This window comes from Candidatus Eisenbacteria bacterium, assembly GCA_035577985.1.
Taxonomy (GTDB): Bacteria; Desulfobacterota; Binatia; order DP-6; family DP-6; genus DATJZY01.
Window position 1 is genome coordinate 1 of the sequence record DATJZY010000045.1, and the last position, 54,671, is coordinate 54,671.

A 54,671-nucleotide genomic window follows, 5' to 3' on the forward strand; every position below is an offset into this window, starting at 1 on the left:
AACGTCCGCGGCCGCGAGCCGGAGGGCACGGTCGCTCGCGGCGACTACGAACGCGTGCGCGACGACGTGCTCTCGGCGCTCACGAGCTGGCGATACGACGACGGCAGGCCGGTCGTGGCGCGCGCGTGGCGTCGGGAGGAAATCCTCTCCGGCCCGTTCGTCGACCGGGCGCCCGACGTCCTCGTCGATCTCGCGCTCGTCGAGGGCTACAGCCCCTCGTGTCTGCGCAGCGGCGGCGCGGGGCCCGCGATTCGGACCCTCGATCGCCGCGGGCACGGCGCGGGGAAGGGCGCGGGCATGAACGGCGCCCATCGGCCCGACGGGCTCTTCGTGCTCGCGGGGGACGGCGTCCGCGCGGGCGCCCTCGCGCGGTGTCACGTCACCGACGCCGTGCCGACGCTGCTCGCCGCAGCCGGCGTTCCGATCCCGCACGGCCTCGACGGCACGGTCCGGACGGCCGCCCTCGTGCGAACGCCCTTGTACGAGGAGGACACGGTGCCGCCGCCGACGGGTGAGCGGGCGCCCTACGACGCCGCTGCTGCCCGCGAGGTGGCCGATCGCCTGGCGGCGCTCGGCTACGTGGAGGCGGCGCGCTGATGCGGGTCGCGCTCGTCGTCGCCGGCCCGTATCCGGCCTTCCGCGGGTCGCAGGTGCTCGTGGGGCACGTGGCCGACGGCCTGCGCAGCCGCGGCCACGAGGTCCGGCTCGTCACCTACGGCACGTGGCTCGCGCATCGACCGGGCGTGCATCCGGCACGCATCGTCCTCGACGCCGCCCTCGTCGCGCGGCTCGCGTGGATCGTGTGGCGCGACGGCATCGACGTCGTCCACGCGCACAACTACGAGGCGGCGATCGCGGGACTCGCCGCCGGACGTCTCACGGGCCGCCCAGTCGTCTATCACGGCCACAGCGCCCTGGCCGACGAGCTGCCGACGTACGCCCGCTCGCCGCAAATGCGGCGGCTGGCCGCACGGATCGGCCGTGCACTCGACGCACACGTCCCGCGGCGTGCCGACTTCTGCATCGCCGTCACCGACGAGCTCGGCGCGCGGCTCCGGCAGGTAGGCGTGCGCGAGGAGGCGCTCGCGTGCATCGAGCCGGTCGCCGTTCCAGGCGAGCTACGGCCCATGGCGGCCCGTCCCGGCGAGGAGCCGCTGGTGTGCTACGCCGGCAACCTCGACGGCTACCAGAACCTCGAGTTCCTGCTGGGCGCCTTCCGCCAGGTGCGGGCGGCGGAGCCGCGCGCCCGCCTGGTCCTCGTGACCCATGCGGACGCGCAGGCCGGCGCGGCACGCCTCGCGTCGGGGGTGGCCGAGAGCGGGGTGGAGATCGTCCACGCGGCGTCCTACGATGAGGTCCGGGCGCGACTCGGGCGGGCGGCCGTCGCGGTCTGTCCCCGCACCGAGCGCTCCGGCTTCCCGATGAAGCTCCTCAACTACATGGCCGAAGGAAAGGCGATCGTCGCCTCGGCAGGCTCGGCCAAGGGGCTCGTCGACGGCGTCACGGGACGCGTCGTCCCCGACGGGGACGCGGACGCGTTCGCGCGCGCCGTCGTCGCGCTGCTCGCCGACCCCGAAGGTCGCGCCCGCCTCGGACGCGCCGCGCGCGCCAGCGTCGAGGACACGCGCGCGTGGGAGAACGTGCTCGATCGGCTCGAAGCCGTCTATCACCGGGTGGTCAGCCGGGCCGGCGTGCGGCCGGCCCACGCACCCGTCACGGGAGTACGACCATGACCCAACGACCCCGCGTCGGCATCACGATGGGCGACGCCGCCGGCATCGGCCCCGAGATCACCGTGAAGTCGCTCGCCGACCCGCGCGCGACCGAGTGGTGCGTCCCGCTCGTGCTCGGCGATGCCCGCGTGCTCGAGAAAGCGATGGACGCAACCGCCGTGCGGCTGCCCATCCGGCGCATCGCGGGCCCCGCCGACGCGCAGGGCACGCCCGGCACGATCGAGGTGATCGACTACGCGAACATCGACATGGGCCTCCACCGCTGGGGCGAGGTGAAGCCCAGCTTCGGCGACGCGGCCGTGCGCTACACGAAGGATGCCGGCGCGATGTGCCTCTCGGGCGCGATCGACGCCATGGTGTCGGCGCCCCTCAACAAGGAAGCCATGCACGAGGCGGGCCATCCGTACGAGGGACAGACGGAGATCCTGGGCGAGCTGACGCACAGCCGGCCGGCGATGGTGATGGTCGTCGACAAGATGCGCCTCATGCTGTTCACGAATCACATGGCGCTGCGCGCGGTGTGCGACTACGTCACCAAGGAGCGGATGCTCGACCGCATCGTGCTGGCGGATGCGGCGCTGCGCGACATGGGGATCGCGAAGCCGAAGATCGCCGTGGCGGGCCTCAACCCCCACGCCGGCGAGGCCGGCGTGTTCGGGCTCGAGGAGGTCGACCACGTGGCGCCCGCCATCGAGGCGGCGCGCTCGCGCGGCATCGACGCGCAGGGCCCGTTCCCTGCCGATACGGTCTTCTTGAAGTCGCGCGACGGCGTCTACGACATGACCATCGCGCTCTATCACGATCAGGGTCTCATGGCGGTCAAGCTGGTGGGCTTCGGGCGCGTCGTGACGCTCCTCATCGGCCTGCCACTCATCCGGACGTCCACCGGACATGGCACGGCGTTCGACATCGCCGGCAAGAACGTCGCCGACCACGTGAACCTGCTCGAAGCGATCCGGGTGGCGGCGGAGGTCGCGCGTGGCAAAGCAGGCTCGGGCGAGCGCGGTCTCGCCGCGGCGTACGGGCGCAAGGCGGCCTGAGGATCGCATGACGAGCCCGCGCCGCGTGATCGACGTGTCGGTGCCGAACGGGCCCGGCCAGCACGTGTATCCGGGCGATCCCGAGCCGCGCGTCGAGCCGGTGCGCCGGATCGCGAACGGCGACCCGTGCAACCTCTCGCTCCTCGGCATGGGGAGCCACACGGGCACGCACGTCGACGCCCCGTACCACTTCCTGGCCGACGGCCCGCGCCTCGGCGAGGTCCCGCTCGATCGCATGGTGGGCCCGTGTCTGGTGGCCGATCTGCGGGGGCGGCGCGCCGTCGACGCGGCGTCGCTCGCGGGCGTGCCGCTCGAACGCGGCGACATCCTCGTCTGCCTCACCGACAACTCGGCGCGCTGGAGCGCGCCGAGCTTCCAGCGCGACTTCACGTTCATCACGCGCGATGCCGCCGATCTGATGGTCGAGCGCGGCGTGCGCGCGGTCGGCATGGACTACCTCTCGATCGAGGAGTTCGGCAGCCCGGACTTCCCGGTGCACCATCGCCTCCTCGGGGCGGGGATCTTCGTCATCGAAGGACTCGATCTGCGCCGGGTCGCGCCGGGCCGCTACTATCTCGTGTGCCTGCCGCTCAAGTTCCCCGACCTCGACGGCGCGCCTGCGCGCGCGGTGCTGCTGGAGTACTGACGGGGCATGGAGCCCCTCTGCGTCATCGCCGACGATCTGACCGGGGCGTGCGATGTCGGCGCCGCGCTGCTGCCGTGGCCCGAGTCCGTCCTGGTCGACGTGGGGACCGGCGACCCGGTGCGCCCGCCCGTGCCCGGGCTTCACGTTCGCAACACGCAGAGCCGCGCGCTGCCCGCACCGCGCGCCGCCAAGGCCGTGACGAGCGTGCTGCGGACGCTGCCGCGGCCGTGGAAGGGCATCCTCGTCAAGAAGATCGACACGGGGCTGCGCGGCTCGCTCGGGGCCGAGCTCGACGCCGCCATCGAAGCCGTCGGCGCCGCCGAAGCGTTCGTGCTCCCGGCGATCCCCGACACTGGGCGGACGACGGTCGGCGGAATCCAGCGCATCGACGGCGTGCCGGTCGATCAGACGGCCTTCGCGACCGATCCCGAGAACCCGGTGCGCGACGCGCGGGTCGGCGCGGCGATCGAGGTGACGAGCCGCCGCCGCACGGGCATCCTCGAGTTGACCCACGTGCGCCGGGGCGCGGTGGCGGCGGCCGTCGACCGCCTGCGGGCCGAGGGCACCCAGGTCGTCGTGTGCGACGCCGAGACCGAGCAGGATCTCGAACGGACGCTGCAGGTGCTGGCGGCACGCGCACGGCCGCTCGTGCTCGCGGGTTCGACCGGCCTCGCCCACGCGCTTCGTCGAGTGCTCGGCGCGCCGGCGGAGGGCGCAGCGCCCGGCAACCGCACGCCCGCGCCCGGGAAGGGTGGCGTGCTCGTGGTCGTCGGCAGCGCACACCCCGTGGCGCGCGTCCAGCTCGCGCGTGCCGAGGCGCTGGCCTGGCTCCGTGTGATCGTGGTGGCCAAGGACGCGGACGTGTCCGGCGCGGCGACGGCGGCTGCGGCCGCGATCGCGACGGGCGGCAACGTCGCGCTCGTGACGCCCAACGAGCGCGCGAAACCCGGCGCCGTGCTCCCGGTCGCCGCGGCGGCGGAGATGGCGCTCGCCGCGGCGCTTCCGGCGGGGCTCGTGCTCGTCGGCGGCGAGACCGCCTTCCGCACGCTGGTGGCGATGGGTGTTCGATGGCTCGCGGTCGACGCCGCACCGGCGCCGCTGTGCGTGCGCGGCCACGTCGCGAGCGGCGCACGCGCGGGACTCGCCGTCGTGACCAAGGGCGGGTCGAGCGGGCCACCCGAGCGCGTCGCGGATCTCATCCGGGAGTTGACGGCGTGAGCGACGACCTCACCGTCGCTCCCGACCGCGTGGTGACGGTCGAGTACACCGTCCACCTGGAGAACGGGCGCCTGCTCGACTCGACGGGGCACTGCGGTCCGATCGCGATCATGGTCGGCGCGGGGCAGCTCTTTGCGGCGCTCGAGGATCGCATCATCGGCATGCGGCCGGGCGAGACGCGCGAGCTCCGCATCCCGCCCGAGGAGGCATACGGCGTCGGCCACGACGAGCTGGTGCGGACGATCCCGCGCGATCTCCTGCCGCCGGACCTCGAGCTGGTGGTCGGCGAGGAGTACCGGTTGAAGAGCCCGGACGGAAAGCCGCTGCGCTTCCGCGTCGTCGAGATCGCCGGCGGGGCGGTGCGCGCCGACTTCAACCCGCCGTTCGCGGGTCAGGCCCTCTTGGCCACCGTCACCGTGGTCGCCGTCCGGATGCCGACCCCCGAGGAGGAGCGGCGCGGGCGGGTGTAGGCGCCGGCGCGGGCTCGACCGCGAGCGGGCCCAGGATGCGGAATCCGCACCGCCCCGAGATGGCGAGGGTCTTGCCCCAGTCGCCGATCTCCATCCGGTCGACCGTGGCGAGCCCGAGCCGCCGATAGGACGCGTTCTTCGTGAGCACGGCGAGGTAGCCGAGGGGCAGCGCGTAGCGCGGATCTTCGAAGCGCGACGCCTCGGCGACCAGCGCGTCGGCGTACCGTACGAGCCAGTCGCGGATCCGTGGCTCGCCCGTGATCGCGTGCACCGCCGCGAGCCCGTCGGCGAGGATGCCCATCTTCCAGTCGCCGGCCGCCGGGGTCGCCTGGTGGGCGCCGAGCGCCGTGTCGGCATAGCTCTTCGCGGCATCGCGGTAGCGCCCGTCGCCCGTGGCGTCGTAGGCGGCCGCGAGCGCGATCATGGGCCAGCCGAACTGGCGCGGGTTGCCGGCCTTGTAGCGGCGCCGCACGAGCACGTCCGCGATGCCGCGCGCGGCGTCGAGCGAGCGCACCTCGCCCGTGAGCCGATAGTGCGTCACGAGCCCTTCGAGCCACGTGTGGCCGAGGTCGATCGTGTTCGGCGATTCGACGGCGAAGTGCTTCACCTTGTGCGGGTGGTTGATGCCGACCACGTCTTCGTGGCCGGGCGCGAAGTGGATGATGTCGACGTCGCGATAGTGGCGCCCGGCGGCGATGAACGCGTCCCAGTCCTCGCGCGCTCCGGTTCCCGCCCAGGCGAGGCCCAGGACCTGGGTCAGGTCGTATTCGAGGTTGCCCCAGGCGTCGCATCCCTCGCTCCGATCGCGATAGCCGGGAAAGTTCCAGTCGCCCCAGTTGAGCGCGCCGTAGGTCCCGACGCGTTCGCGCTCGCTCGTGCGCTGATCGCACGGCACGGGCGGCCCGTCGTCCCATCGCTCGGCGCGGCCGCGGGCGAGGTAGCGACCGATCCCGATCTGGAGGCGGGAGAAGAAACTCGCGGCGCCCGGCGAGGCGGCGGCGAGCGCGTTCGGGAGCGCGCGCGACGCGACGATCCAGGCGGCATCCGGCCGCGCGACCAGCGGATGCTGCAGCCGGGTTGCGAGTGCGGCGGGGTCGGCGGCGTGCGCGGGATCCTCGATCGCGATCCAGAGGTCGAAGGTCTTGGCGGCGCCGATGCCGAGGTCCACCGTCTCGTCGCCGTGTCCGGCGAGGAGATCGACCGTCAGCTCTCCCGGGCCGACACGAAGCGCCTGCGGCCACTCCTCGCGCAGGTAGCGACGGACGAGCGTCACCGCCACGCCGTCGCCGGCGGCGCGCAGCCATCCGTCGGCCTGCTGCGCGAGCGGGGTGCCGTCGAGCGCCGGCGCGCCCGCGTCCCACTGTGCGAGCGTGTGTGCCTCCTTCAGGTCCTCGAAGCGCCGCGCGCCCCCGCCGACGCCGACGGCGCCGCTCGCAAAGCGCCCGCGAACGGTGAACGGGAACGACGTGATGCGGCTGTAGGAGCGCGACGAGAAGCTCGTCAGCGTGAGCTGCACGCGGACCCACGGTTGGCCCGCGAAGGCGGCGATGCGGAGCTCGAAGGTGAGGTCGCTCGGGTAGCGGCCCTGCAGGAGGACCTCCGTGCGCACCGGACCCTCGGTCTCGATGCCGGAACGCAGGTCACGCAGAGCGCCGGGGGATTGCTCGGCGACCGCCGGGTCGGGGACGGGCACTTCGCCCAGCGCCGGACGGCCCTTCAGGCGAGCCGAGCGAAGCGTGGCGGTCGCGTCGCGCGGGACGGTGAGCTCGAGCGGCCCGCTCGTGAGGACGATGTCGGTCGCGGTCCGGGCCGTCCGCACGGCGTCGGGGAAGGCGGCGGCCTTCCCGCCACCGTCCCGCAGCGTGTAGGTGACGGTCTCGTCCGCGCCGGCACTGGCGAGGAAGTCCAGCAGGAGCCAGCGTATCGATCCATCGGGCCAACGCTCGAGGATGTGCGTCTGCGAGAGCGCCGGATGGTCGCTCGGGTCCGCGATCCAGAGGCCGGCGGTCGTGCGCACGCGCCCCGCGGGCAGCGGCACGCCGACGGTCACCGGCTCGGCCTTGCGCGCGACGCCGGCCGGCTCGGCGATCGCGAGCGGTACCCGGAGCGGCGCGGCCGTTCCCCGCCAAGCGCACAGCAGGAGCAGGGCGACGGCGAAGCGGAGCGCGCGCACGAGACGGCAGCGTGCCACTCACCATGCTCCTCGGCAAACCGTCTGAGCTTGCGGCTCACGTCGGCCTTGCATAGAGTCCGGCGGGTGAGCCAGGAAAAGGTATACCTCGTCACCGGCGGCGCGGGCTTCATCGGATCGAACATCGCGGAAGCGCTCGTGAAGCGAGGCGATCGCGTCCGTGTGTTCGACAACTTCGTGACCGGCCGCCGCGAGAACCTCGAGGCCGCGGGTCGCGTCGAGCTGATCGAGGGCGACCTGCGCGACCCGGTCGCGGTCCGGCGCGCCGTCGCAGGCGTCGACGGCGTCTTCCACGAGGCCGCGTTGCGCTCGGTGCCGCGCTCGGTCGACGACCCCACCAGCTCGAACGAGGTCAACATCACCGGCACGCTGAACCTCCTCATGGCGTGTCGCGAGGCGAAGGTTGGGCGCGTCGTGTACGCGTCGTCCTCGTCGGTCTATGGCGACGACCCGGCGCTGCCGAAGGTCGAGACGCTGCCGACCAATCCCATCTCGCCGTACGCCGTCTCGAAGCTCGGGGCCGAGAACTACTGCCGCACCTTCGCGCGGCTGTACGGCCTCGAGACGGTGAGCCTGCGCTACTTCAACGTCTTCGGGCCGCGCCAGAACCCGGAGTCTATCTACTCCGCGGTGATCCCGCGTTTCCTCGAGCAGGCGCTCAAGCGCGAGCCCCTCGAAGTCCACGGCGACGGCCTCCAGTCGCGCGACTTCACGTACATCGACAACGTCGTGCAGGGGAACCTCCGCGCCATGCAGGCGCCCGCCGCGGGCGTCTCGGGCGAGGTGTTCAACATCGCGTGCAACACCCGGCACTCGCTCATCGACATCGCCGACGAGATCGGACGCTTCCTCGGCCGCACCCTCGAGCGCAAGCACGTCGCCGCGCGGGCGGGCGACGTGAAGCACACCCTCGCGGACATCTCCAAGGCGGAGCGCCTGCTCGGCTACAAGCCGACGGTCGACTTCGCGGAGGGGATGCACCGCACCTGCACCTACTTCGTTCAGCGCTTCGGCACCGGAGCGGCCGCCTAGCAGAGCGCGCGCGGCGCGCCGTGGGGGGACGGACATGAGCGTCGACATCCACCGCGAAGCAGACGAGCTCTGGCGCTACTACAGCGAGCTCGGCCGGCGGCTCTCGCAGGCCGGCGTGCGCGACGTCCCCGATCTCCTGGGGCTCTACGAGCAGTTGAAGCGCGCCCTGGACGCCGTCAGCGCACAGGAGATCCAGTGGGCGCTCGACCAGGCGCAGGGACTGATCGAGACCCTCGTCCGCATGGCGTCGGACCTCCAGGCGCTGCGGGCGCTCAAGGGGGCGCTCGAGAAGCAGGGCTGAGGCGCGTGGCGGGCGACCCGGTCCGCATCGCGTACGTCATCGGCGAGCTCGGCACGGGCGGCGCCGAGTACCAGCTCTACGAGCTCGTGCGCGGCCTCGATCGCCGCCGCTATCTGCCGCGCGTGTTCGCGCTCGCGACCGGCGGATACTGGGCGGCCCGGCTGCGCGAGCTCGGCGTCGACGTGCGGGAGCTTCGCCACGTGCGCTCGGCGGATCTCTCGCGCCTCCTGACGCTGCGACGCGGTCTCGCGGAGTTCGCCCCGCAGATCCTGCATACCGTGCTCTGGTCCGGCAACGCATACGGACGCCTGGCATCGGTCGGGCTCCGGATTCCGGTCGTCATCACCGCCGAGCGAAACGTCGTACGGCGCCCGGCCTGGCAGATCGTCTTCGAGCGTGCGCTCGATGTCGTCACCGATCGCTACCTCGTGAACTCGCAGGCGATCGTCGGCGAGCTGGTGGACCACGGCCGGCTCCCGCGCCGCAAGATGCAGGTGATCCACAACGGCATCGATCTCGGCCGGCTGCCCGCGTTCGATCCCGACCGGCGCGTTGCCCGCGCGGCGCTCGGCTTCGACCCGGTGCGCCGGCTGGTGGTGCAGGTGGGCCGGCTGGAGGCGCAGAAGGACTATCCGACGTTCCTCGCCGCCGCCGCCCGCGTCGCGGCGCGCTTCCCGGACGTCGACTTCCTGGTCGTCGGCGAGGGGGGGCTGCGCGCCGACCTCGAGGGCGTGGCGCGCGGGCTCGGGATCGCCGAGCGCGTGCGCTTCACCGGCGTCCGGCACGACGTCCCGGCGCTGCTCGCGGGCTGCGACGTGTGCACGCTGACCTCGCTCTACGAGGGCCTCCCGAACGTCGTGATCGAGGCGATGGCGACGGGAGCCGTGGCGGTCGCGACCGACGTGGGCGGCGCGCGCGAGCTGGTCGCGTCGGGCGAGACCGGCTACGTCGTGCCGGCGCGCGACGTCGAAGCCGTGGCCTCCGCCACGACGGCCGTGCTCGCGGATCCGGAGCGGGCGCGCGCGATGGCGGTCGCCGCCCGGCGGCGGATCGAGGCCGGATTCACGGTCGAGGCCATGGTGCGCGACACGAGCGCGGCCTACGACGAGCTGCTGCGGGCGGCCGGCGCGGGCGCGCCGGTCCGGCGCGCGGCGTGAGGCGGACGACGTGCGCATCGCCTACGTGATCCCCGCGTATCCGCCGCTGCCGTCGCAACCGTTCGTCGTGAACGAGATGGTGGAAGTGCAGGACGCGGGACACGAGCTGACGATCGTGGCGCTCTACAGCCGTCCGGCGGAGGCGGTCCCGCACGCCACGTTCGCCCGGCTGCGTCCCGCGCACGTCCTGCCGCCGGCCCTGGTCGACCCCGTGAGCCTTCTCCTCGCGCTGTGGGTCGCGCTCATCCATCCCGTGCGCACCGTGCGGACGCTGGGCGGCCTGCACCGTGCGGCGGGCCTCAACCCGTGGGCCCACGCGAAGCTCTTCGCCGTGACGCCGAAGGCGCTCTCGGCGGCGTGGCGACTCTCGCGCCTCGGCGTCGAGCACATCCACGCCCACTTCGCGAACCAGATGGCGGACTGCGCGGCGATCGCCGGCGAGGTCGCGGGGATTCCGTTCTCGTTCACGGCCCACGCCTACGACATCTACTCGACGACGTCGCAGCAGCGGAACGAGACGCTCGGCTGGAAGCTCCGGCACGCCGCGCGCGCCGTCGCGGTCAGCGAGTACGGAGCGCGCCTCATGCGCGCGCATCTGCCGCCCGATGCCGCCGACCGGGTGCAGGTGGCGTACGTGGGGATCCCGATGGAGCTCTTCCGTGCCGAGCCGCCGTCGCCCGAACGTGAGCCGTTGCGCCTGCTGGCGGTCGCGCGCCTGTGCGAGAAGAAGGGCATCGACACGCTCCTGTCGGCCTGTGCGCTGCTGCGCGATCGGCGGGTCGCCGTCGAGCTGGCCGTCTTCGGCGACGGCCCGCTGCGAGGAGCGCTCGTCGCGCAGGCCGAGCGCCTCGGGCTCGGCGCCGCGGTGCGCTTCGGCGGGGCGGTGCCGCAGGAGGAGATCGCGCGCCAGATGCGCGCCTGCCACGCCTTCGTGCTGCCGTGCCGCCGCGATCGGCACGGCGACATGGACGGGATCCCCACCGTCTTCATGGAGGCGATGGCCACGGGCCGCCCGGTCGTCAGCTGCGCCGTCTCCGGAATCCCGGAGCTCGTGCGGGACGGCGAGACCGGACTCCTCGTTCCTCCCGACGATCCACCGGCGCTGGCCGACGCGATCGCGCGGCTGGCGAGCGATGCCGCGCTGCGCGCCCGTCTCGGGGTGGCGGCGCGCGCGCTGGTCGAGCGCCAGCACGATCAGCACACGAACGCGCGCCGGACCGTCGCGCTCGTCGCCGGCGCCTGATCGACCGCACGCGCCGTGCCTGGTACGGTCCGCTGGTGGCGACGCGTCATCTCCCGACCCGGGTGTCGATCCCGGAGACGCTCCGGCGCGCCCTCCTGCTTCGCTGCCCGCGCTGCGGGCAGGGCGAGATCTTCTCGGGGTGGTTCGCGATGCGCGAGGCGTGCCCGCGCTGCGAGCTGCGCTTCGAGCGCGAGCAGGGCTACTTCGTCGGCGCCATCTACGTGAACTACGCGCTCACGGCGGTCCTGTCCCTCGGCGGGGCCATTCTCCTCGACGTGCTGTTCGGCCTCCCCGTGTGGGCGCAGCTCGCCGTCGCGTTCTCGCTCGCCGTGCTGGTCCCAGTCGTGTTCTTTCGCTATTCCAGGAGCCTGTGGCTGGGGATCGACCACTTCGTGACGGCGGCGGACGAGTCGGCGGAGCGGCGCAGCAGGCGGGCGCCCTGACGACCGCCGCCATCCAGGTGGAGGGGCTTCGCCGCAGCTACGGCGAGCGAGAGGCCCTCGCCGGCGTCAGCTTCGAGGTGCGGCGCGGCGAGCTGTTCGCGCTCCTGGGGCCGAACGGCGGGGGCAAGAGCACGCTTTTCCGCATCCTCGCCACGATCCTGCCGCCGAGCAACGGCACGGCGCGCGTGCTCGGCCACGACGTCCGTACCCATCCGCAGGAGGTGCGCCGACACATCGGCGTCGTCTTCCAGCACCCGAGCGTCGACGGCAAGCTCACGGTCGAGGAGAACCTCCGCCACCAGGGTCACCTCTACGGCATGCGCGGCCACGACCTCGCACAACGCATCGAAACGCTGCTCGATCGCTTTGGACTGACCGAGCGGCGCGGTGAGCTGGTGGATCGGCTCTCGGGCGGTCTCGCCCGCCGCTGCGAGCTCGCGAAGGGGCTCCTGCCGCGCCCGTCGGTGCTGCTCCTCGACGAGCCCAGCACCGGCCTCGATCCGGGCGCGCGCCGCGACCTGCTGCAGTACCTGCGCCGCCTGCGGGACGAGGACGGCATGACCGTCGTGATCACGACGCACTACCTCGAGGAGGCCGAGCGCTGCGATCGGGTCGGCGTCATCGATCGGGGCCGGCTGGTCGCCCTCGACACGCCGACGGCGCTGACGGCCGCCGTCGGCGGCGACGTCGTCGTCGTGCAGCCGACCGACGTCGACGCGCTCCGCGACAAGGTGCGGGCGCGCTTCGGCCTCGAGGGCGTGCGCGTCGACGGCACGTTGCGCCTGGAGCACGCGCACGGCCACGAGCTGGTACGCGATCTGGTGAACGCCTTTCCGGACGACGTCCACAGCATCACGTTCGGCAAGCCGACGCTCGAGGACGTGTTCGTGCGGCTCACCGGCCGCCGGCTGTTCGCCGACGAGGCGGAGGCGTAGCAATGCTCGCGGTGATGACGCTCTGGCAGCGGGAGATCGTGCGCTTCGTGCGGCAGCGCAGCCGCGTCGTCGGGGCGCTCGTGCAGCCGATCGTGTTCTGGATCCTCCTCGGCGGCGGGCTCTCGGCGTCGTTCCGCCCGCCCGGGACACCCGCGGGGACGGGCTACCTCGAGTACTTCTTTCCGGGGACGATCGCGCTGGTGCTCCTCTTCACGGCCATCTTCGCGACCATCGCCGTCGTCGAGGACCGGCGATCGGGGTTCCTGCAGGGCGTACTCGTCGCGCCGGTCCCCCGGCGCAGCATCGTCCTCGGCCAGACGCTGGGCGGTACGACGCTGGCGGTGGTGCAGGGGCTCCTCTTCCTCGCGATCGCGCCGCTGGCCGGCATGCCGCTCACGGCGCTCCGCGTGCTCGCGACGACCGGCACGATGGCCCTCGTCGCCTTCGGGCTCACGAACCTCGGCCTCCTGATCGCGTGGCGCATGGAATCGACGCAGGGATTCCACGCCATCATGAACCTCATCCTGCTTCCGATCTGGTTCCTCTCCGGCGCGTTCTTCCCGGCCACCAACGCACCGACGATCCTGCGCTGGCTGATGCAGCTCGACCCGCTGACGTACGGCGTCGCGGCGGTGCGCTCGTGCATGTACCTCGGCGGCGACGCCGGCTTCGGGGAGCTGCCGGGGCTCGGCGTCTCGCTCGCGATCACCGCGGCGTTCGGGCTCGTCACCTTCGTGGCGGCGACGGCGGTGGCCGAGCGCAGCGCCACGCTCTGAGGAACGTCTTCGTAGCAGCGCAGCGTCGGTGCCGCGAGGCTGGGGGCGAGGCTTCGGCTTCGGCTCCGCCGCGCGACAAGACAATTGCGTCGTCACGGCCCTTGCACTTCGTCGCGCCGCTTCGCAGGCGCCTCCGCCTCGCCCCCAACCTCGCGACAAACGACGCCCGCCACGACTGCTCTCCCTCAACGGTGACGCGGGCGAGCCAGCGGCGACGCCCAACGTGACGTCGGCCGGGCCGGCGGTGCGCGGGGCGGGCGGCGAGGGCGGAGCGCCCTTGAGCCGCGCCGGCGCTCCGTCGTGGCGATGCTCGGCAGGCTGGGATCGCCGCGCGGCGAATTAAGCGGAGCCCTCGCCGCCCGCCCCGCGCTCCACGCCCGCGGCCAAGCGAAGACACTACGGCTGGATCGCCAGGTGACGATGCCCGCGCCAGAACGTCATGGCCATCGCGCCCGCCGCGAGCAGGTTGCCGACCACGATGGCGGGCCAGGCGACGGCCTGGAGGACGGGCTCGGCGAACAGCATGCAGGCGCCGACGAAGCCGAACTCGAAGACGAAGAAGAGGAGGAGGATACCGAAGCCGGCGTGCGAGTTGTGCTCGGCGAGGAGCAGCAGGCGCGCGGCCACCATGCCGACGCACAGGAACACCAGCATGTGGATCCAGGTGAAGCTGAGGACGACCTCCAGCGACGGCGCGAGCGTCGCGGGATTCTCGAGCCCCGCGCCGCCGCGGAAGATGGCCATCCCGAGCACCGTCGGCGTGTAGAGCCAGCGGCCGCTCAAGCCGTCGAGGAGGGCGAACCAGAGGGCGATCGTCGCGGCGCCGATCAGGCCCGCGCGAATGCCTTCGGAGTAGGCGGTGACGAACTCCCGGTCCCGGACTTCGATCGTGACGGGATCGAGCGCACCGGTCTGCGTGGCCATCGGGCGACTCCTTTCAGGCGCCCCGGCGGGGCGCCGGTCATCGAGCCTGGGTCGACCACTACGCTCGCACCGCGGGGCCGTCAACGGTAGTGCCAGCGCGCAGGCGGGGCGGTTCTGGGCGCGATCGGCAGCCGGCGCGAAGCGCGACCGGTATCGCCGCACAGCAGGTGCCAGGACGCGGCGCTCAGCGGCCGGGGCCGGTGGCGAGTCGTGTGGCGTCGTCGGCGAGACGCCGCAGATCGTCGGGATCGGAGCCGTGGTAGTAGCCGCGGATTCGCAGGTCGGCGTCGACCAGGACGAAGCGATCGCTGTGGGTGATCGGCCCCGACGGCGGCCCGTCGTCCGCGAACGCGACGTGGAAGCCGTCCTTCAGGAGCGTCGAGACGTCGTCGCGCGGCCCGGTCGCGAACTGCCAGCCGGGGCCCGCGTGGTGGGCCGTGGCGTAGCCGCGCAGGACCTCCGGTGTGTCGTACCCCGGATCGACGCTGAACGAGACCAGCGTCACGGGTGCGGCGGACGCAGCGAGGGTCTGCTGGAGATCGCGCATCCGCGACGTCAGCAGCGGACACACGTCCGGACAGCGGGTGAAGATGAAGTCGGCGATCCAGACCTTGCCGCGGAGATCGTCCTGCGTGAGCGGGGTCCCCGCGCGCTCGGTCATGTGGAACGCGGGGACGGTGCCGAGCACCGGGAGCGCGGGCGTCCCGCAGGCTGCGAGGGCGACCGCGAGGGCGACGAGCCGGCGCCGCCGAAGCGAGCGAATCGCCGCCGTCAGTGCTCCGCCGCCGCCGGCGCGTCGACCACCGCGTGGGTCAGGATGCGCGTCAGCGCGCCCAGGTCGGGCGTCAGCATGAGCAGGAGGAAGACGCAGAGGATGGCGGGCGTGAGCGCGATCCAGGTGAGCGTGTTCCGCTCGTTCGCGAGGTGCATGTAGTAGAGCGCGACGAGCGCGGCCTTGGTCGCCGCGAAGATCACGAGCGCCATCGCGATCAGGAAGTGCGGGATCGGCATGTAGATGACGCCGATCTCGACCACCGTGAGGATGCCGAGGATGAGGAAGATCTGCAGGTAGCGGCGCTCTTCGTGCGCGAGCGCTTCGGGATCGTGGTGTGCCATCGGAGAATCTCCTCGATCGCTCGTCAGAGCAGATAGACGAAGGTGAACACGAGAATCCAGATCAGGTCGACGAAGTGCCAGTAGAGCGCGGCGATCTCGATCTCGTTGTTGTGCGGGTCGGTGTACTTCCCCAGGAGCGCGCGGGCGAGGATCACCGAGAGGTAGACGACGCCCGAGAAGACGTGCATGCCGTGGAAGCCGGTCAGGATGAAGAACGTCGCGCCGAAGTTGTCCTTCCGGATCGACTGACCGTGCTCGATGAGATGCGTCCACTCGTAGGCCTGGCAGGACAGGAAGAGGACGCCGCCCAGGATGGTGAGGCCGAGGAATTTGCGGATCTTCGCCTGATTGCCGGCGCGGAAGCCGGCGAGCGCCTCGACCATGGTCACGCTGCTGCACACGAGCAGGAACGTCATCGCGGCAGTGAGCTGGATGCCGAGGATCGACGACGGGCGCGGCCAGTGGGGATCGCCGTAGCGGAGCGCGCCGTAGGCGGCGAGCAGCCCGCCGAAGCTCATCGCGTCGGCGGCCAGGAAGTTCCACATGCCGAGCTTGCCCCAGCTCTCCGGGGTGAGCGGCGACTCGGCCGGTTCGACCAGGTGGTGCTCTGCGACGGCGGTGCTCACGGGGTGACCTCCTTGGGACCGTCGGCCGGCGCGTCGGTGCGCCGGCGCGACAACGGAATGATGGTGGCGCGACGTCCAGCCATGGCGCGCCGATAGAGCAGCACGACGCAGGCGGCGCCGGCGAAGAAGATCGAATACGGGGCGGCCATGAGGAAGAGCACGCTCGTGTTGAAGGCGGTGACGGTCGGGTCGTTCTGGCCGAACGAGTTCCCGCACATGGCGCACTGGGCGAGCGCGTAGGGCGCCCATCCGGCGAGGGCAGCGAGCACGAGCACGATGATGGCGCGCGTCCTCATGGTCTCAGTATAGATACACCAGCGGGAACAGGAACGCCCACAGCCCCGCGACGAAGAACCAGTAGATGGCGCACATCTCGAGCCCGGCGTAGGCCTCCGCACGGAAGCGCCCGCGGCGCGCGAGCAGGGTCACGACCACGAGCCACACGACGGCCCCGAGCACGTGCACGGCGTGGCAGCCGATGAGGACGTAGAAGGCGGCGCCGTAGATGGAGCTGCCGAGCGTGAGGCCGTGGTGAACGAGGCGGGTCCACTCTCCACCCTGGACGGCGAGGAAGACGATGCCGAGGAGCGTGGTGACCCCGAGCGCGGCGGCCGCGCGCGGGCGGTCGTCGCGTCGGATCGCACGCAGCGCGGCGGTCATCGGAACGACACTCGCGAACAGGACGAGCGAATTGATGGTCGTCACCAGCAGGGGAAGCCGCGGCTGATCGGCCGGCGGCCAGACCGCGTGCGAGAGCCGCACGACGACGTACATGCCGACGAGGCCCGCGAACAGCATCAGCTCGGACGTGACGAGGGCGATCATCGCGATCCGCGTGCTCGCGACGGGCGGCACGCGTTCGACCGGCTGGCGCTGCGGCATCGTGAGGCTTCCAGTGTTCATGGGAGCGTCGGCAGCTTGTCGAACGCCATGACGGCGAGGAGAACCGGCAGGTAGACGAGCGAGGTCAGCATCAGTCGCCGCGCATCGGCGGGCGCACCGGAGCGCTTGAGCGCGAACGCCGCCCACAGGAAGGCGAGGGAGAGGACGAGCGCCGCGACGAAGTAGACCGCGCCCGCCATGCCCACGAGCGTCGGCATGAGCGCCACGGGCAGCAGGGCGAGACAGTTGACGACCGAGTGCGTACCGGTGCTGGCGCCACTCCAGTCGACGACCGGCAGCACCCGGATGCCGGCGCGCGCATAGTCGTCGCGATACAGCGTCCCGATCGCCAGCGTGTGCGGCACCTGCCACAGGAACATGATGGTGAAGAGCAGCCAGGCCTCGAAGCCGACCTCGCCACGGGCGGCAGCCCAGCCGACGACGGGCGGCAGCGCGCCCGGAATGGCGCCGACCAGGGAGCAGAGCGACGTCACCGGCTTCAGCGGCGTGTAGACGAGCAGGTAGGTGACGGCGATCGTCGCCGTGAGCGCGCCCGCGAGCGGGCCCACGAACGCGAACAGGTAGGCGAGGCCGGTGCTCGCGAGGGCGAGGCCGAAGACGAGGGCTTCCACCGGCGCGAGGCGGCCGTCGGGAAGCGGACGGTGGCGCGTGCGCAGCATCCGGGCGTCGCGACGGCGCTCCATGAACTGGTTGAGCGTCATGGTACCGCCGGCGGCGAGTGCCGTGCCGACGAGCGTGTGCAGGAGCTGTGCGGTGTCGAACGTGCTCGTCGAGCCGAGGTAGTAGCCGACCAGGGTCGTGATGAGGACCATCAGCACGACGCGCGGCTTGGTGAGCGCGAGGTAGTCCGACAGACGTTGCCGGACGACCATGCCCTGCGCGGTGATCGGCGCGGACGGCGTCATGCGGGCACCGCGTGCCGGAGACCCGGCGCCATGGATGTCGCGACCGCCGAGCGGCCTGCCCGCAGCGTCACGACGAGGCACGTCGCGAGGAGGCCGGCACCGATCACGAGATGGGTGGTGGTCGGCACGACCGCGCGACGCGTCCAGACGATGAGCGCGCCGAGCGTCACCTGCGCGGCGAGCAGCCCGAGCGAGAGCACGGCGAGGCGAACGAGGCGGTCGTCCGCGGGACGATGCCGAACGGCCGCGATCGCCAGGGTGATCACGAGCGCGGACACCACCGCGGCGCCCACCCGATGCGCGAAGTGGATCGCGATGAGCGAGGTGTCGAAGGGCGGCACGAGTCGCCCGAACGCGAGCGGGAAGTCCGGAATCGCGAGCCCGGCGCCGGAGTGGCGGACGAGCGCGCCCAGGACCAGCTGCACGAAGATGGCGGCCGTCGTGCACGCCGCGAGCGCGGGCAGCGGCGCGCCGAGCTCGAGCGGGCGACGGCGGGGCGCACCCCACGCCGGGGCCGTCACCACGGCCATCGTCACCGAGAGGCAGAAGAAGATCTGCGCCAGGCACGCGTGCGTGACCGAGACGGCTAGCGGCAGCTTGTAGAGGACGGTGACGCCACCGAGCACGCCCTGGAGGATGACGGCGAGCATCATCAGCATCGCCAGCAGGCGCACGCCCGGGCGCGTCTCGCGCATCACCGTCCAGACGGTGAGGATCACGGTGAGGAGGCCGACCGTCGACGCCGCCAGACGATGTCCGTGCTCGAAGAGGACGCCGCCCACCATGGCCGGGAACACCTGGCCGAACGACAGCGGCCAGTCGGGCACCGCGAGGCCGGAGCCGGTGCTCGTGACGAGGCCGCCGATGAACAAGAGGACGTACGTCGCCGCCGCGGTCGCGACCGCGAAACGATGCCGCCCGATGCTCGAGGCCTCCGCCATCGTTCAGTGTGCCGAGCCGGCCACCTGCGGATCGAGCCGCCGCGCCTGCGGCAGGTAGTCCTCCTCGACCAGCGGCGAGGAATACTCGTACGGCCCGCGATAGACGGTCGGCAGCGGTCCGGGGAAGTTGCCGTGCGGGGGCGGCGTCGGAGCCTCCCACTCGAGCGTGTTCGCCTTCCACGGGTTCTTCTCGGCCTTCGGCCCCGCGATGAGCGTCCAGAAGACGTTCGCGAAGAAGATGAGCTGCGAGATCCCGAGGCAGATCGCGCCGATGGTGATGAACACGTTGATCGGCTGCAGCGGCTTCAGGAAGTCGTACTGCGTCGGGTTGTAGATGCGCCGCATGTGGCCGCCGACGCCGAGGATGTGCATGGGGAAGAACGTCATGTTGAAGAAGATGAGCGTCAGCCAGAAGTGCACCTTGCCGAGCCCCTCGTTCAGCATGCGGCCGAACATCTTCGGGAACCAGTAGTAGATCCCCGCGAAGATGCCGAAGATGCTCCCGCCGAAGACGACGTAGTGGATGTGCGCGACGATGTAGTACGTGTCGTGGATGAAGATGTCGACGGGCGTCGACGCCATGAAGATGCCCGAGAGGCCGCCGATCACGAACATCGACACGAAACCGAGCGCGAACAGCATCGGCGTCCGGAACTGGAGGTTGCCGCCCCAGATCGTGCCGAGCCAGTTGAACGTCTTGATGGCCGAGGGGACGCCGATGACCATGGTCGTCATCATGAAGCTCATCCCGAGCATCGGGTTCATGCCGCTCTGGAACATGTGGTGGCCCCACACGATCCACGACAGGAACGCGATCGCGATCATCGAGAACGCCATGGCGTGGTAGCCGAAGATGGGCTTGCGCGAGAACACCGACAGGATGTCGGACGAGATGCCCATGGCGGGAAGGATCAGGATGTAGACCTCGGGGTGGCCGAAGAACCAGAAGAGGTGCTGCCACAGGAGCGGCTCGCCGCCGAGGGCGGGGTTGAAGAAGTGGGTGCCGGCCATCCGGTCGAAGAGCAGCATGCCGAGCGCGGCCGTGAGGACGGGCAGGGCGAGCAGCAAGAGGATCGCGGTGATGAAGAGCGACCAGATGACGAGCGGCATCCGGAACCAGGTCATGCCGGGGGCGCGCATGTTGATGATCGTGGTGATGTAGTTGACCGAGCCCATGAGCGACGAGGCGCCGAGGATGATGAGGCTGATGCACCAGAGGTTCTGGCCCATGTCGACGCCGCTGTAGGCGGGGTTCGCGGACAGCGGCGGATATGACGTCCAGCCCGCGGAGGCGGCACCGCCGGTCACGGCGAAGCTCGCCAGCATGAGGATGCCGGCGGGGACGGAAGTCCAGAACGAGAGCATGTTGAGGAACGGGAACGCCATGTCGCGCGCCCCGATCATGAGCGGGATGAGGAAGTTCCCGAAGCACCCGACCAGGATCGGCATGACCGCGAAGAAGATCATGATCGTCGCGTGCATGGTGAAGAACGCGTTGTAGGTGTCGGGCGGGATCACGCCGTCGAACATGAGCGGCTCGGGGACCCACTTCATGCCGGGGACCGCCGTCTCGGGCCAGGCGAGCTCCCAGCGCACGAGCAGCGCCAGGATGCCACCCAGGACCAGCATCGAGAGTCCCATGCCCAGGAACTGCTTTCCGATCACCTTGTGATCGCGCGAGAAGACGTACGTCGACCAGAAGCCCGCCTCGTGGTGTTCCACGTGCTGGTGGGCTTCCGCGTGAACCATGGGCTTGCTCATACCCGACTCCTCAATCCCTTCGGTGTGATCAATTGTAGGCTGGGGTGCTGACCGCGGCGCCGACGCCCCGCTCCTTGGCCCAGGCGTCGTACGCGGTCTGCTCGTCGACGTAGACTGAGCCCTGCATGCCCGAGTGACCGAACCCGCAGAGCTCGGCGCACGGGACCTCGTACTTCCCCGCCGCCGTCGCCTTGAACCACACCGGAATCTCGCGGCCGGGAACCGCGTCCTGCTTCAGGCGGAACACCGGGACGAAGAAGCTGTGGATCACGTCCTTCGATCGCAGCGTGATGCGCACGGTCTTGTTGACCGGCACGTGGAAGTCGTTGTCCATGGAGACGTCGTCCTCGGTTCCGAGCTTCCCGTCCGGACCGGGGTACGTGATCTCCCAGTTGAACTGCTTCGCGGTCACCCAGATCGTGTAGTCGCTCGGCGGCATGCGCCACTTGATGTCGGCCCAGGTCGTCCGGCTCATGATGGCGAGGGCCGCGAGCATGAGCGCCGGGATGACCGTCCAGACGATCTCGAGCGTCGTGTTGCCGTGGGTATAGGTCGCGCGCCGGTTCGGGTTGTAGCGATACTTGAACGCGAACCAGAGCAGCGTGATCTGGACCGCGAAGAACGTGAACGTGGTGATGTAGTAGATGAGGTAGAACAGCCAGTCGATCTGTCCCGAGTACGTCGAGACGCCCGGAGGCAACCAACCCATCATGGCTCGGATCCGCCTACTTTCCTCGCCGCTCCGCGCGTTCGCGACATCGAAGCGGGCTGCATGTTCGAAAAGCCCGACACCTAAAGCGGAAGGCTCTTAGCGCGAAGGGTGCGGCCGGTGCAAGCAATGACCGTGCGGCGTTGACAGCCCGGTGGGCCTTCGGTACGCATCGGTCATGGAGGCCTTCTGGCAGTTCGTCGACATCCTCGTGAAGCCGGACAACATTCCGATCGTCTTCATGATGGTGCTCGTGCTGTTCTTCACCTGGCTCGGCTTCAAGCAGGCGCTCCGCAACGACCGCCTGATCGAGCAGGGGCGTGAGGACGAGATCCTGAAGGAGATGCAGCGCTAGACCCACGGGGTTTGTCGCACCCGCACCCCTCTGGTACGGTTTCCCCCATGCCCTTCACGATCGTCGCCGAGAACTGCACCGGGTGCACCGCCTGCGAGAAGCGGTGCCCGACGCGTGCCATCAGCGGCGAGCCCAAGAAGGCGTTCCTGATCGAGCACACCCTGTGCATCGACTGCGGGGCCTGCGGTGTCATTTGCCCCGACGAGGCGATCCTCGACACCTACGGCAACGTCACCAAGGTCCTGAAGCGCCAGGAGCGGCCGATCGCGATCGTCCACCCGGACAATTGCAACGGCTGCGGCGTCTGCGTCGACGTGTGTCCGTTCGACTGCATCTACCCGTCGCCCGGCAACCAGGCGAACTACCTCGGGCGCGTCGAGGTCGACGAGAAGACCTGCGTCGGCTGCAAGCTGTGCGAGGAGGTCTGCGGCTGGGAGGGCATCTACATCATGCCCGGCAAGGAGAAGGAGGCGTTCCTCGCCTCCCTCGGATACGACGCTGCCCCCGACGCCGGCGACTCCGACGCCGCGTAGCGCCCCGCGGACGTCAGCCGACGATCTTGTTGAGCGGGTACTCGATGATGCCGACGGCCCCGGCGCGCAGGAGCTGGGGGATCAAATCGCGGACCGTCGCCTCGGCGATCACGCTCTCGACCGCGCACCAGTCCGTTCCATAGAGGTTCGAGACCGTCGGCGACGTGATCGCCGGTAGGAGCGCGATCACCGTCTGCAGCTTCGCGGTCGGCACGTTCATCTTGAGGCCGACCTGGGCCTCGGCGCGCAGGGCGCCCTGCAGGAGGAGGCCGATCTGCTCGATCTTCTCCCGCTTCCACGCCGTCTTCCACGCGCTCTTGTTCGCGATCAACTGCGGCACCGACTCGAAGAGCTCGGCGACGATGCGCAGGCCGTGGGCGCGGATCGTCGAGCCGGTCTCCGTCACCTCGACGATGGCGTCGACGAGCCCCTCGGCCACCTTCGCCTCCGTCGCGCCCCACGAGAACTCGATGTGCACGTCGATGTTGCGCTGGGCGAACCAGCGCTTCGTGTAGCCGACGAGCTCGGTGGCGATCCGCTTGCCGCGCAGATCCTCGGGTTTCTTCACCGGCGAATCGCCGGCCACGACCAGCACCCAGCGCGTCGGGCGGAGGCTCGTCTTGGAGTAGACCAGCTCCTGCGCGACCTCGACCTGCGCGTCGTACTCGAGCACCCAGTCGCGTCCGGTGATGCCGGCGTCGAGCGTGCCGCCCTCGACGTAGCGTGCCATCTCCTGCGCGCGCACGAGCAGGCAGCGCAGCGCCGGATCGTCGACGCGCGGGAAGTAGCTGCGCTCGTCGACGCTGATCTTCCACCCCGAGCGGCGGAAGAGCTCGACCGTCGCGTCCTGGAGGCTGCCCTTCGGGACGCCGAGCTGGAGGATGCGCTCAGCCACGGTTCGGCTCCGCGATCCGCTCGGCGACGACCCGCCACTCGCCGTTCTCGACGCGACGGAAGAAGCAGTTCCGATATCCCTCGTGGCAGGCGGCGCTCGTCTGCTCCACCTTCAAGAGCACGCAGTCGGCGTCGCAGTCGACGTAGATCTCCTTCACGTGCTGCACGTGGCCGGAGCTCTCGCCCTTCACCCACAGGGCGTTCCGCGACGTGCTCCAGTAGGTCGCCCGGCCGGTCTCGAGCGTATGCCGCCACGCCTGCTCGTTCATGTAGGCGACCATGAGGATCTCGCCGTTCGTGGCATCCTGCGCGATCGCCGTCACGAGGCCGCCACGCTTGGCGAAGTCGGGCTGCGGCATGACGCGGTTCGTTAGCATGCGCCCCGGAGCAAGGCGAGCGCGGGCGCGGAGTTGGACGCCTCGGAGGGGGTGGGCTAAACGTCCGCGCATGCGGCTCGCCGACATCGCGGCGCGCGTCGGCGGTACGCTCGACGGTGACGGCGACGTCGAGGTGCGCGGCGTCTCGTCGATCGAGGAGCCCCGCCCGGGGACGCTCACGTTCCTCGCCGACCCGAAGCACGCGCCGCTCCTGCGCTCGACGACGGCCGCGGCGGTGCTCCTGCCACCCGATGCCCCGCGGCCCGGCGTCCCATCGGTGCGCGTGCCGAATCCGCAGCTCGCGTTCGCCGAGGTCGTGGAGCTCTTCCATCCCGCCGAGCGGCCGGCGCCTGGCATCCATCCGACGGCCGTCGTCGCGCCGAGCGCTCGCCTCGGCGCGAACGCGTCGATCGGACCGCACGCGATCGTCGGCGACGGCGTCGTGCTCGGCGACGACGCCGTGCTGCACGCCGGCGTGGTCCTCTACCCGCGCGTGCAGGCGGGCCGCCGCTTCACTGCCTTCGCGCGCGTCGTCGTGCGCGAGGACGTGCGCATCGGCTCCGGCGTCACGATCCACGCGGGCGCCGTCGTCGGGAGCGACGGCTTCGGCTACGTCCCGGCACCCGACGGCATCCGCAAGATCCCGCAGGTGGGAACGGTCGTGATCGAGGACGACGTCGAGATCGGCGCCAACGCCACGATCGATCGGGCCGCGCTGGGTGCGACCACGATCGGCCGCGGCACCAAGATCGACAACCTCGTCATGGTCGCGCACGGCTGTCAGATAGGCCCGTACTGCCTGCTGGCTGCGCAGACGGGCCTGGCCGGAGGGACGACGCTCGGGACCGGCGTCATGCTCGGCGGCCAGGTCGGATCGGCAGGGCATCTCACGATCGGCGACGGTGCGAAGGTCGCGGCCAAGTCGGGCATCCACGGCGACCTCGGCGCGGGTGGCACGTACGGCGGCATTCCCGCGATCGAGATCCGGCAGTGGCGTCGCGGCATGACGGCGCTGACGCGTCTGGCCGAGCTGCTCCGCCGCGTCCGCCGCCTCGAGCGCAAGGCCGGCATCGACGACGAATGAGGGCCGAGGCGGGTTTGCCCCGCCCATCCCCGTAGTTATACTCCCGCTTTCTTCCCGACCCCGCCATGAAGATCGCTCTCGACAAGATCACGGCCGTGTCGACGCCGCTCGTGTACCGGGAGGACGCCGAGTCGCTGAACGCGCGCCTGCACGAGGGCGGCGGTACCGACGACTTCCGGTTTCCCGCCGGCCTCGGCGCCGACCTCCGTCACTATCGCGCGGGGCTCGACGTCGTGTTCGAAGGGCGGCTGCGCGGCGAGGCCGAGGGCACGTGCGGTCGCTGTCTCGAAGCGTACCGGCTGCCGTTCGATGCACCGCTGCGGGTCGTGCTCGCGCCTCGCGCCAGCGCCGGGGAGGGTGAGGGCGACGACGATCTCGGCCTCGGCTTCTACGACGGCGAGGAGATCGACGTGACCGGGCTCGTCGTCGAGCATGCGATTCTCGCGCTGCCGACGATCCCGCTCTGCCGGGAAGACTGTCGCGGGCTCTGCCCGCACTGTGGTGTCAATCACAACCTGCGTCCGTGCACCTGCGCGACGGAGACGAGCCCCCGCATCGGCGGGCTCGCGGCGCTCGCGAATCTGAAGGTCACCGACGTACGAGGAGGAAGGTAAATGGGTCTCCCCAAGCGCCGAACGTCGTCGACGAAGCGGGACAAGCGGCGCGCACACGATGCGCTCGTGGCGCCGCACGTGATCACGTGCTCGCAATGCGGCGAACGCACCCTGCGGCATCGCGCCTGCGCCCACTGCGGGACGTATCGCGGCCGCCAAGTGATCGCTGCGAAGGAAGCCTGACCCTGGGCGTGCCCGCGGTCTGCGTATTCCCTGGCCAGGGAGCACAGCGGGTAGGGATGGGCCGCGATCTCGCGGAGGGCTTTGCCTGCGCGCGGTCGGTGTTCGACGAGGTGGACGAGCGCCTCGGCTTCGTGCTCTCGCGGCTGTGCTTCGAGGGGCCGGCCGAGACGCTGGCGCTCACCGAGCATGCGCAGCCGGCGATCCTCGCGGTGAGCATCGCCGCGTGGCGGGTCCTCGGCGAGACGACCGGCGTGCGGCCGGTCGCGGTCGCCGGCCACAGCCTCGGGGAGTGGAGCGCCCTCGTCGCCGCCGGCGCGCTCCAGCTCGGCGACGCGGCCGAGGGGGTCCGCGCGCGCGGCCGTCTCATGCAGGAGGCGGTACCGGTCGGCGTCGGCGCGATGGCCGCCGTCATGGGGCTCGCGCTCCCGGTCGTCGAGGAGCTCTGCGCCGAGGCGGCCGAGGGCGAGGTCCTCGCGCCGGCGAACCTGAACGGCGGGGGACAGATCGTGGTCGCCGGCCACGCGGCGGCGGTGGAGCGCATGGTGGCGCTGGCCGCGACGCGCAAGGCGCGCGCGCAGCGGCTCGCCGTGAGCGCGCCGTTCCACTGCGCGCTCATGCGTCCCGCGGGCGAGGGGCTCCGTCCGGTGCTCGCGCGCTGCCGGTTCACGGAGCCCGAGATGCCGGTCGTGTCGAGCGTCGACGCGCGCGCGGTGACCTCGGCGGCGGAGCTTCCGGAGCTGCTCGAGCGCCAGGTGACCGCGCCGGTGCGCTGGGAGGAGACGGCGCGAACCCTCGCCAGCTACGGGGCGCCGATCGCGCTCGAGGTGGGGCCCGGGCGAACCCTCTCGGGGCTCATGAAGCGCATCGTGCCCGACATGCGCGGCATTCCGGCCGGCGACCTCGAAGGCCTCGCGATGGCCAAGGAGGCGCTCGCGTGAGCACGCCGCTCGCGGGCCAGGTGGCGCTCGTGACCGGCGGCTCGCGCGGCATCGGGCGGGCGATCGCGGCGCGCCTCGCGCGCGACGGTGCGGCGGTCGCGCTCACGTACGTCGCGCAGGAGGCCGCCGCCGCGGACGCCGTTCGCGCGATCGAGGCCGCGGGCGGTACGGCGGCGGCCTTCGGCTTCGACGTGACGCAGGCCGATGCGGTCGCGGCAGGCGTCGACGCCGTCGTCCAGCGCTTCGGGCGCCTCAACGTGCTGGTCAACAATGCGGGAGTCACCGGCGACGGGCTCGTCCTGCGCTGCAAGGAGGCCGACTGGCGCCGCGTGCTCGATACGAACCTCACGGGGGTGTTCTTGTGCACGAAGGCGGCCCTGCGCGGCATGGTCCGGGCGCGTTACGGGCGCATCGTCAACCTCACGTCCGTCGTCGCCGAGATGGGCAACGCGGGGCAGGCGGCCTATGCGGCCGCCAAGGCCGGGGTCGTCGGGTTCACGCGCTCGGTGGCGCGCGAGGTCGGCTCCCGCGGCATCACCGTCAACGCAGTCTCCCCCGGCTTCATCGAGACCGACATGACGGCGGCGTTGACGGACCCACAGCGCGCAGCCTACACGACCCTGATCCCGGCCGGCCGGCTGGGGGCGGTAGACGACGTGGCGGCGGCGGTGGCTTTCCTCGCCTCGCCGGAGGCGGGATACGTGACCGGGCACGTCCTGGACGTGAACGGCGGCTTGTACATGTGAAGGAGGAACGGGATGGCAACCAGCGTGGAGCAGCGGGTCAAGGAGATCATCTGTGAGCAGCTCGGAGTGAGCGAAGATCAGGTGACCCCGCAGGCGTCGTTCATCGAAGACCTGGGCGCCGACTCGCTCGACATCGTCGAGCTGGTGATGGCGCTCGAGGAAGAGTACGACATGGAGATCTCGGACGAGGAGGCGGAGAAGATCCGCACCGTCCAGGACGTCGTGAACTACATCGAGAGCCACAAGTGACCTCACCGCTCGCCGCCGCCGACCCGGCCGTCTTCGACGCGATCCGCAAGGAAACCGAGCGGCAGGAGTACGGCCTCGAGCTGATCGCGTCCGAGAACTACGTGAGCGAGGCCGTGCTCGAAGCCCAGGGCTCGGTGCTCACGAACAAGTACGCCGAGGGCTATCCCGGCAAGCGCTACTACGGCGGATGCGAGTTCGTCGACGACGTCGAGGTCCTCGCGCAGGATCGCGCGAAGCAGCTCTTTGCCTGCGAGGCCGTGAACGTCCAGCCCCACTCGGGCTCGCAGGCGAACATGGCCGTGTACTTCTCCCAGCTCCAGCCGGGCGACACGATCCTCGCCATGAACCTGCAGCACGGCGGGCACTTGACGCACGGCAACCCGGCCAACTTCTCGGGTAAGTTCTTCAAGGTCGTGCCGTACGGCGTGCGCGAGTCCGACGGCCGCATCGACATGGAGCAGGTCGCCCACCTCGCGCGCACCGAGCGGCCGAAGATGATCGTCGTCGGGTACTCGGCCTATCCGCGCCAGCTCGACTTCGCCGCCTTCCGCAAGATCGCCGACGAGGTCGGCGCGCAGATCATGGCGGACGTCGCCCACTTCGCGGGGTTGGTGGCGGCCGGCCTCCATCCGTCGCCCATCCCCCACTGCGAGTTCACGACCACCACGACCCACAAGACGCTGCGCGGCCCGCGCGGCGGCATGATCATGGGGAGCGAGGCGAAGATGAAGGCCGTCAACGCGTCGGTCTTCCCCGGCAACCAGGGTGGGCCGCTCATGCACGTGATCGCCGCCAAGGCGGTCGCCTTCGGCGAGGCCCTGCGCCCGGAGTTCGCGGCCTACCAGCGCCAGATCGTGAAGAACGCCAAGGCCCTCGCCGAGGGGCTCATGAAGCGCGGCCTGCGCCTGTGCTCCGGCGGGACCGACAACCACCTCATGCTGATCGACCTGCGCGGCACCGAGCTCACCGGCAAGCTCGTCCAGGAGTCGCTCGACAAGGCGCACATGACGGTCAACAAGAACACCGTGCCGTTCGACCCCCGTTCGCCGTTCGTCACCAGCGGCGTGCGCATCGGGACGCCGGCGGTGACCACGCGCGGCATGAAGGAGGCGGAGATGGACGTCATCGCCGACCTCATGGTGCGTGCCTTCGGCGTGGTCGGGGACGACGGGAAGCTCGCCGCCATCGCCGCCGAGGTGCGCGACCTCTGCAACCGCTTCCCGATCTACCGCCGCCGCCTCGCCTGACGCGCCATGCAGTGCCCGATGTGCCGGGCTCCGGACAGCCGCGTGATCGACTCGCGCCTGGGGAAGGAAGGCGACATGATCCGTCGCCGGCGGCACTGCGACGGCTGTGGGCATCGCTTCACGACCTACGAGCGCGTCGAGGTCGCGCTCCCGATGGTGGTGAAGAAGGACGGCCGCCGGCAGCCGTTCGACCGCGGGCGCATCGTCTCGGGCCTCCGGCGGGCCTGCGAGAAGCGGCCGGTCTCGGTCGACACGATCGAGGAGGTCGCGAGCCAGATCGAACGCCAGACGCTCGAGCGCGGCGAGAGCGAGGTCACGAGCCGGCAGATCGGCGAGGCGGTGATGGCCGCCCTGCACGACCTCGACGCCGTCGCCTACGTGCGCTTCGCGTCGGTCTATCGCGAGTTCCGCGACGTGCACGAGTTCATGCACGAGCTCGAAGAGCTGATCGCAGCCCGCAGCGCCGGCGCGCGGCGACCCAAAGCGGGGCGAACGTCGCCGACCACGCAGCGGCGCTCGCGGTCGCGCGCGTGAGCCCGCGGACGAGGTCGCGCGACACCGACGCGCGCTGGATGGCGCGCGCGGTCGCGCTCGCAGGGCGCGCGCTCGGACGGACGTTTCCCAACCCCCCGGTCGGCGCGGTGTTCGTGAAGCGCGGGCGCGTCGTGGGCGAGGGCTGGACGGCGCCGGCGGGCGGCCCGCACGCCGAGATCGCCGCGCTCCGTCGCGCCGGCGCTCGCGCCCGCGGTGCCGATCTCTACGTCACGCTCGAGCCGTGCGCGCACGTCGGACGGACGCCGCCGTGCGTCGATGCGCTGCTGCCGCTCGGCCTGCGACGCGTCGTCATCGCGGCCGTCGATCCCAACCCGCGGGTTCGGGGCCGCAGCATCCGCCGCCTGCGCGCGGCCGGCGTGCGCGTCACCGTCGGGATCGGGAGGGACGAGGCGGATGCGCTCACCGCCGGGTACCGGTCGCGCCTCCTGCGCGGTCGTCCGCTCGTGACGCTGAAGCTCGCGACCTCGCTCGACGGGCGCATCGCCGCGCGCTCGGGCGACGCGCGCTGGATCACGGGACCCGCCGCGCGACGCCGGGCCCACGTCCTGCGCGACGTGCACGACGCGGTCGTGGTCGGCGCGGGGACGGTGCGCGCCGACGACCCCCGCCTCACGTGTCGCATCGCCGGCGGGCGCGACCCGATCCGGGTCGTCCTGTGCGGCGCGGGGGTGTCGTTGCCGGCGAAGGCCCAGGTGCTCGCTCGCGGCGGCGCGCCCACGTGGATCGTGGCGCCGCGCGGCGCGAGCCCGTCGCGCGTCGAGCGCCTGCGACGGCGAGCGGCCCAGGTGATCCTCATCCCCGCGCGGCGGGGGCGGATGGCGTTCGGTGACGTCGTGGGGGCGCTCGGCGCGCGCGGGATCACCTCGGTGCTGGTCGAGGGCGGCGCGGTCGTCGCGCGCGATGCGCTACGCGCCGGCGTCGTCGATCGCGTCGTGTGGTTCCTGGCGCCGGCGCTGCTCGGGGGCGACGCGGTGCCGGCCGTCGCCGGGCTCGGCATCGATCGGGCGCGCGATGCCGTGCGCCTGGTCGACGCCCGCGTGGCGCGCCTCGGCGGCGACCTCGTGCTCACGGCCTCGGTGGCCGGCCGGAACGGGCGGCGACCCTTTGCCTCCTCGTGGCCACCGCGGTAGGCTCGCGCCGATGACCGCGGCGGATCGCAGCCGAGCGACGCTCGAGCGGTTGCGCACCGGTGGTGTCGTGCTGATCGTCGACGACGCGACCGATCCGGCGCAGGCGTCGCTCGTGTGCGCGGCGGCTCGCGTGACGCCGTCCGCCATCAACTTCATGGCGACGCACGGGCGCGGGCTCGTCTGTCTCACGATGGCACGCGAGCGGATGCGCCAGCTCGGGATCCCCCTGATGACGTCGGAGCTCAGCCACGGGCCGGTGCGCTACGGCGCGTCGATCGAGGCGCGGCGGGGCGTGTCGACCGGCATCAGCGCCGCCGATCGCGCCACGACGATCCTCGCCGCCGTGGCGCGCGACGCGACCCCGGCCGAGCTCGTCATGCCGGGGCACGTGACGCCGATCCAGCTCACCGCGGGCGGCTCGCTGGTGCGTGCGGCCACCGCCGAGGCCGCGAGCGATCTCACGCGCCTCGCCGGCGCCGGGGTCGAGGCCGTCCTGTGCGAGGTGCTCGGGCGCGACGGCGACCTCGCGGGCGAGGCCGAGCTGGCGGCGCTCGCGCGCGAGCAGGAGCTGCCGCTCGTCACGGTGACCGACGTGATCCAGATGCGCTTGCGCTCCGACACGCTCGTGCGCCGCGTCGCCGAGGCGATGCTGCCCATGGGTGACGGACCGACGTTCCGCGCCATCGTCTACGACAACAGCATCGATCAGCACCAGCACATGGCGCTCGTCCTGGGCGACGTGCGCGACGGCGACGATGTGCTGGTCCGCCTGCACTCGGAGTGTCTCACCGGCGACGTGTTCGGCTCCGAGCGCTGCGATTGCGGCGACCAGCTCCAGCAGGCGATCGACCTCATCGTCGCCGAAGGGCGCGGCGTGCTCGTGTACCTCCATCAGGAGGGACGCGGCATCGGCCTCGCGAACAAGATCCGCGCCTACGCCCTGCAGGACCGCGGTCGCGACACGGTCGAAGCGAACCTCGAGCTCGGCTTCCGCGAGGACCTGCGCGACTATGGCATCGGTGCACAGATCCTGCGCGACCTCGGCGTCGAGCGCGTGCGCCTGCTCACCAACAACCCGCAGAAGATCGCGGGTCTCGAGGCGTACGGCGCGACGGTGGTCGCGCGGACGCCGCTCGAGGTGGCGCCGCACGCCGGCAACATCGAGTACCTGCGCACCAAGCAGGCGAAGCTCGGCCACCTCCTCTCCGGCCTGGCGCCGCGCGGCTGACGGTCGAGCGGTGCCCCGAACGTTCCACGCCGAGCCCAAGGGCCACGGGCTCCGGATCGGGATCGTGGTTGCCCGCTTCAACCAGGCGGTGACCGACGCGCTCCTCCACGGCGCGGTCGGCGCGCTCACGGCTGCGGGCGTCGCCGACGACGCCATCGACGTGACCGTCGTGCCCGGCGCCTACGAGCTGCCGCTCGGCGCGCAGCGCCTCGCATCGACGGGGCGGTACGACGCAATCGTCTGCCTGGGTGCGGTCGTGCGCGGCGGCACACCGCACTTCGACTACGTTGCCTCGGCGGCGACCCTCGGGATCGGCGAGGTGGCGCGGCGCTTCGATCTCCCGGTGGCGTTCGGCGTCCTCACGACCGACACGATGGACCAGGCGCTCGCGCGCGCCGGGGGCGATCACGGCAACAAGGGGCACGACGCGGCCGTCACGGCGCTCGAGATGGCGCAGGTGCTGCGCCTCCTGAACCGGTACTGAGCCATGGGGGGCCGTCGGTTCGGACGCGAGCTCGCGCTGCAGGCGCTCTACAAGCTCGACATGCTGGGCGACGCGGCCGGGCCGGGGTCGCTCGGCCTCTTCTGGGAGCACCTGGTTCCGGAGGACGCCGCGCGCGGCGGCGAGAGCGAGACGTTCGCACGCGAGCTCGTCGAGGGAGTGCTGGCCCATCGCGAGCGGATCGACGAGCTGATCGCGGCGGCCGCGGAGCACTGGCAGCTGCCGCGCCTGTCGCGGGTGGACCTCAATCTCCTGCGCGTGGCGACGTTCGAGCTGATGGAGCGCCCCGACATTCCGGCCGCCGTCACGATCGACGAGGCGATCGAAGTGGCGCGGCGATTCGGGAGCGAGGACTCGCCCGCCTTCGTCAACGGCGTGCTCGATCAGATCGCGGGCGTCGTGGGCGCAAAGGATCGGGCCGGGAGGACGCCGTGACACGCCGGGGCGTACTGGCCGTGTGGCTGCTCGTGAGCGGGTGCGGCTACCACTTCGCCGGCGCCGGCACGACCGTCCCGAGCGGCGCGCGCACGCTCAGCATCGCGCTCTTCGGCAACCGGACGCGCGAGCACGGGCTCGAGGTGAACCTCCGCCGCAAGCTCGCCGAGGAGTTCCGTCGCCGCGGGCCGCTGGAGCTCGTATCGGATCGCGACGGCGACGTCCTCCTCGCGGGCACCATCCGGCACTTCTCCACCATTCCGGTGGCGTCGACCGCCAACTCGGAGGCCGTGCAGTTCCAGGGCGTCATCCAGATCAGCTTCCGCCTGACGGAGCGTACGACGGGCCGCCTGCTCTACGAGAACAAGCTGCTGCAGGAGAGCCTCGACTTCGGAGCGGTCAACACCGTGGTCGTGACCAGCTCGCCGCGCTTCCAGCGCGGCACGATCGACTCGCGCGACCTCGCCCAGATGACGAACGTGCAGCTGGGCGAGACCCGCCGCCGCGAGACGCTCGACGATCTGCTCGAGCTGCTGGCGCGCGACATCTACCTCCAGAGCATGGAGGGGTTCTGAGCGCCTTTCGGCGCGGTGCGGCCGCCGCGGGCCCCGATCCGGCGGTCGCGATCGAGCGCGAGCCCCTCCGACCCTTCTATCTCCTGCACGGCGAGGAGACGTTCCTGCTCGAGCGCGGCCTCGATCGCCTGCGCGCGCGCGTGGTCGGGTCCGGCCGCACCGACGCCGTCGCCGTCGTGTGGGGCGACGACCCGGACGAGCGGGTGTCCGCGGCGCTCGTCGACCTCGCGTCGCCGTCGCTCTTCGGCGGCGTCTCGCTCCTCGTCGTGCGGCGGGCCGAAGCCCTGGCGGCCGCGCAGGACGACGAGGTGCTGGCGTTGCTCCCACGCCTCGGCGACGGGGCGCGCCTGGTGCTCGTCGCGAAGGCGCTCGATCAGCGCCGACGTCTGCACGCGACCTGTGCGAAGGGCGGAGCCGCGCTCGGGTTTTCGCGCTTGCCGGACCTGCGAGCCGCGGGCGGCTGGGTGACGGCGCTGGCGCGCGAGCGCGGTCACGCGATCGCGGCGCCCGCGATCGAGATGCTGCTCGCGCGCGTCGGCGTCGATTGCGCGCGTCTCGACGACGAGATCGAGAAGCTCTCCCTCCACGTCGGCCCGCGTGCGACGATCGAGCAGCGCCACGTGGAAGACCTCGTCGCCGCGAGCCGGGCCCACGCGATCGAGGAGCTGACCGATCGCCTCGCGCGACGTGATGCCGCAGGCGCCATTCGCACGCTGCGCGGGCTCGTCGCCTCCGGCGAACCGCCGATCCGTGTCCTCGCGTTCCTGGCCGCGAACCTGCGTCGCGCGCTCCACGTGGCGGAGCTGATGGCCATGGGGCTCCGCGAGGAGGAGATCGCGGCCCGTCTCGGCATGCCCGCCTGGCTCGTCGGCCGCAACGCGCGGCGCGGCGCGCCGGCGGACCTGGAACGTGCGCTCGACGTGCTGCTCGAGCTGGACGCCGCCCTCAAGTCGTCACGACCGGAGGCCGCGGTTTTCGAGCGGAGCCTGCTGGCGATCGCCGGCGCGGCCTGAGCGGATCAGCCCTTCAGGGCGTGGGCCGCGCGCGCGAGACGCGAGATCTTGCGCGCGGCGGTGTTGCGGTGGATCAGCCCCTTGCTGACGGCCTTGTCGAGGGCCCGCGTCGCTGCGGCGACGGCGTCGCGCGCAGCGGCGGCCTTCTGGTCGACCAGCTCGCGCGCGGAGCGGACCTCGTGCCGGAGCCGGGTCTTGAGGGCCTTGTTCCGGACCCGCCGCTTTTCGCTCTGGCGGTGCCGCTTCAATGCAGATGCATGCTGAGCCACGGGGGCGCGACCTACCACGCAGGTACGGACCGGTCAAACTTGCGACGCGGACTTTCGCGACACGGCATCGGTCGCCGTCTTCGCGTCACGCCACAAGCGATCCCGCTCGTCCGGATCGAGCGCGGCGAGCGTCCGGCCGGCGGCGGCCGCGGCCTGCTCGACATGGCGCACGCGGGCTGCCAGCCGGTCGGTCGCCTCGCCGAGCGCCAGCTCGGCGGACACGTCGAGGTGACGCGCCACGCTCGCGAGCGTCAGCAGGAGATCGCCCACCTCGCGCCGCGCCGCGACCGTGTCGCCCGCCGCCAGGGCCGCGGCCAGCTCGGCCCGCTCGTCGTCGAGGACTTCCAGCACGGCACCGACGTCGCGCCAGTCGAAGCCCACGTGCGAGAGGCGGTCGCCCACCTTCTGCGCGCGGGCGAGGGCCGGTAGCGCGCGCGGCACGCCGCCCAGCACGCCGGCGTCGCCGCCGCCCGCGCGGCGCTCCTCGGCCTTGATCGTCTGCCAGTTCCGCATCACGTCGTCTGCGCCCCCGACCCGGACGTCGCCGAAGACGTGCGGGTGGCGGCGCTCGAGCTTGTCGGCGATCGCCGTCGCCACGTCGGCGATCGTGAACTGCCCCGCCTCGCGCGCGATCTCGGCGTGGAAGACGATCTGGAGGAGGAGATCGCCGAGCTCGTCGCGCAGTGCCGCGGGGCTGCCGTGCTCGATCGCGTCGAGCACCTCGTACGTCTCCTCGAGGAGGTAGGGGCGCAGGGTCTGCGGCGTCTGCTCGCGATCCCAGGGACAACCCCCGGGCGCGCGCAGGCGCGCCATGATGTCGACCAGTCGGCCCAGCGCGCGTGTCGTCGTGGCATCGGCCATGCGCCCGCGCTATCGGCCGACCGGGCTGGAGTCAACGCCGCTCGCCTTGCGTCACGGACGGCCAGTGATTAACCCTGGGCGGGATGGCTCGCGTCGAGATCTACACGGCCCCGTCGTGTCCGTATTGCGTACAAGCGAAGCGCCTGCTCGCCGAGCGCGGGATCCCGTACGAGGAGTTCGACGTCGCCGGCGACGCCGAGCTGCGAGCAGGCATGATGGAGCGCAGCGGGCGGCGGACGGTGCCGCAGATATTCATCGACGGCCGGTCGATCGGGGGGTTCGAGGAGCTGGCGGCGCTCGACGCGGCGGGTGAGCTCGGCGGGCTCACCGGCGCGAGCTGACGACGTCCGCGACCCGGGCGCGACGATCGCGGCGGCCGACCACGTCCGCAGCGATCGTCGTTCTGGCGAAGCATCCCACCCCGGGCCGCGTGAAGACGCGTCTCGCCGCCGCGATCGGGGCCGTGGCGGCGTGCCGCCTCTACCGAGCCTTCGTGCGCGATCTCGCACGACGCCTCGGCAAGGGGGGATTCGGTGTCTGGTGGGCGTTCACGCCCGCCCGCGCGCCGTTCCGGTCGCTGGTGGCGACGCCCCGCTGCTTCCCGCAGCGCGGCCGCGACCTCGGCGCGCGCATCCACCACGCGCTCGCGCACGTGGCGCGCGAAACCGGCGCGCCGGCCATCGCCCTCGGCGCCGACGCGCCGCATGTTCCGCTGCGAGCGCTGGCGCGGGCGTCGCGCGCCCTCGCCGCCGGTGGCGACGTCGTGCTCGGGCCTGCGCGCGACGGGGGCTACTACCTGATCGGCGTTCGCCGTCCGGCGCGTGCCGCGTTCGAGGGGATCCCGTGGAGCACCGACCGGGTGCTCGGGGCGACCCGCCGTCGCTGTCGCGCGCTCGGCCTTCGCCTCGTCGAGGTCGCGCCCTCGTTCGACGTCGACGACGAGCACGACCTGCGGGCCCTCGCGCGATTGATCGCGCGCCGGCCGCACGAGTTTCCCGCCACGCGCGCCGCCCTGCGGCGGCTCGGCCTCACTCGCCGAGGCGGATGGCTTCGGCCTGGGGCTTCCCCTTCTTCGGGTTGTGCCCGACGATGAAGCTGACCGACGTGCCGGGCTCGATGCGCGTCACGCCGTCCGGACACTGCGTCACGTGGAAGAAGAGCGTCTGCCCGTCGCCGTAGCGCACGAACCCGAAGCCCTTCTCGGCGAAGAACCGATCGACGACGCCGCTCACGCGGTCGCGCACGCGCATGTCGACGCGCGCGTCATTGAGCGGTGCCAGCGCTTCGGGCAGGGGCGGGTCGGCGGGCGGGGTCAGAACGCTCGCCACCTGGCCCTCGAGTGCTTCGGCGCGACCCAGCAGCGTCGAATCGTCGGAGAGCAGGCGTCCGAGCTGCCGCAGATGGGCGGCCGCCTCGGTGGGACGGCCCAGACGCTCGGCCAGATCGGCGGCCAGGCGCAGCCCGTCGGCGAAGCCGCCCTCGTGCCGGCACGCGAGCGCCTGCTGGACCTGCTCGTAGGCGGCGAAGGGACGGTTGCAGGCGACCTGGAGACGCGCGATCTCGAGCCGGACGATGGGCTCGGCGCTCTGAACCTGGCGGAGCGCTTCGGCGAGGGAGAGGGCGGCGGCGTGGTAGTCGTGCGTCACGTGGGTGTGGAAGCGCCCCAGCGAGAGGTAGGCGAACGCCCCGCGCGGTAGCGAGATCGCGCGCCGGTAGGCCGCCTCGGCGGCGTCGCGCTCGCCGAGCAGCTCGTGGACTCGTCCGAGCCGTTCCCAGACGTAGCTGGAGGTGGGGTCGAGCTCCTTCGCCTGCTCGAAGAGGTTGCAGGCGCCTTCCTGATCGCCGCGGCGCAGGAGCAGCTCCCCATGGCATGCGAGCAGGTGCTCCGGACGGATCGCCGGCGGCTCGGTCTCGCCGTCGAGCGTCCGGCAGACGTCGAGCGCTTCGTGCGCCGCGTCGAAGTCGCCGAGATCGCGAAGCACGCGCGAGAGGTGGAACAGCACCTGAACCTGGACGCCGCGCCCGCGTGCACGCTGGTCCGGGCCCGCCTCCTCCCAGACCCCGCGGGCTCGGGCGAGCGCTTCGACCGCTTCCCGCGGGCGGTGGAGCTTCTCGAGGCAGTAGCCGCGCCGGAACAGACAGAGGTGGTAGGTGGGGAAGGACTGGAGCGCGCGATCGTACCAGCGCAGCGCCTTGGTCCACTTCTTCTTGCGCTGGAAGTACCAGCCGATGGCGCAGTGGAAGACGGCGGCGCGGCGCGGCGCCAGGTCGGCACAGCGCAGCAGGTAGCGCTCGACCTTGTCCTCGTTGCCGAGCATCCCGAAGGCCCGGCCGATCTCGTAGAGCAGCTCGGTCGAGCTCCAGGTCTCCTCTTCGGGCAGATCGTCGAGGTGCCCGTAGCGGGCGACGATCGTGTGATGATCGCCTCGGCTCGCCAAGGCACGGATCTCGGCGAGCATCCGATCGATGTCCCCCATCTCCTCGGCCTCCTCCCCGCCGCGAGGCCACACTGCCCGCGCCCCCGCGACCGGCCCTCAACCACCTCACCCGGTGCTCAGCCAATTCCCCGACTGATAAGCCGTGTACCAACAGGTTATGTTGCGAGCAAGCGCCGGTCCGGCTCAGGCGCGGCGGACGAGCGGCGGGGGCAGGGGAGGCCGGGTGCCGCCGATGCGCACGTGGCGCCCCTCGACGGTGAGCCGGCCCTCGGCGAAGAGCTGGATCGCGGCCGGGTAGATCTGGTGCTCGACCGCGAGGATGCGCGCCGTCAGCGTCTCGGGCGTGTCGTCCTGGTCCACCGGGACGGCGGCCTGCAAAATGATGGGTCCGTGGTCGACGTCGGCGTCGACGAAGTGGACGGTGGCGCCCGCCACACGCACGCCGTACTCGACCGCCTGCCGCTGGGCGTGGAGGCCCTTGAACGCCGGCAGCAGGGCGGGGTGGATGTTGATGATCCGCCCGGGAAACGCGGCCAGAAGGACCTGGGTCACCAGCCGGTCGAAGCCGGCCAGGACGACCAGCTCGATGCCGGCCGCCCTCAGCCGCGTCGCGAGAGCCGTCTCGAAGCTCGCGCGGTCCGCGAAGGCGCGGTGGTCGATCACCTCGGCGGCAATCCCGGCGGCGCGGGCACGCTCAAGGCCCCGCACGTCCGGGCGGTTCGAGATGACCACGCCGATGCGGGCATCCAGCGAGCGGTCGGCGATGCGATCGATGATCGCCTGCAGGTTCGTCCCACTGCCCGAGATGAGCACGCCCAGGGTGATCACGGCGCCGCTCTACCGCGCCTCAGGGGGTGCGTCCAACCGTGTAGAGGACGACGCGCGTGGCGCCGGCGGCGTGCAGCGCCGCGGCGCACGCGTCGGCCGTCGCGCCGGTGGTGAGGACGTCGTCGACGAGCACGATCTCGCGGTCCCACACCGCCCCGGGCTGGCGGACCGCGAAGGCGCTGCGCAGATTCATGCGTCGCGTGTGGGCGTCGAGGCCCGCCTGCGGCGGGGTCGGACGCACGCGGGCGAGCGCGCGCACGGCGACGGGCAGGGCGCTCGCCCGCGCGAGTGCGCGGGCGAGCAACGCCGCTTGGTTGTAGCCGCGCTCGCGGAGGCGGCTCCGGTGGAGCGGGACCGGCACCACGACCGCACCAGGCGGAGCGGGGTGGCGCCGGCCGAGCTCGGCTCCGAGACAGCGGGCGACCGGCCGCGCCCCGCGGTACTTCAAGGCTCGCACGGCCACCGCGAGCGGATTGAGACGGGTATCGTCCGCGATGTACAATCCGAGTGCGCAGGCCGCATCGAAGACGGGGGGATGGGTCGCGCATCCGGAGCAGGTCCGCGACGCAGGGGGTGTGGGAATGCCGCAGCGAGGGCAGAGGGCGTGGGTGGGCATGCGGAGGCTCGCCCAGCACGCGTCGCACAGGGCTCGCTCGTGCCCGACGGGCAGCGGTGCATCGCACGCGGCACAGTCCCGCGGAAACAGGACGTCCGCCACGATCGTGCCGACTCCGCCCATGACGACGGCCGGATGTGGCGACCCGAGCGATCTGATGCAACGGATGCGATGAGGAGGATGGGACGATGCGAGCGTTTCTGTTCGGCATAGCGGTGGGAGCGATCGGGATGTATCTGAACCTCATGGGCTTCGGCCCGATCGTCGAGCACTTCCGGGGCTGGTGGTATCGCGCGTCGGCCCCGCACGCCACGACTTTACAATAGGAATGCTTCTGCTTACCGTACGTCGGTGCCTCTCACCGAGGAAGGGCTGGGCGCGGATCTCACGGCCGCGATGAAGGCGCGCGACATGCCGCGCGTCTACGTGCTGCGCGGGCTGATCACGGCGGCCAAGAACCTGAAGGTCGAGCGCCGGGGCGCGGCGCTCGCCGAAGCCGACCTCGTGCAGCTCGTCCGCAAGGAGATGCGCAAGCGCGAGGAAGCCGAGGAGTTCGCGACCAAGGCCGGGCGCACCGACGTGGTCGAGCAGAACCGCGCCGAGCGGCAGTTGCTCGAGGTGTACGTGCCCGCGCTGCTCGCGCCCGAGGAGCTCGAGCGCATCGTGCGCGCGATCGCCGGCGAGCTGCCGAGCCCGACCATCGGCGCGGTCATGAGCGCGCTGCGTGAGCGGCACGCGGGACGATTCGACGGGAAGCTCGCCAGCGACGTGGCACGTCGCGTGATCGCCGGAGCCGGCGGCGCCTGAGAGACGACGACATGGAACTGCCGATCCTGGCGAAGCTCAAGAAGGAGCTCGCGGACCTGAGGCACGAGCTCACGTTCAAGCTGCCGAAGGAGCTCCAAACCGCGGCCGCGCACGGCGATCTCTCGGAGAACGCCGAATACGAGGCGGCCAAGCACCGCCAGGACTTCGTCCGCTCGCGCATCGCGCAGCTCGAGAGTCGCATCCGCGAGCTGGCGATGTACAACGTCGCGTCGATTCCGCGTGGTGTGGTGGCCTACGGGAGCCGCGTCACCGTCGCCGACGTCGATACGGGCGACGAGGTGCTCTACCGCATCGTCTTTCCGGAAGAGGTCGACGCGGCGCGCGGGCACATCTCCCTGTCGTCGCCGATCGGTCGCGCCCTCATGAGCAAGACCGAGGGTGACGAGGTCGAGGTGCAGACGCCGAGCGGCAAGCGCACCTACCAGATCATGGTGCTCGTCACCCTGCACGAGCAGGACGAGGGCACCGGCGAGGCGTGAGCGTCAGCGCGCCGGCTCGGTGCCGGCACGCCGCAGCGCATCGGCCGCCGCCTCGGGCGGCACGGGATTCGAGTAGATCCCGGTCGCCCACTCGATCCCGAGCTCGTGACCGAGGAGCGGGACGATCTCCCAGTGCCAGTGGAAGTCCACGCTGTCGGGCTGGTCGAGCGGCCCCGTGTGGAGCACCACGCTGTACGGGACGTCGTCGAGCACGCGACGCAGGCGCCCGACGACGTCCACCAGCAGCGTGCCGAGCGGCGCCAGGGCGTCGTCCTCGCTGCGGCCGAAGTCCGCCGCGTGTGCCGACGGTAGCACCCACACCTCGTAAGCATGCTCGGACGCGAAAGGTGCGAGGGCGACGAAGCCCGGCTGCTCGGCGACGACGCGGGTTCCCGCGTGTCGCTCCTCGGCGAGCTGATCGCAGAAGGCGCACCGCTCCTTGCGCCGGTAGTACTCTCGCGCGCCGGCCATCTCGTCCTCCACACGCTTCATCGCGAACGGCGTCGCGACGACGTGGGAATGCGCGTGCGAGAAGCGGCTCCAGGCGGCGCCGCGATTCATCAGCACGAGGATGTGACGGAAGCGCGGGTCGCGCCGGAGGTCGCGCGAGCGGTCGCGGTAGACCCCCAGCAGGCACGCCATGTGTGCCGGGGTGAAGTCCGCCCAGCCGCACGCGTGGTCGGGCGTATCGATCACCAGCTCGTGCGCGCCCACGGCGTTCATGTAGTCGAACATGCCGACGGCCCGGCGGCCGAGCTCGCCCTCGATCCGCAGCAGCGGATGGCGATCGGGCGTGACGCGTACCGCCCAGCCGGCGCCGTCGCCGACCCGGGCGACCTCGATCGGGTTCATCGCCTCCTGCCCCGGACAGAAGGGACACTGGCCCGGCGCGGCGGCGTCGGCGGCGATGCGGCGAGGCGCGAGCTCGCTCGCGTGCTCGGGCGCGATGATCACCCAGCGGCGCAGGATCGGGTCGCGCCGCAGCTCGGATGTGGTGGGACGATCGGAAGGGGTCGGCATGGTCGGCTTGGCGGGTACGGGGCGCGTATTATACGGTGCCTCCGCGTCGCGCCAGGCGCGGCGCGAGCCATCCGTTCGGAGGGGGGACGACGTGGCGTACGCGAACCTCGCGCAGATGTTCTTCACGCGGGCCGACCAGCTCGCCGATCGCCCGCGCTACCGCTACCACGACGCTCAGGGCTGGCGCGAGGTCACGTGGGGCGAGATGCGCGATCGCGTGCGGGCCATCGCCGCGGCGCTCGTCGACGACGGCGTGCGACCCGGCGATCGCGTCGGGCTCCTTTCGGCGACGCGACCCGAGTGGATGGAGATCGACTTCGCGATCCTCGCGTGCGGCGCGCTCACCATCCCCGTCTACCACTCCGTGCTGCCCGACGAGTGTGGCTACATCGTGGCCAACGCCGGCGCCGATCGTCTCTTCGTCGAGAACGCGAAGCTGCGCGGAAGGGTCGAGGCGGTGGCACGCGACGGCTTCGAGCTGGACGGCGTGCGCCGTCCGGTCTCGATCCGGTCCATCACGACGGTCGAGGGCACGGGTCCGCAGACGCTCGGCGATCTCCTCGAGCGCGGACGCTCGCTGCTCGGCCGCCACGGCGCCGAGATCGAGCGACGGATCGCGAAGCTCGGGCGCTCGGACCTCGCGACCATCGTCTACACGTCGGGCACGACCGGTCCGCCGAAGGGCGTCCCGCAGACGCACGGCAACCACCTGGCCACCGTCGAGGCGACGCTGCGCATCGGGACCCTGCGCGAGGGTGACGTCGACTTCTTCTTCCTGCCGCTTGCGCACTCGTTCGCCCGCCTGCTCGAGTACTGCGGCATCGCGGCCGGCACGACGACGGCCTTCGCCCGCTCGATCGACACGTTGATCGAGGACATCCCGGCGGCCAAGCCCAACGTCGTCCCCGCCGTGCCGCGCGTCTACGAGAAGGTGTACGGGCGCATCCAGGCCAAGCGCGACGCGGGAAGCGGCGTCCAGCAGGCGATCTTCGACTGGGCGGTCGGCGTCGGACGGCAGCGCAGCGAGCTGCAGGCGGCCGGCAAGCCGATCCCGCTCTGGCTGCAGGTCGCCGACGCGATCGCGCACCGCCTCGTCTTCTCGCGCATCCACTCGGTGCTGGGCGGCAACATCCGCTTCATGCTCTCGGGCGGGGCGCCGCTCGCGCGCGACATCGCCGAGTTCTTCCACGCCGTGGGCATCCCGATCTTCGAAGGGTACGGTCTCACCGAGACGACGCCGGCGCTGACGGTGAACCATCCCGACCGCTATCGCCTCGGAACCGTCGGCACGGTGCTCGACTGCTGCGAGATCCGGATCGCCGACGACGGCGAGATCCTCGCCCGCGGCGCGAACGTGGCGAGCGGCTACTACGAGCGCCCCGACGCCACCGCCGAAGCCTGGGACGCGGACGGCTGGTTCCACACCGGGGACATCGGCGAGATCGACGCCGACGGATTCCTGCGCATCACCGACCGCAAGAAGGACCTGCTCAAGACCTCGGGCGGGAAGTACGTGGCGCCGCAGAAGATCGAGAACCTGCTGAAGCTCCAGCCGCACGTCAGCCAGGCGGTCGCGATCGGCGACAACCGCAAGTACTGCACGGCTCTGGTCACCCTGGACCTCCCGGAGGTCGAGCGGTGGGCGGCGGCGCAGGGGCTCCAGGTCGACCCGGCCGACCTGCACGCCCACCCGGCCGTCCGGAAGCTGATCGAGTCCGAGGTGGCGGCAGTCAACCAAAGCCTCGCGTCCTGGGAGTCGATCAAGTACGTGCGCATCCTTCCCGGGGACTTTTCGACCGAGACCGGCGAGCTGACGCCGAGCCTGAAGCTGAAGCGCAAGGTGATCGCGCAGCGCTACGCAGCCGACATCGAGTCGATGTACCAGTAGCCCGCATTCCCTCGTTTTTCGCGACGTTGCGGCTCCGTGGGACGCATGTTATATGCTCACGGTTTCCCGGCTTCACTCACCAGCAGAAGTGGGCCCCGGCCCACTTTTTCATTTGGAGGAACAGCGTTCGATGGATTGGTCGGCGGTCACCCAGCGCGTCTGGGGGCTCGCGGAGCCCGTCGTCACGGCGGCGGGTCTCGAGCTCGTGGACGTTCAATGTCGTCCCGAGGGCGGGCGCGCGATCCTGCGCCTGCTGATCGACCGGCCGGCGGGTGGCGTCACCATCGACGAGCTCGCGCGCATCTCGCGCGAGCTCGGCAACGTCTTCGACGCGCACGACGCGGTGCACGGTCGCTATCACCTGGAGTGCTCCTCGCCGGGGCTGAACCGCCCCCTGGTACGGGCCGACCACTACCGCCGCGCGCTCGGAAAGCGCGTGTCGGTGCGCACGCGAACGCCGGTCGCCGGCCGGCGGCAGTTCCACGGCGTCCTCGAAGCCGCGACCGACGACGTCGTGACGGTCGCCGATCCCGACGCCGGCACGGTCGCGCTGCCGCTCGCGGACGTCGAGCGCGCCAACATCGAATACGACTTCACGCGACCGGCGCATGCGCCGGCACACGCCTGAGGGTGCGGAGGAACGAATGCTTCCGGATCTGAACCGTGTGATCGAGCAGGTGAGCAAGGAGAAGGGGATCGACCGCCAGATCATCGTCGAGGCCCTCGAGCAGGCGATGCTGTCGGCGGCCAAGCGTACCTTCGGGCTCGACAAGAACATCGAGGCGAAGTTCAACCCCGAGGTCGGCGAGGTCGAGCTGTTCGAGATCAAGCGCGTCGTCGCCGTGATCGAAGACCCCGAGAACGAGGTCATCCTCGCCGAGGCGCGAGCCCACCTCGACCCCGACGCCGAGGTCGGCGACGAGCTGCTGGCGAAGCTTCCGCCGGAGAAGTTCGGCCGCATCGCCGCCCAGGCCGCCAAGCAGAACATCATCCAGCGCGTGCGCGACGCCGAGCGCGACAGCATCTTCAAGGAGTTCAAGACGCGCAAGGGCGAGCTCGCCACGGGCACGGTGCAGCGCTTCGAGAAGAAGAACCTCATCGTGAACCTCGGCCGCGCCGACGCGATCCTGCCCGAGAAAGAGCAGATCCCGCGCGAGCGCTATCGGCAGGGCGATCGCATCCGGGCCTACATCGTCGACGTGGAGCTCTCGAGCAAGGGTCCGCAGATCGTGCTCTCGCGCACACACCCGGGGCTCCTGATCGAGCTCTTCCGGCAGGAGGTCCCCGAGATCTACGAGGGCATCGTCGAGGTGAAGGGCGCGGCGCGCGAGCCGGGCGGGCGAGCGAAGTTCGCCGTCATGTCGCACGATCGCGACGTCGATCCCGTCGGCGCCTGCGTCGGCATGCGCGGCACGCGCGTGCAGGCCGTCGTGCAGGAGCTCCGCAACGAGAAGATCGACATCGTCGAGTGGACGGCGGACCCTGCCGAGTACGTCTGCCGGGCGCTGGCGCCGGCGAAGGTCTCGAAGATCATCCTCGACGAGGACGAGCACGGCATGGAGGTGATCGTTCCCGACGACCAGCTCTCGCTCGCGATCGGGAAGAAGGGCCAGAACGTCCGCCTGGCATCGCGCCTCACGGGCTGGAAGCTCGACGTGCGCAGCGAGTCGGACGCCGAGGACGAGGCGCGGCGCGCCCGCGCGTCGCTCACGGCCATTCCGGACATCGGCGACGTCACCGCCGAGCTGCTCTACCAGAGCGGCTTCAAGTCGTCCGAGGACCTCGCGGCCTCGGACGAGGAGAGCGTCGCCGAGGTCGACGGCATCGGGCCCGAGCGCGCGCCCGGGATCATCGCTGCCGCGCGGGAGCACGTCGCCCGCCTGCAGGCCGAGGCGGCCGAGCTGGCGGCCGCGGCTGCGGCGGCCACGCCGCTTCCCACCGGCGACGAGACGGCCGCCGACCGGCCGGCGGAGGAGACCGAGTGACGCCGGTGCGATCCTGCGTGGGATGCGGGGAGCGTGCACCGCAGCCGGGCCTGGTGCGCATCGTGTGGCGTGACGGCGGGCTGCACACCGATCGCGCGCGGCGCGGCGGCGGTCGCGGAGCTTATGTGCACGAGCAGGCGGCGTGCTTCGACGCGTTCGTGCGACGGCGAGGGCCGGTGCGCGCGCTGCGTGCCTCGGTGCCGCGGCACGCCCGTGAGGCGCTCGTGGCAGCGCTTCGCGAGGGGAAAGAGTAGGCACCATGTCCAAACGCATCCACGAGCTCGCGAAGGAGTGGGCCGTCGAGCCGAAGGCCGTCGTCGCCGCGGCCGAGCAGATCGGTTTGAAAGGCAAGCGCTCGCAGAGCGTCGTCACCGAGGACGAGGTGCAGCGGCTGAAGCAGACTCTCGGCCTGGCGCCGCGCTCGCCCCAGGTGACGGTCGGCGCCGAGCGCGTCGTGGCCGAGCGTCTGGTCACGCAGCGCGAGGCGGGCGTCGAGCGGCTGGTGACGTCGCGCGAGCAGACCACCGAGACGCGCCTGCAGGCGAACGTGATCCGCCGTCGCGTCGCACGCGAAGTGCTGAAGCGCGAGGAGCTCCCCGGCGTGCCCGACGCCGAGGGCGGCGGTGCGATCCCGCCTTCGCTCGACTTCGACGAACCCATTCCGCCGCCGCTCGACGTGCCGCCACCCGCGGATTCGCCGGCGCCCGAGCCGCGGACCGTCGTGGCCGACGCCCACCCGGCGCCCGCGCCCGTCCCGCCGCCCAAGCCCGCCGCGCGTCACGTCGAAGCAGCGCCGCCTCCGCCGGTGGCGAAGACGGCGAGGCCCGCTGGCGCGCCCGCTCGAGTCGCCGAGACACCCGCCGCGCCACCGCCGCCGAGCGCACCCGGGTTCGAGGAGCAGCGTGGGCCGAAGGTGCTCGGACGGATCGACCTCCGCAAGGCGACGCCGCCGCCGAGCGCTCCGGGATGGCGTCCGGGAGGCGCGCCGGCCGAGACCCCCGGGACCGCTCCCGCGGGCGACGCGGCGAAGAAGCGCAAGGGACGCAAGGTCATCCAGAAGGACGACCTCGCCAGCATGGCGGAGCGCGACTTCTCGCGCGGCGCCAAGCGCCCGATGAAGAAGCGGGCGCAGCCCGGCAAGGAGCTGAAGAAGCCGGAGATCACGACGCCGCGCGCCTCCAAGCGCATCATCCGCATCTCGGAGGTGATCTCGGTCGGCGATCTCTCGAAGTCGATGGGCGTCAAGGCCAGCGAGGTCCTGAAGAAGCTCATCGACATGGGCATGATGGCGACCATCAACCAGATGCTCGACCACGACACGGCCGTGCTGGTCGCGAGCGAGTTCGAGTATCAGGTCGAGAACGTCGCCTTCGACGCCGAGCAGAGCCTCGAGGCGGAGCAGGAAGGCGTCGCCGGGGAAGCGGTGCCGCGCGCCCCGGTCGTGACGATCATGGGCCACGTCGATCACGGCAAGACGTCGCTGCTCGACGCGATCCGCGCGACCAACGTCGCGGAGGGCGAGGCCGGCGGCATCACGCAGCACATCGGCGCCTACACGGTCGACGTGCACGGGCGGACCGTCACGTTCCTCGACACCCCGGGTCACGAGGCGTTCACCGCCATGCGGGCCCGCGGCGCGAAGGTGACCGACATGGTCGTCCTCGTCGTGGCGGCCGACGACGGCATCATGCCGCAGACGGTCGAAGCCATCAACCACGCCCGCGCCGCCGAGGTGCCGATCATCGTCGCGGTGAACAAGATCGACAAGCCGGGCGGCAACGTCGAACGCGTGAGGCAGGAGCTCGGCAACTACGGCCTCGCACCCGAAGAATGGGGCGGCGACACGATCGTCGTGCCGGTCTCGGCGAAGACGCACGAGGGCATCCCGCAGCTCCTGGAGATGCTCCTCCTCCAGGCCGACGTCCTCGAGCTGAAGGCCAGCCCGCAGCGCAACGCGCGCGGCACGATCGTCGAGGCGCGGCTCGACCGCGGGCGCGGTCCGGTCGCGACCGTGCTCGTGCAGGAGGGCACGCTCCACGTCGGCGACTCGTTCGTGTGCGGCGTCCAGTACGGACGCATCCGCGCCATGGTCGACGACAAGGGCAAGCGCATCGACGAGGCCGGGCCGTCCATGCCGGTCGAGATCCTGGGGCTGGGTGGCGTGCCCGACGCCGGCGACGTGTTCGTGGCCCTGCAGGACGACCAGAAGGCGCGCCAGATCGCCGAGCACCGCCGCGGCAAGCAGCGCGAGGCCGACATGGCGAAGACGGCCAAGGTCTCGCTCGACGACCTCTACAACCAGATCCAGACGGGTGACGTGAAGGAGCTGAAGGTCGTCCTCAAGGCCGACGTGCAGGGCTCGGTCGAGGCCCTGACGGAGGCGCTGGGGCGCCTGTCGACGAACGACGTCCGGCTGAACGTCATCCACGGCTCGGTCGGCGGCGTCACGGAGTCCGACGTGCTCCTCGCCACGGCGTCGAACGCGATCGTCATCGGCTTCAACGTGCGGCCCGAGCCGAAGGCCGCGGCGCTCGCCGAGCGCGAGGGCGTCGACCTCCGCATGTACACCATCATCTACGAGGCGCTGAACGAGGTCCGTGAAGCGTTGGAGGGTCTCCTCGAGCCCGTGGAGCGCGAGAAGGTGCTCGGCCGCGTCGAGGTCCGCCAGGTCTTCACGATCAGCGGCATCGGCCAGGTCGCCGGCTGCTACGTCGTCGACGGGAAGCTCGTCCGCGGCGTGCGAGCGCGCCTCGTGCGGGACAACATCGTCGTCTTCGACGGCAAGATCTCGAGCCTGCGTCGCTTCAAGGAGGACGTCCGCGAGGTGGCGGCGGGCTACGAGTGCGGCACCGGCTTCGAGAACTACCAGGACGTCAAGGTCGGCGACGTCATCGAGCCGTACGAGGTCGAGCAGGTGGCGCGGCGGCTCGCGGCTCCGGCGGGCAAGGGCGCGCAAGCGGCCGAGCGGTCGGTGTAGCCGCCGGGAGGCGCCGCCATGGTGGTCGGCGTACTGCGGCTCGAGCTTCGCTTGCCGGAGACGCATTCGCTCAAGGGCAAGCGCAGCGTTCTGCGCTCGATCAAGGCCCGCGTGCAGCAGAAGTTCAACGTCTCGATCGCCGAGTGCGAGGACCACGACCTCTGGCAGCGCGCGATCCTCGGCGTGAGCCAGGTCGGCCCCGATCAGCCCCACGTCGACCGGTGCTTGCGCGAAGTGGTGATGTTCATCGACGACCTGCAGCTCGCCGAGCTGGGCGAGGAGCGGGTCGAGTTCCTGCACTACTGAGGCGGAGGACGGATGGCCGACCATCGCCGGGAGCGCGTCGAGCACCTCTTGCGCGCCGAGCTCGCGTCGCTCCTCCAGCGCGAGGCGAGGGATCCCCGCCTCGCGACCGTGACGGTGTCCGCCGTGCGCATGACGGCCGACCTCCGGCAGGCGCGCGTCTTCTATCGCGTGCTGGGCGACCCCGCCGACGTGGCGCCCGTGCAGAAGGGCCTCGACCATGCGACCCCGTTCCTGCGGGCACGGGTCGCACGTTCGCTCGGCCTGCGCGTGACGCCCACCCTGCGCTTCGAGTACGACACCACGCCGGACACGGCGCGACGTGTGGACGACCTCCTGCGCTCGGCTACGCCGGGGTCGTCGGAGGACGAGGAGACGTGAACGGCATCCTCCTCGTCGACAAGCCCGAGGGCATGACGTCGGCGGGCGTCGTTCGCCTGCTGAAGCGGCCGCTCGAGCCCGCGAAGATCGGTCACCTGGGTACGCTCGACCCGTTCGCGAGCGGGCTCCTGCCGCTGTGCGTGGGCGAGGCGACGAAGGTCGCCCGCTACCTCCTCCTCGAAGACAAGGCCTATACGGGACGCATTCGCCTCGGCGCCGAGACCGACACGCTCGATCGGACGGGCGCTGTCACCGCGCGCGCGCCCGTCCCGGAGCTGACGCAGTCCGCGGTGGACGAGGTCGCGGCTCGCTTCCGCGGCCCGCAGCGCCAGACACCGCCGATGTACTCGGCGCTCAAGCGCGACGGCGTTCCCCTCTACAAGCTCGCCCGCAAGGGCATGGAGGTCGAGCGCGAGGCGCGCGAGGTCGTGATCCACGCCCTCGCGCTGCGCCTCGTCGCGCCGGACGCACTCGACTTCGAGGTCCGGTGCAGCAAAGGGACGTACGTCCGGGTGCTCGCCGCCGACCTCGGCCTGGCCCTCGGAACGGTAGCGCACCTCGAAGAGCTCCGCCGCACGCAGGTCGGAACCTTTCGCGTCGAGGACGCCCGGGCCCCGGAGGCCCTTCGCGGCGAGCCGCTCTCGTCGTGGCCCGTCATCGGGATCCCACAGGCGCTTGCGGGGCTGCGTCGATTCACGCTGTCCGGCCCCGACGTGGCGACGCTCCGGCGGGGTCAGCAGGGGCCGCTCGGAGCCCTGCCGAAGGGCGAGGCGGGCGAGGCGGCGCTCGTCCTGACCCAGGAGGGCGCCGTCGCGGCCGTGATCGAGGTCGCCGACGCCGATCGGGGTTGGCGCATGGTGCGGGTCCTCGCGGCGGGGTGAGAATCGGGGCGGGCTCGCTTTACAACGCGGGACCCGCATGTTACGACCACGCGTCTAAACGGAAGAAGCGAGAAAGAACGGAATCGGAGAGGGCGGGATGGCAGTGCTCCAGGAGCGCACCAAGGAACTCGTGACGTCGTATCGCCGCCACGAGTCGGACACGGGGTCACCCGAGGTCCAAGTGGCGCTTCTGACCGATCGGATCACGTATCTGACCGAGCACTTCAAGGTTCACCAGAAGGACCATCACTCCCGTCGCGGTCTGCTCAAGCTCGTAGGGCAGCGCCGCCGCATGCTGGATTACCTGCGTCAGCGCGATTTTCAGCGCTACAAGAGCGTGATCGAGCGCCTCGGTTTGCGGAAGTAGGGTAGAGGGCGCAAGCCTCCCCTCCTTCTCCCCGTAACGGCTCGCCAAATAACAATGGCTGCGGTGTAAGCCGCGGGGAGAGACGCATGTCCGAACGCATCGAGATCGAGTTCCACGGTCGCCCACTGGTCGTCGAGACCGGCAAGGTCGCCAAACAGGCGGGCGGGTCCGCCTGGATCCAGTACGGCGAGACCGTCGTGCTGGTGACCGCGACCGCCAGCCGCAGCGCGCGGGAGGGCATCGACTTCTTCCCACTCACCTGTGACTACCAGGAGAAGACCTTCGCGGCCGGCAAGATTCCCGGCGGCTTCTTCAAGCGCGAGGGGCGCCCGGCGGAGAAGGAGATCCTCACCTCCCGCCTCCTCGATCGCCCGATCCGCCCGCTGTTCCCGAAGGGCTTCAACTGCGAGACGCAGGTGATCGCGACCGTCCTCTCGCACGATCGCGAGAACGATCCCGACGTCATCTCCATGCTCGGGGCGTCGGTGGCGCTCACCCTCTCTGATGTCCCGTTCAACGGCCCCATCGCCTCCGTCCGCGTCGGGCGCATCGGCGGCAAGCTGGTCGTGAACCCGACCGTCTCGCAGTTGCTCGACAGCGACCTCAACATGGTGGTCGCCGGCAGCCGGGACGCGATCGTCATGGTCGAGGGCGGCGCCCGGATGCTGCCCGAAGCGGACGTGCTCGAAGCGCTCTTCGGGGCCCACAAGGCCATGCAGCCCCTCATCGCGCTGCAGGACGACCTTCGCAGCCGCGCCGGGAAGCCGAAGCGCACGATCGTCGCGCCGCCGGTCGACGAGGCGCTCGCGTCCTCGGTGCGCGACTTCGCGCTGCCGAAGCTGCGCGCGGCGCTCGGCAAGACCGTCAAGCAGGAGCGCTACGCGGCGCTCGATGCCGTGCACGACGAGACCATCTCCACGCTCGGCGCCGGCGACGCCGAGAAGACGAAGCAGGTCGGCAAGCTCCTCGAGAAGGTCACGAAGGAGGTCGTCCGAGCCCAGATCATCAACGACCGCAAGCGCATCGACGGACGCGGCCTCGCCGACATCCGGCCGATCACCTGCGAGATCGACGTGCTGCCGCGGGCGCACGGCTCGGCCGTCTTCACGCGCGGCGAGACGCAGGCGCTGGTCGCGACCACGCTCGGCACGTCGTCCGACGAGCAGAAGATCGACGCCCTCATCGGCGAGTACTACCGGAAGTTCATGCTGCACTACAATTTCCCGCCGTACAGCACGGGCGAGACGAAGTTCCTGCGCAGCCCCGGCCGGCGTGAGATCGGCCACGGCGCGCTCGCCGAGCGCGCGATCCTGCCCGTCCTCCCGGACGAGAGCGCGTTTCCCTACACGATCCGCGTCGTGTCCGAAGTGCTCGAGTCGAACGGGTCGTCGTCCATGGCCTCGGTGTGCGGCGGTACGCTCTCGCTCATGCAGGCCGGTGTTCCGATCAAGGCGCCGGTCGCCGGCGTGGCGATGGGGCTCATCAAAGAGGGCGGCGAGGTTCGCGTGCTGTCCGACATCCTCGGCGACGAGGATCACCTGGGCGACATGGACTTCAAGGTGACGGGCACGCGGGACGGTATCACCGCCGTGCAGATGGACATCAAGATCGGCGGCGTCACGCAGGAGGTGATGTCGCAGGCGCTCGAGCAGGCCCGCCAGGGTCGCGTCCACATCCTCGAGGTGATGGCGAAGACCATCGGGGCACCGCGCGGCGAGTTGTCGGTCCACGCACCCCGGATCGTCACCGTCCACATCAAGCCCGATCGCATTCGGGACCTCATCGGCCCCGGCGGCAAGACCATCCGCGGCATCGTCGAGGAGACGGGCTGCAAGATCGACGTCGAGGACGACGGCACGGTGCTGGTCGCGTCGAGCGACGGCGTCGCGATGCAGAAGGCGCTCGATCGCATCCGCGGCCTCACGGCCGAGGCCGAGGTGGGCAAGATCTACCGCGGCACCGTGCGCCGCATCGTCGACTTCGGCGCCTTCGTCGAGATCATGCCGGGCACCGACGGTCTCGTGCACATCTCGCAGCTCGCCAACGAGCGCGTGCGCGCGGTTTCGGACGTCTTGAAGGAGGGCGACGTCATCGACGTGAAGGTCCTCGAGGTCGACAAGTCGGGCAAGATCCGGCTCTCGCGCAAGGAAGCGATGAAGCAGGCCCAGGAGGCCACCCGTTAGGGCATGCGGGCCACCCGCCTCCCCAACGGTATCCGCGTTCTGTCCGAGGAGCTTCCCGACCTGGGATCGGTGACGGTCGGGATCTGGGTCGAGAACGGCTCGCGGTACGAGCGCGTCGACCAGGCCGGCATCTCCCATTTCCTGGAGCACCTCTTCTTCAAGGGGACGGAGCGGCGCACGGCCGCGCAGATCGCCGAGGAGATCGACGCCGTCGGCGGTGTGCTGAACGCGTTCACCGGCAAGGAGTACACCTGCTACTACGCGAAGGTCCTCGACGAGCACCTGCCGCTCGCCCTGGACCTCCTCGCCGACGTGTTCACGCACTCGCGCTTCGCCGAGGACGAGATCGAGCGCGAGCGGACCGTCATCACGCAGGAGATCTCGCAGATCGAGGACACGCCGGACGACTACGTCCACGACCTCTTCGCTCTCGCGTTCTGGCCCGATCACCCGCTCGCGCGCCCGATCGCCGGCACGGCCGCCAGCGTGTCCGGCTTCCACCGCCCGCACTTCCTCGACTTCCTGGGTGCCCGCTACCGGCCCGATCGCATCATCGTCGCCGGTGCCGGCAATCTGCGCCACGACGCGCTCGTCGACGTGGTCGCGACGCAGCTGGGGCCGCTCCAGGGCATCACTCCCTCGCCCGACGGCGTGCCGCCCACGCCGCGCGCCGGTCTCGCGGTGCACGAGAAGGACTTGGAGCAGGTGCATCTCTGCCTCGGCACGCCGGGGCTCTCGCAGGGGGAGGAGGATCGCTACGCCGCGCACCTCCTGAACCTCGCCCTCGGCGGGGGCATGAGCTCGCGGCTCTTCCAGGAGATCCGCGAGCGACAGGGCAAGGCCTACACCGTCTACTCGTTCCTCACCTCGTACCGGGACACCGGCTACCTCGGTGTCTACCTCGGCACGAGCCCGCAGTGGACGCGCGAGGTGGTGGCGACGGTGCGCGCCGAGCTCGCGCGCGTCACGCGCGACGGTCTCGCACCGGCGGAGCTCGCCCGCGCCAAGACCCAGATGAAGGGCAGCATGCTGCTCGGTCTCGAGACGAGCGACAGCCGCATGAGCCGGATCGCCAAGAACGAGATCTACTACGGCCGCGACGTTCCCATCGGCGAGGTCGCGGCCCGGTTCGACGCGGTCACGAACGACGACGTCGTGCGCATCGCCGAGCGGCTCTTCGGCACCGACGTCATGACGCTGACCGTGCTCGGGAACCTCAAGGGAGAGTCGCTCGACGCCGGGGTGCTCGTGGGATGAGCGCGGCGGTGCGGGTCGCCGTCGTGCGCGTGCGCGACCCGCGTACGCCGCTGCCCGCCTACCACAGCCCCGGCGCCGCCGGACTCGACCTCACGGCCGACACGGACGAGATCGCGCTGCCGCCCGGCGGCCGCGCACTCGTGCCGACCGGCATCGCGGTGGCGATCCCGCCCGGATTCGAGGGGCAGGTGCGGCCGCGCAGCGGCCTCGCGAATCGCTCGGGCGTGACCATCCTCAACGCGCCCGGAACGATCGACAGCGACTACCGCGGCGAGATACAGGTCCTGCTCGTGAACCTGGGCACCGACACCGTCGCGGTCCGTCGTGGCGAGCGCATCGCCCAGCTCGTCGTGGCGCCGGTCGCCCGCGTCGTCTGGGACGAGGTCCAGCAGCTCGAGCCCACGTCGCGGGGCGACGGCGGGTTCGGGAGCACGGGGGCGCGATGATCGAGCGCTACACCCGTCCCGCCATGGCGGCCGTCTGGACCGACGAGACGCGGCTCGGGCACTGGCTCGCGGTCGAGCTGGCGCTGGTCGACGTCCTCGCGGAGCGCGGCGAGGTGCCGGTCGACGCCGCGCGGCGCCTGCGCGCCGGCGCGCGCGTCAACGTGCGCCGCATGCAGGAGATCGAGGCCGAGGTGAAGCACGACGTCATCGCCTTCGTCTCCTCGGTCGCCGAGACGGTGGGCGACGAGGGACGGTTCCTGCACCTCGGGCTCACCTCGAGCGACGTGGTCGACAGCGCGTTCGCGCTGCAGCTCCGCGACGCCGCCGACCTGCTGCTCGCCGAGCTCGACCGCCTGCGCGGCGCCGTGAAGGCCCAGGCGCTCCGGCACAAGCACACGCCCATGATCGGGCGTACGCACGGGATCCACGCCGAGCCGATCACCTTCGGGCTCAAGTGCGCGAGCTGGTACGCCGAGCTGGGACGCGATCGGCGACGCCTCGCCGCCGCGCGCGACGAGATCCGCCACGGGAAGCTCTCCGGCGCGGTCGGGACGTTCGCGAACAACGATCCGTCGGTCGAAGCGGCCGTGCTGGGCCGCCTGGGGCTCGTGCCCGAGCCGATCGCGACCCAGGTCGTGCCGCGCGACCGGCACGCCGTCTTCTTCACGACCCTCGCCGTCCTCGCCGGGACGTGCGAGCGGATCGCACTCGAGATCCGGCACCTGCAGCGCACGGAGGTGGGCGAGGCCGCGGAGCCGTTCGGCAAGGGCCAGAAGGGCTCGTCGGCGATGCCCCACAAGCGGAACCCGATCCTCACCGAGAACGTGTGCGGGATCGCGCGCCTCGTGCGGGGCTATGCGATGGCGGCGCTCGAGAACATCGCGCTGTGGCACGAGCGCGACATCAGCCACTCGTCGGTGGAGCGCGTGATCGCGC

General features: G+C 71.3%; 66 protein-coding genes and 1 pseudogene (1 of these 67 running past the window's edge). 47 read left to right on the forward strand and 20 right to left on the reverse strand.

All coding sequences use genetic code 11. The features are described 5' to 3' along the window. From VMS22_07445 to VMS22_07470, 6 genes are all read left to right on the forward strand, one after another. Window positions 1-597, forward strand: a 597-nt coding sequence (locus VMS22_07445; GenBank protein ID HXJ33862.1) for a hypothetical protein, incomplete at its 5' end; no start/stop codon positions are given. Further along, the gene (locus VMS22_07450; protein HXJ33863.1) at window positions 597-1,733 is read left to right on the forward strand and encodes a glycosyltransferase family 4 protein; all 1,137 of its coding nucleotides are present in this window, start codon (window positions 597-599) and stop codon (window positions 1,731-1,733) included. The genes VMS22_07445 and VMS22_07450, both read left to right, overlap by 1 nt. Beyond that, window positions 1,730-2,773: a 4-hydroxythreonine-4-phosphate dehydrogenase PdxA gene (pdxA, locus tag VMS22_07455; protein ID HXJ33864.1), complete on the forward strand. Its 1,044-nt coding sequence runs from the start codon at window positions 1,730-1,732 to the stop codon at window positions 2,771-2,773. The genes VMS22_07450 and pdxA overlap by 4 nt, the downstream gene beginning before the upstream one ends. A 7-nt stretch (window positions 2,774-2,780) precedes the next feature. Then, the gene (locus VMS22_07460) at window positions 2,781-3,419 is read left to right on the forward strand and encodes a cyclase family protein (protein ID HXJ33865.1); all 639 of its coding nucleotides are present in this window, start codon (window positions 2,781-2,783) and stop codon (window positions 3,417-3,419) included. 6 nt (window positions 3,420-3,425) lie between these two features. Continuing rightward, complete coding sequence (locus tag VMS22_07465) at window positions 3,426-4,637, forward strand: four-carbon acid sugar kinase family protein (GenBank protein HXJ33866.1); 1,212 nt, start codon at window positions 3,426-3,428, stop codon at window positions 4,635-4,637. Next, the gene (locus VMS22_07470; protein ID HXJ33867.1) at window positions 4,634-5,107 is read left to right on the forward strand and encodes a peptidylprolyl isomerase; all 474 of its coding nucleotides are present in this window, start codon (window positions 4,634-4,636) and stop codon (window positions 5,105-5,107) included. Before VMS22_07465 ends, VMS22_07470 begins: the two co-directional genes overlap by 4 nt. Here the strand turns inward: VMS22_07470 and VMS22_07475 are convergent. Further along, complete coding sequence (locus tag VMS22_07475) at window positions 5,049-7,298, reverse strand: hypothetical protein (protein ID HXJ33868.1); 2,250 nt, start codon at window positions 7,296-7,298, stop codon at window positions 5,049-5,051. The two genes, VMS22_07470 and VMS22_07475, sit on opposite strands and share 59 nt — an antisense overlap. Window positions 7,299-7,364: 66 nt before the next feature. On the opposite strand from VMS22_07475, the gene VMS22_07480 reads away from it, so the two are divergent. From VMS22_07480 to VMS22_07510, 7 genes are read left to right on the forward strand one after another with little or no spacing between them, the layout of a single operon-like run. Further along, a complete protein-coding gene (locus tag VMS22_07480) occupies window positions 7,365-8,330 on the forward strand; it encodes an SDR family oxidoreductase (GenBank protein ID HXJ33869.1) in 966 nt (321 codons plus the stop codon). Between the two features lie 34 nt (window positions 8,331-8,364). Further along, window positions 8,365-8,631, forward strand: coding sequence for a hypothetical protein (locus VMS22_07485; protein HXJ33870.1), 267 nt, complete (start codon window positions 8,365-8,367; stop codon window positions 8,629-8,631). A 5-nt stretch (window positions 8,632-8,636) separates the two neighbouring features. Continuing rightward, window positions 8,637-9,788, forward strand: a complete 1,152-nt coding sequence (locus VMS22_07490) for a glycosyltransferase (GenBank protein ID HXJ33871.1) — start codon at window positions 8,637-8,639, stop codon at window positions 9,786-9,788. A gap of 10 nt (window positions 9,789-9,798) precedes the next feature. Next, entirely contained in the window at window positions 9,799-11,031 is a 1,233-nt protein-coding gene (locus tag VMS22_07495) for a glycosyltransferase (GenBank protein ID HXJ33872.1), read from the forward strand. Between the two features lie 35 nt (window positions 11,032-11,066). Then, entirely contained in the window at window positions 11,067-11,474 is a 408-nt protein-coding gene (locus VMS22_07500) for a DUF983 domain-containing protein (protein HXJ33873.1), read from the forward strand. Continuing rightward, a complete protein-coding gene (locus tag VMS22_07505; GenBank protein ID HXJ33874.1) occupies window positions 11,402-12,409 on the forward strand; it encodes an ABC transporter ATP-binding protein in 1,008 nt (335 codons plus the stop codon). Before VMS22_07500 ends, VMS22_07505 begins: the two co-directional genes overlap by 73 nt. A 2-nt stretch (window positions 12,410-12,411) precedes the next feature. Further along, the gene (locus VMS22_07510) at window positions 12,412-13,185 is read left to right on the forward strand and encodes an ABC transporter permease (GenBank protein ID HXJ33875.1); all 774 of its coding nucleotides are present in this window, start codon (window positions 12,412-12,414) and stop codon (window positions 13,183-13,185) included. Window positions 13,186-13,581: 396 nt separating this feature from the next. Here the strand turns inward: VMS22_07510 and VMS22_07515 are convergent, their stop codons facing one another. The 10 genes from VMS22_07515 to coxB form a co-directional block, all read right to left on the reverse strand. Beyond that, complete coding sequence (locus VMS22_07515; protein HXJ33876.1) at window positions 13,582-14,109, reverse strand: hypothetical protein; 528 nt, start codon at window positions 14,107-14,109, stop codon at window positions 13,582-13,584. A gap of 184 nt (window positions 14,110-14,293) precedes the next feature. After that, entirely contained in the window at window positions 14,294-14,797 is a 504-nt protein-coding gene (locus VMS22_07520) for an SCO family protein (protein HXJ33877.1), read from the reverse strand. Window positions 14,798-14,880: 83 nt separating this feature from the next. Then, entirely contained in the window at window positions 14,881-15,225 is a 345-nt protein-coding gene (locus VMS22_07525; protein HXJ33878.1) for a cytochrome C oxidase subunit IV family protein, read from the reverse strand. Window positions 15,226-15,248: 23 nt separating this feature from the next. Next, the gene (locus VMS22_07530) at window positions 15,249-15,851 is read right to left on the reverse strand and encodes a heme-copper oxidase subunit III (protein ID HXJ33879.1); all 603 of its coding nucleotides are present in this window, start codon (window positions 15,849-15,851) and stop codon (window positions 15,249-15,251) included. After that, on the reverse strand, window positions 15,848-16,147 hold the full coding sequence (locus VMS22_07535; protein HXJ33880.1) for a hypothetical protein: 300 nt from the start codon (window positions 16,145-16,147) through the stop codon (window positions 15,848-15,850). Before VMS22_07535 ends, VMS22_07530 begins: the two co-directional genes overlap by 4 nt. 4 nt (window positions 16,148-16,151) lie before the next feature. Next, window positions 16,152-16,754 (reverse strand): cytochrome c oxidase subunit 3, encoded by a 603-nt coding sequence (locus tag VMS22_07540; GenBank protein HXJ33881.1) that lies wholly within the window; start codon window positions 16,752-16,754, stop codon window positions 16,152-16,154. Next, complete coding sequence (gene cyoE, locus VMS22_07545) at window positions 16,751-17,659, reverse strand: heme o synthase (GenBank protein HXJ33882.1); 909 nt, start codon at window positions 17,657-17,659, stop codon at window positions 16,751-16,753. Before cyoE ends, VMS22_07540 begins: the two co-directional genes overlap by 4 nt. Continuing rightward, window positions 17,656-18,600: a COX15/CtaA family protein gene (locus VMS22_07550; GenBank protein HXJ33883.1), complete on the reverse strand. Its 945-nt coding sequence runs from the start codon at window positions 18,598-18,600 to the stop codon at window positions 17,656-17,658. Before VMS22_07550 ends, cyoE begins: the two co-directional genes overlap by 4 nt. Before the next feature lie 3 nt (window positions 18,601-18,603). Further along, window positions 18,604-20,361 (reverse strand): cytochrome c oxidase subunit I, encoded by a 1,758-nt coding sequence (gene ctaD, locus VMS22_07555; GenBank protein ID HXJ33884.1) that lies wholly within the window; start codon window positions 20,359-20,361, stop codon window positions 18,604-18,606. Window positions 20,362-20,389: 28 nt separating this feature from the next. After that, the gene (gene coxB / locus VMS22_07560; GenBank protein HXJ33885.1) at window positions 20,390-21,073 is read right to left on the reverse strand and encodes a cytochrome c oxidase subunit II; all 684 of its coding nucleotides are present in this window, start codon (window positions 21,071-21,073) and stop codon (window positions 20,390-20,392) included. A gap of 175 nt (window positions 21,074-21,248) precedes the next feature. Between coxB and VMS22_07565 the strand changes: the two genes are divergently transcribed. Beyond that, window positions 21,249-21,425, forward strand: coding sequence for a hypothetical protein (locus tag VMS22_07565; protein ID HXJ33886.1), 177 nt, complete (start codon window positions 21,249-21,251; stop codon window positions 21,423-21,425). Between the two features lie 47 nt (window positions 21,426-21,472). Beyond that, on the forward strand, window positions 21,473-21,958 hold the full coding sequence (locus VMS22_07570) for a 4Fe-4S binding protein (GenBank protein HXJ33887.1): 486 nt from the start codon (window positions 21,473-21,475) through the stop codon (window positions 21,956-21,958). 13 nt (window positions 21,959-21,971) lie between these two features. On the opposite strand, the gene hisG is transcribed toward VMS22_07570, so the two are convergent. Then, on the reverse strand, window positions 21,972-22,853 hold the full coding sequence (hisG, locus tag VMS22_07575) for an ATP phosphoribosyltransferase (protein HXJ33888.1): 882 nt from the start codon (window positions 22,851-22,853) through the stop codon (window positions 21,972-21,974). Next, entirely contained in the window at window positions 22,846-23,211 is a 366-nt protein-coding gene (gene hisI, locus VMS22_07580) for a phosphoribosyl-AMP cyclohydrolase (protein HXJ33889.1), read from the reverse strand. The genes hisG and hisI overlap by 8 nt, the downstream gene beginning before the upstream one ends. 88 nt (window positions 23,212-23,299) lie before the next feature. Between hisI and lpxD the strand changes: the two genes are divergently transcribed. From lpxD to holA, 14 genes are all read left to right on the forward strand, one after another. Further along, window positions 23,300-24,313, forward strand: coding sequence for a UDP-3-O-(3-hydroxymyristoyl)glucosamine N-acyltransferase (lpxD, locus tag VMS22_07585; protein HXJ33890.1), 1,014 nt, complete (start codon window positions 23,300-23,302; stop codon window positions 24,311-24,313). 65 nt (window positions 24,314-24,378) lie between these two features. Next, on the forward strand, window positions 24,379-24,927 hold the full coding sequence (locus tag VMS22_07590; protein ID HXJ33891.1) for a DUF177 domain-containing protein: 549 nt from the start codon (window positions 24,379-24,381) through the stop codon (window positions 24,925-24,927). Beyond that, the gene (gene rpmF, locus VMS22_07595; GenBank protein HXJ33892.1) at window positions 24,928-25,110 is read left to right on the forward strand and encodes a 50S ribosomal protein L32; all 183 of its coding nucleotides are present in this window, start codon (window positions 24,928-24,930) and stop codon (window positions 25,108-25,110) included. Window positions 25,111-25,118: 8 nt separating this feature from the next. Further along, on the forward strand, window positions 25,119-26,048 hold the full coding sequence (gene fabD / locus VMS22_07600; GenBank protein HXJ33893.1) for an ACP S-malonyltransferase: 930 nt from the start codon (window positions 25,119-25,121) through the stop codon (window positions 26,046-26,048). Then, a complete protein-coding gene (gene fabG, locus VMS22_07605; protein HXJ33894.1) occupies window positions 26,045-26,794 on the forward strand; it encodes a 3-oxoacyl-[acyl-carrier-protein] reductase in 750 nt (249 codons plus the stop codon). The genes fabD and fabG overlap by 4 nt, the downstream gene beginning before the upstream one ends. Before the next feature lie 12 nt (window positions 26,795-26,806). Beyond that, window positions 26,807-27,043, forward strand: a complete 237-nt coding sequence (gene acpP, locus VMS22_07610; protein ID HXJ33895.1) for an acyl carrier protein — start codon at window positions 26,807-26,809, stop codon at window positions 27,041-27,043. Next, window positions 27,040-28,290, forward strand: a complete 1,251-nt coding sequence (glyA, locus tag VMS22_07615) for a serine hydroxymethyltransferase (GenBank protein HXJ33896.1) — start codon at window positions 27,040-27,042, stop codon at window positions 28,288-28,290. Before acpP ends, glyA begins: the two co-directional genes overlap by 4 nt. A 6-nt stretch (window positions 28,291-28,296) precedes the next feature. Further along, window positions 28,297-28,824, forward strand: coding sequence for a transcriptional regulator NrdR (nrdR, locus tag VMS22_07620; protein HXJ33897.1), 528 nt, complete (start codon window positions 28,297-28,299; stop codon window positions 28,822-28,824). Beyond that, a complete protein-coding gene (gene ribD, locus VMS22_07625) occupies window positions 28,821-29,975 on the forward strand; it encodes a bifunctional diaminohydroxyphosphoribosylaminopyrimidine deaminase/5-amino-6-(5-phosphoribosylamino)uracil reductase RibD (GenBank protein HXJ33898.1) in 1,155 nt (384 codons plus the stop codon). Before nrdR ends, ribD begins: the two co-directional genes overlap by 4 nt. A gap of 10 nt (window positions 29,976-29,985) precedes the next feature. Then, window positions 29,986-31,203 carry a GTP cyclohydrolase II gene (ribA, locus tag VMS22_07630; GenBank protein ID HXJ33899.1) on the forward strand — a complete coding sequence of 406 codons (1,218 nt, stop codon included), beginning with the start codon at window positions 29,986-29,988 and terminating at the stop codon, window positions 31,201-31,203. A 10-nt stretch (window positions 31,204-31,213) separates the two neighbouring features. After that, window positions 31,214-31,687: a 6,7-dimethyl-8-ribityllumazine synthase gene (gene ribH / locus VMS22_07635; GenBank protein ID HXJ33900.1), complete on the forward strand. Its 474-nt coding sequence runs from the start codon at window positions 31,214-31,216 to the stop codon at window positions 31,685-31,687. A gap of 3 nt (window positions 31,688-31,690) precedes the next feature. Then, window positions 31,691-32,140 (forward strand): transcription antitermination factor NusB, encoded by a 450-nt coding sequence (nusB, locus tag VMS22_07640; protein ID HXJ33901.1) that lies wholly within the window; start codon window positions 31,691-31,693, stop codon window positions 32,138-32,140. Further along, window positions 32,137-32,715 (forward strand): LPS assembly lipoprotein LptE, encoded by a 579-nt coding sequence (gene lptE / locus VMS22_07645; GenBank protein ID HXJ33902.1) that lies wholly within the window; start codon window positions 32,137-32,139, stop codon window positions 32,713-32,715. Before nusB ends, lptE begins: the two co-directional genes overlap by 4 nt. 104 nt (window positions 32,716-32,819) lie before the next feature. Beyond that, a complete protein-coding gene (gene holA, locus VMS22_07650) occupies window positions 32,820-33,728 on the forward strand; it encodes a DNA polymerase III subunit delta (GenBank protein ID HXJ33903.1) in 909 nt (302 codons plus the stop codon). A 5-nt stretch (window positions 33,729-33,733) separates the two neighbouring features. On the opposite strand, the gene rpsT is transcribed toward holA, so the two are convergent. Both rpsT and mazG read right to left on the reverse strand, forming a co-directional pair. After that, window positions 33,734-34,015 (reverse strand): 30S ribosomal protein S20, encoded by a 282-nt coding sequence (gene rpsT / locus VMS22_07655; protein ID HXJ33904.1) that lies wholly within the window; start codon window positions 34,013-34,015, stop codon window positions 33,734-33,736. A gap of 15 nt (window positions 34,016-34,030) precedes the next feature. Beyond that, the gene (gene mazG, locus VMS22_07660) at window positions 34,031-34,858 is read right to left on the reverse strand and encodes a nucleoside triphosphate pyrophosphohydrolase (protein HXJ33905.1); all 828 of its coding nucleotides are present in this window, start codon (window positions 34,856-34,858) and stop codon (window positions 34,031-34,033) included. Between the two features lie 83 nt (window positions 34,859-34,941). On the opposite strand from mazG, the gene grxC reads away from it, so the two are divergent. Both grxC and VMS22_07670 read left to right on the forward strand, forming a co-directional pair. Continuing rightward, window positions 34,942-35,199, forward strand: a complete 258-nt coding sequence (gene grxC, locus VMS22_07665; GenBank protein HXJ33906.1) for a glutaredoxin 3 — start codon at window positions 34,942-34,944, stop codon at window positions 35,197-35,199. 62 nt (window positions 35,200-35,261) lie between these two features. Beyond that, entirely contained in the window at window positions 35,262-35,951 is a 690-nt protein-coding gene (locus VMS22_07670) for a TIGR04282 family arsenosugar biosynthesis glycosyltransferase (protein HXJ33907.1), read from the forward strand. Here the strand turns inward: VMS22_07670 and VMS22_07675 are convergent. The 4 genes and pseudogenes from VMS22_07675 to VMS22_07690 form a co-directional block, all read right to left on the reverse strand. Beyond that, window positions 35,887-37,335: a cold shock domain-containing protein gene (locus VMS22_07675; GenBank protein HXJ33908.1), complete on the reverse strand. Its 1,449-nt coding sequence runs from the start codon at window positions 37,333-37,335 to the stop codon at window positions 35,887-35,889. The two genes, VMS22_07670 and VMS22_07675, sit on opposite strands and share 65 nt — an antisense overlap. Window positions 37,336-37,479: 144 nt before the next feature. Beyond that, window positions 37,480-38,124, reverse strand: coding sequence for a phosphoribosylglycinamide formyltransferase (gene purN, locus VMS22_07680; protein HXJ33909.1), 645 nt, complete (start codon window positions 38,122-38,124; stop codon window positions 37,480-37,482). Window positions 38,125-38,143: 19 nt separating this feature from the next. Beyond that, complete coding sequence (locus VMS22_07685) at window positions 38,144-38,587, reverse strand: hypothetical protein (protein ID HXJ33910.1); 444 nt, start codon at window positions 38,585-38,587, stop codon at window positions 38,144-38,146. A gap of 90 nt (window positions 38,588-38,677) precedes the next feature. Then, window positions 38,678-38,863, reverse strand: a pseudogene (locus tag VMS22_07690) (double zinc ribbon domain-containing protein). A gap of 65 nt (window positions 38,864-38,928) precedes the next feature. Here VMS22_07690 and VMS22_07695 point away from each other — a divergent pair. From VMS22_07695 to greA, 3 genes are read left to right on the forward strand one after another with little or no spacing between them, the layout of a single operon-like run. After that, the gene (locus tag VMS22_07695) at window positions 38,929-39,066 is read left to right on the forward strand and encodes a hypothetical protein (GenBank protein ID HXJ33911.1); all 138 of its coding nucleotides are present in this window, start codon (window positions 38,929-38,931) and stop codon (window positions 39,064-39,066) included. A gap of 25 nt (window positions 39,067-39,091) precedes the next feature. Then, on the forward strand, window positions 39,092-39,547 hold the full coding sequence (locus tag VMS22_07700; GenBank protein HXJ33912.1) for a GatB/YqeY domain-containing protein: 456 nt from the start codon (window positions 39,092-39,094) through the stop codon (window positions 39,545-39,547). Between the two features lie 11 nt (window positions 39,548-39,558). Then, window positions 39,559-40,047: a transcription elongation factor GreA gene (gene greA / locus VMS22_07705; GenBank protein HXJ33913.1), complete on the forward strand. Its 489-nt coding sequence runs from the start codon at window positions 39,559-39,561 to the stop codon at window positions 40,045-40,047. A 3-nt stretch (window positions 40,048-40,050) separates the two neighbouring features. On the opposite strand, the gene VMS22_07710 is transcribed toward greA, so the two are convergent. Continuing rightward, window positions 40,051-41,067: a galactose-1-phosphate uridylyltransferase gene (locus VMS22_07710; protein HXJ33914.1), complete on the reverse strand. Its 1,017-nt coding sequence runs from the start codon at window positions 41,065-41,067 to the stop codon at window positions 40,051-40,053. 91 nt (window positions 41,068-41,158) lie between these two features. Here VMS22_07710 and VMS22_07715 point away from each other — a divergent pair, with 91 nt between their 5' ends. The 13 genes from VMS22_07715 to purB form a co-directional block, all read left to right on the forward strand. After that, window positions 41,159-42,955 carry a long-chain fatty acid--CoA ligase gene (locus tag VMS22_07715; protein ID HXJ33915.1) on the forward strand — a complete coding sequence of 599 codons (1,797 nt, stop codon included), beginning with the start codon at window positions 41,159-41,161 and terminating at the stop codon, window positions 42,953-42,955. A gap of 130 nt (window positions 42,956-43,085) precedes the next feature. Continuing rightward, window positions 43,086-43,583: a ribosome maturation factor RimP gene (gene rimP / locus VMS22_07720; protein ID HXJ33916.1), complete on the forward strand. Its 498-nt coding sequence runs from the start codon at window positions 43,086-43,088 to the stop codon at window positions 43,581-43,583. Between the two features lie 16 nt (window positions 43,584-43,599). Continuing rightward, a complete protein-coding gene (gene nusA / locus VMS22_07725; GenBank protein ID HXJ33917.1) occupies window positions 43,600-44,940 on the forward strand; it encodes a transcription termination factor NusA in 1,341 nt (446 codons plus the stop codon). Window positions 44,941-44,957: 17 nt separating this feature from the next. After that, complete coding sequence (locus VMS22_07730) at window positions 44,958-45,194, forward strand: DUF448 domain-containing protein (protein HXJ33918.1); 237 nt, start codon at window positions 44,958-44,960, stop codon at window positions 45,192-45,194. 5 nt (window positions 45,195-45,199) lie between these two features. Beyond that, window positions 45,200-47,917: a translation initiation factor IF-2 gene (infB, locus tag VMS22_07735; GenBank protein ID HXJ33919.1), complete on the forward strand. Its 2,718-nt coding sequence runs from the start codon at window positions 45,200-45,202 to the stop codon at window positions 47,915-47,917. 18 nt (window positions 47,918-47,935) lie between these two features. After that, window positions 47,936-48,223 carry a DUF503 domain-containing protein gene (locus VMS22_07740; GenBank protein HXJ33920.1) on the forward strand — a complete coding sequence of 96 codons (288 nt, stop codon included), beginning with the start codon at window positions 47,936-47,938 and terminating at the stop codon, window positions 48,221-48,223. A 12-nt stretch (window positions 48,224-48,235) separates the two neighbouring features. Continuing rightward, a complete protein-coding gene (rbfA, locus tag VMS22_07745) occupies window positions 48,236-48,601 on the forward strand; it encodes a 30S ribosome-binding factor RbfA (protein ID HXJ33921.1) in 366 nt (121 codons plus the stop codon). Beyond that, complete coding sequence (gene truB / locus VMS22_07750; GenBank protein HXJ33922.1) at window positions 48,598-49,482, forward strand: tRNA pseudouridine(55) synthase TruB; 885 nt, start codon at window positions 48,598-48,600, stop codon at window positions 49,480-49,482. The genes rbfA and truB overlap by 4 nt, the downstream gene beginning before the upstream one ends. Window positions 49,483-49,579: 97 nt before the next feature. Further along, window positions 49,580-49,849, forward strand: a complete 270-nt coding sequence (gene rpsO / locus VMS22_07755) for a 30S ribosomal protein S15 (GenBank protein HXJ33923.1) — start codon at window positions 49,580-49,582, stop codon at window positions 49,847-49,849. Window positions 49,850-49,935: 86 nt separating this feature from the next. Continuing rightward, the gene (pnp, locus tag VMS22_07760; protein ID HXJ33924.1) at window positions 49,936-52,032 is read left to right on the forward strand and encodes a polyribonucleotide nucleotidyltransferase; all 2,097 of its coding nucleotides are present in this window, start codon (window positions 49,936-49,938) and stop codon (window positions 52,030-52,032) included. Between the two features lie 3 nt (window positions 52,033-52,035). Further along, window positions 52,036-53,289 (forward strand): pitrilysin family protein, encoded by a 1,254-nt coding sequence (locus tag VMS22_07765; GenBank protein ID HXJ33925.1) that lies wholly within the window; start codon window positions 52,036-52,038, stop codon window positions 53,287-53,289. Further along, entirely contained in the window at window positions 53,286-53,735 is a 450-nt protein-coding gene (gene dut, locus VMS22_07770; protein HXJ33926.1) for a dUTP diphosphatase, read from the forward strand. Before VMS22_07765 ends, dut begins: the two co-directional genes overlap by 4 nt. Further along, window positions 53,732-54,671 carry the 5' portion of an adenylosuccinate lyase gene (purB, locus tag VMS22_07775; GenBank protein ID HXJ33927.1) on the forward strand. It continues 347 nt past the right edge of the window, so 940 of the gene's 1,287 nt are visible here — the first part of the coding sequence; it begins with the start codon at window positions 53,732-53,734; the stop codon falls past the right edge of the window. The genes dut and purB overlap by 4 nt, the downstream gene beginning before the upstream one ends.

Bases quoted from the DNA above. Each gene is read 5' to 3' on its own strand.
- VMS22_07525 (HXJ33878.1), bottom strand. From the start codon at position 15,225: ATGGCACACCACGATCCCGAAGCGCTCGCGCACGAAGAGCGCCGCTAC.
- dut (HXJ33926.1), top strand. From the start codon at position 53,286: ATGAGCGCGGCGGTGCGGGTCGCCGTCGTGCGCGTGCGCGACCCGCGT.
- greA (HXJ33913.1), top strand. From the start codon at position 39,559: ATGGAACTGCCGATCCTGGCGAAGCTCAAGAAGGAGCTCGCGGACCTG.
- VMS22_07550 (HXJ33883.1), bottom strand. From the start codon at position 18,600: ATGGCGGAGGCCTCGAGCATCGGGCGGCATCGTTTCGCGGTCGCGACC.
- infB (HXJ33919.1), top strand. From the start codon at position 45,200: ATGTCCAAACGCATCCACGAGCTCGCGAAGGAGTGGGCCGTCGAGCCG.
- VMS22_07510 (HXJ33875.1), top strand. From the start codon at position 12,412: ATGCTCGCGGTGATGACGCTCTGGCAGCGGGAGATCGTGCGCTTCGTG.
- rbfA (HXJ33921.1), top strand. From the start codon at position 48,236: ATGGCCGACCATCGCCGGGAGCGCGTCGAGCACCTCTTGCGCGCCGAG.
- VMS22_07460 (HXJ33865.1), top strand. From the start codon at position 2,781: ATGACGAGCCCGCGCCGCGTGATCGACGTGTCGGTGCCGAACGGGCCC.
- lpxD (HXJ33890.1), top strand. From the start codon at position 23,300: ATGCGGCTCGCCGACATCGCGGCGCGCGTCGGCGGTACGCTCGACGGT.
- ribA (HXJ33899.1), top strand. From the start codon at position 29,986: ATGACCGCGGCGGATCGCAGCCGAGCGACGCTCGAGCGGTTGCGCACC.
- VMS22_07590 (HXJ33891.1), top strand. From the start codon at position 24,379: ATGAAGATCGCTCTCGACAAGATCACGGCCGTGTCGACGCCGCTCGTG.
- rimP (HXJ33916.1), top strand. From the start codon at position 43,086: ATGGATTGGTCGGCGGTCACCCAGCGCGTCTGGGGGCTCGCGGAGCCC.
- VMS22_07565 (HXJ33886.1), top strand. From the start codon at position 21,249: ATGGAGGCCTTCTGGCAGTTCGTCGACATCCTCGTGAAGCCGGACAAC.
- VMS22_07695 (HXJ33911.1), top strand. From the start codon at position 38,929: ATGCGAGCGTTTCTGTTCGGCATAGCGGTGGGAGCGATCGGGATGTAT.
- pnp (HXJ33924.1), top strand. From the start codon at position 49,936: ATGTCCGAACGCATCGAGATCGAGTTCCACGGTCGCCCACTGGTCGTC.
- VMS22_07675 (HXJ33908.1), bottom strand. From the start codon at position 37,335: ATGGGGGACATCGATCGGATGCTCGCCGAGATCCGTGCCTTGGCGAGC.
- rpmF (HXJ33892.1), top strand. From the start codon at position 24,928: ATGGGTCTCCCCAAGCGCCGAACGTCGTCGACGAAGCGGGACAAGCGG.
- VMS22_07465 (HXJ33866.1), top strand. From the start codon at position 3,426: ATGGAGCCCCTCTGCGTCATCGCCGACGATCTGACCGGGGCGTGCGAT.
- nrdR (HXJ33897.1), top strand. From the start codon at position 28,297: ATGCAGTGCCCGATGTGCCGGGCTCCGGACAGCCGCGTGATCGACTCG.
- cyoE (HXJ33882.1), bottom strand. From the start codon at position 17,659: ATGACGCCGTCCGCGCCGATCACCGCGCAGGGCATGGTCGTCCGGCAA.
- VMS22_07570 (HXJ33887.1), top strand. From the start codon at position 21,473: ATGCCCTTCACGATCGTCGCCGAGAACTGCACCGGGTGCACCGCCTGC.
- hisI (HXJ33889.1), bottom strand. From the start codon at position 23,211: ATGCCGCAGCCCGACTTCGCCAAGCGTGGCGGCCTCGTGACGGCGATC.
- mazG (HXJ33905.1), bottom strand. From the start codon at position 34,858: ATGGCCGATGCCACGACGACACGCGCGCTGGGCCGACTGGTCGACATC.
- nusA (HXJ33917.1), top strand. From the start codon at position 43,600: ATGCTTCCGGATCTGAACCGTGTGATCGAGCAGGTGAGCAAGGAGAAG.
- VMS22_07535 (HXJ33880.1), bottom strand. From the start codon at position 16,147: ATGAGGACGCGCGCCATCATCGTGCTCGTGCTCGCTGCCCTCGCCGGA.
- nusB (HXJ33901.1), top strand. From the start codon at position 31,691: ATGGGGGGCCGTCGGTTCGGACGCGAGCTCGCGCTGCAGGCGCTCTAC.
- VMS22_07540 (HXJ33881.1), bottom strand. From the start codon at position 16,754: ATGAACACTGGAAGCCTCACGATGCCGCAGCGCCAGCCGGTCGAACGC.
- VMS22_07740 (HXJ33920.1), top strand. From the start codon at position 47,936: ATGGTGGTCGGCGTACTGCGGCTCGAGCTTCGCTTGCCGGAGACGCAT.
- VMS22_07765 (HXJ33925.1), top strand. From the start codon at position 52,036: ATGCGGGCCACCCGCCTCCCCAACGGTATCCGCGTTCTGTCCGAGGAG.
- coxB (HXJ33885.1), bottom strand. From the start codon at position 21,073: ATGATGGGTTGGTTGCCTCCGGGCGTCTCGACGTACTCGGGACAGATC.
- grxC (HXJ33906.1), top strand. From the start codon at position 34,942: ATGGCTCGCGTCGAGATCTACACGGCCCCGTCGTGTCCGTATTGCGTA.
- ctaD (HXJ33884.1), bottom strand. From the start codon at position 20,361: ATGAGCAAGCCCATGGTTCACGCGGAAGCCCACCAGCACGTGGAACAC.
- pdxA (HXJ33864.1), top strand. From the start codon at position 1,730: ATGACCCAACGACCCCGCGTCGGCATCACGATGGGCGACGCCGCCGGC.
- VMS22_07450 (HXJ33863.1), top strand. From the start codon at position 597: ATGCGGGTCGCGCTCGTCGTCGCCGGCCCGTATCCGGCCTTCCGCGGG.
- VMS22_07485 (HXJ33870.1), top strand. From the start codon at position 8,365: ATGAGCGTCGACATCCACCGCGAAGCAGACGAGCTCTGGCGCTACTAC.
- VMS22_07515 (HXJ33876.1), bottom strand. From the start codon at position 14,109: ATGGCCACGCAGACCGGTGCGCTCGATCCCGTCACGATCGAAGTCCGG.
- rpsO (HXJ33923.1), top strand. From the start codon at position 49,580: ATGGCAGTGCTCCAGGAGCGCACCAAGGAACTCGTGACGTCGTATCGC.
- acpP (HXJ33895.1), top strand. From the start codon at position 26,807: ATGGCAACCAGCGTGGAGCAGCGGGTCAAGGAGATCATCTGTGAGCAG.
- VMS22_07710 (HXJ33914.1), bottom strand. From the start codon at position 41,067: ATGCCGACCCCTTCCGATCGTCCCACCACATCCGAGCTGCGGCGCGAC.